A 57671-nucleotide genomic window follows, 5' to 3' on the forward strand; every position below is an offset into this window, starting at 1 on the left:
CCTTGAGTCCTGAGCCACACACGGCGTTGATGGTCAGCGCTGGCACCTCTTTGGGCAAGCCTGCTTTCAACGTGGCTTGACGCGCTGGGTTTTGACCCACGCCAGCAGTAAGCACTTGGCCCATGATGACTTCACCGATTTGCTCAGGCGCCACACCAGTGCGACGCATCAAATCCTTGATGACCGCGGCGCCCAACTCGGTGGCGGGCACACCAGCCAGTGAGCCACCAAACTTGCCCACGGCTGTGCGGGCGGCGGCAACGATAACAACGTCTTTCATGTGTTGGTCCTTTTTAAACAATAAGAAAATAAGAAGTGAACAGTCTGTCAGTGCTTTGGTAGCTACACGCTTGTGGGTTGCTTGGCTTTTACCTTGACGTAGCGCCCTGGCGCTGGCTCTATGGCCTTGTAGCGGCCACGCTTGCCATAGCTGTTGGGTGCGGCTATTTGCTTGCCCGCCTTGGCTTGAAGCCACTGCGACCAGTCTGTCCACCAGCTGCCCTTGTGCTCTGTGGCTTTGGCTATCCAGTCTTGCACATCAGTAGGGAATGTCTTGTCAGAGCCTATCCAGTGACTGCGCTTGCCTTTTGAGGGCGGGTTAATCACCCCCGCAATATGGCCCGAAGCCCCCATCACAAAGCGCTTGGGCCCAGCCCAGTGCTGTGTGGTGGCATATGCGCCGCCAATCGGCACGATGTGATCTTCACGTGAGCCGTAAATGTAGGCGGGCACTTTGACTTGCCTAAAGTCAATAGACTCGCCACACACAATGGTGGACTTGGGATTGACCAACCGGTTCTCTAGATAGGTGTTGCGCAAGTACCAAGCGTAAAAAGGACCTGGCAAATTGGTGGCGTCGCCGTTCCAGTACAGCAGGTCAAACGGCGGGGGCGACTCACCCTTCAGGTAGTTGCCCACTACATAATTCCACACCAAGTCGTTGGGGCGCAAAAACGAGAAGGTTGTGGCCAAGTCAGCGCCAGGCAGCAAGCCGCCCTTCACAAACTGGAACTCGCGCATTTTGACAAACGCCTCGTCAATAAACACGTCCAGCACGCCTGTATCTGAAAAATCCAGCAAGGTGGTGAGCAGCGTGACGCTATTGACTGGCTTCTCGCCGCGGGCAGCCAACACAGCCATGGCGGTGCTCAAAATGGTGCCGCCTACGCAAAAACCCAAGGCGTTGATGGTGGGTGCACCCGTAATGTCTTGCACCGTATTGATGGCCTTGATGGCTGCATCTTCAATGTAATCGTCCCATGTGGCGTTGCTCAACGACTCATCCGGGTTGCGCCAGCTCACCACAAAGGTGCGGTGGCCCTGCTCTACGGCGTAGCGAATCAGGGAGTTTGCTGGCTGCAAATCTAAAATGTAAAACTTGTTGATGCACGGCGGCACCAGCAAAAACGGGCGCTCGTACACCTTGGCCGTGAGCGGCTTGTACTCAATAAGCTGGAACAGCTCGTTCTCAAACACCACTGCGCCTTCGCTGGTGGCCACGTTTTTCCCCACCTCAAACACCGACTCGTCGGTCATGGACACATGACCTTGGCGCATATCGGCCATGAGGTTTTGCATGCCCTTGGCAATGCTTTCGCCTTTGGTCTCAATGGCCAGGCGCTGGGCTTCTGCGTTGAAGGCCATGAAATTGCTTGGCGCGCTGGCGTCTATCCACTGCTGCACATAAAAGCGCACCTTGGCCTTGACCTTCTCTGTGCCCACCACTGCATCAGCCATGCCCAACAAGACTCGCGCATTGATCAGGTAGGTGGCCGCGGCTTGCTTGGCAGCCACGTTGCTTTGCCAGTCTGCTGCTGAAAAGCGCTTGTCGCGCTGCATGCTGTCCAGCTGGCCGTCACGGGCCAAAGCCAGCAAGTCTTGCTGGTATTGGTGTTGTACGCTCACCAAAGCGACGGGGTCTATGGTGGGTAACGCGTCCAGGCTGGTGTCTTTGCCAAATGCGTCTTGCAAATACGCCATGGCAGCACCCATATCAGCCCATGGCGCTTGACCACCCGCTGCTGATGGGGTCATGTTGGGCATACCCGCCATACCCATTTGCGCCATCGCAGCAAACGGGTTGCCAGCTGTGTTGGCCTCAGCTGAACCAGCTGCACCGGCGGCATTGGCCATCTGAGTCCATTGCTGCACCAGGGTTTGTTGCCACTGATTGGCCATCTCCAACCATTTCGCCTGAGAATCCATGGTGCCTCCACACTCGCTCAATAGTATTTACCAACCACTGTCACCGCTTACGAATGTACGCTTGCGTTCTTCCAAAATGCTGACAACCCATTTTTTATTTGAATCCGCATGTACATCATTATTATTGCTTGGATGTATGTCGCCGTCATGATGGCGGTGGCCGAAGCCACTCACGCACAAGGATCAGTCCTGGGCGCTATTGTCACCTTTTTGCTCTATGGGTTACTACCTATGGCCATCGTCTTGTACATCATGCGTACACCTGCTAGGAAAGAAGCAAGGCGGCGTGCAGAGCAACAAGCCGACGAATTGGCTAAAGTACAGCGCAGCAACCAAGCCCCGCCGCCTACCCCGCCAGACCAATAAGCGCGGCCATGCGCCCACTGCTGCCCAACACAGCATGGTCTCGCCTGTGCGAAAAATACAAATCGGGGTTGGCAACGGTGCACCAAGTCGGCGTAGCGTCGTTGCCGTGCACCTGCTCCACACCCAAACCTTGAAGCAACTGCACAGCCAACTTGGGCAAGTTGGCCCAATACTTGGGTGTCGCCGCATTACTCGCCGCCCTGACTTGTGGCACAAAGCAATCTGAAGCCTGCGCAAACACGTTAGGCTGATTTACAAATGCGTGGCGCACCTCTGGGCCCACCTCAAACGCATGGGGACCAATGCAAGGCCCCAGCCACACGCTCAACTCGCGGCACAAGTCTGGCACGCTGCAATGTGCTTGCTGGGCCATGGCGGCCAATGTGGCTTGCAATACACCACCGGCCATACCGCGCCAACCGGCATGGGCAGCACCCACCAAGGGCAATCGCTTGTGGGCGAACAACGCAGGCAAACAATCTGCAACCATTACAGTGGCCGCCAAACCTGGCGTGGCGCACACCACGGCGTCGGCTTGCACATCGTCCTCAAGCGTTTGCTCAGTCAACACGTGCACATGCAAGCCGTGTACCTGACGCATAAAGCACGGCTTCAAGCCCACGCCTTGCGCCAGTAGCTGCCGGTTGGCCAGGCAGCTACTCGGCTCATCGCCTATGTGATTGCCAAGGTTCAGGCTGTCAAAAGGCGGTTGCGATACGCCACCACGGCGCTGCGTCATGAACGCTACCACGTTGGCTGGCGCATCCCAATGCACAGGCATGCCCAACTTGGACAAGGTGTCGGGGTGGTGTGCGTTAGGCTGCTGGCTGGCATTCATAGATCACTACTATAGTACTATACAATCCTGCTACTGAGCTTGAATGTAAAGCCGCAACGACCAGCCAACTCGCCTGCCACATGCAAGCCTTACTCGATACCATCGCAACACTAACTTTAGATACCAGCGACCAAGCCAATGCACAGCGCGTGTTTCATGGCCGCGGAGGCAGCTACCCTGGCTGTGAGCAATGGACACTGGACTGGTTTGCACCCGTGTGGCTGCTCACCAGCTTTAAACCCGCAGATGACCACAGTTTGCAGCAAATTGGTGATGCACTGGCCAAACGCTGGGGCGCTATTGCGCCCGCTGGGCAAGCGCTGAATTGGGTGTTCCAGTGTCGGGGCAGCAACCCTATACACACGCAATTGATGTCCGGCGCAGTGCCTGAACCTCACCACGTGAGCGAGCATGGTGCGCTGTTTAAAGTGCATGTGCTCAAAGGCCAAAACCACGGCCTGTTTTTAGACATGGCCAACGCGCGCCAATGGGTGTTTGACTGGGTATCGCAGCACCCAGCCACACTGAACCCCAACCCGTCTTTAAAAGTACTCAACTTGTTTGCCTACACCTGCGGGTTTTCAGTAGCCGCGTTGCGCGCAGGAGCCAAGCATGTCACCAACGTGGACATGAGCGCAGGCGCACTGGCGTTGGGCCAGCTCAACCACCAAATCAACGGCCTGCATACTGGGGCCAGCTTTTTGCCGCACAACATTTTCAAGACTTGGGGCAAGGTCAACCGTGCCGGGCCCTACCATTTGGTCGTCATTGACCCGCCCAGCTTTCAAAAAGGCAGCTTTGTGGCCACCAAAGACTACGCCAAGTTGATAAGGCGCCTGCCTGAATTGGTGCGCCGCGGTGGTGTGGCTGTTTTGTGTCTCAACGCACCAGAGCTGGATACGGCTTTTTTAACCACCCAGGTTGCAGAGCTGGCGCCACAACTGCAACTGCTTCAACGCTTGCCCAACCCCAGTGCATTCACAGACGTTGAACCAGAACGCGCACTTAAAGTACTTGTGTATGGCTTGCCACCGGTGCTACCTGCGTGACACAACCATGGGTTTCTACCAATTCACCGACCGCTCGGTCGGTTTATTATTTGTTTGGATTTCATCAACCACAAGCAGGAGACAAGCTGCATGAAAAAAGTACTTAAGCATTCGCTGATCGCAGCCACCGTGATTGCAGCGGCAGCCGCCGCTCACGCAGAAACCATCACCTTGAAAGTGCATCACTTTTTAGGCCCACAGTCCATTCAACACACCACCATGCTGGGTGACTGGTGTAAAAACATTGAAAAGGACTCCAGCGGACGCTTGAACTGCCAAATTTATCCAGCTATGCAGCTGGGCGGCTCTCCCCCACAGTTGTTTGACCAAGCCAAAGACGGCATTGCAGACGTGGTGTGGACAGTGGCTGGTTACTCTGGCACGCGCTTTTCACGCATTCAAGTATTTGAGCTGCCGTTCATGATGACCAACGCTGAGGCCACCAGTGCAGCGGCTTGGGACTACGCGCAACGGTACGCGCAAGACGAATTCAAAGACGTGAAATTGCTGGCGGTACACGTACACGGCCCAGGCATCATCTTTACAAAAGACGCACCCATCACCAAACTGGCCGACTTCAAAGGTAAAAAGCTGCGCGGCCCAACCAAGCAGATCACGCAAATGTTGAAAGACTTGGGTGCAACACCGGTGCCAATGCCAGTGCCTGCCGTTCCTGAGGCCTTGTCCAAGGGCGTGATCGACGGTGCGGTGATTCCTTACGAAGTGGCACCTGGTTTGCGTGTGCAAGAACTGACCAACTTCACGTCAGAGCCAGACCCCAGCTTTAACGCGTTGTACACAACCGTGTTTGTGGTACCCATGAATAAGGCCAAGTACGACTCACTACCCAAAGATTTGCAGGCCGTGATCGATAAAAACTCTGGTCGCGATTACTCTGCCTTTTTGGGTAAGACCCAAGCGGGCAACGATGCACCAGGCAAAAAGAAGTTTGAGGCGGCTGCCAACCAGACCATCACCATCATTCCAAAATCCGAGCTGGAAAACTGGAAAAAAGCCACCGCCAATCTGGACGCCCAATGGGTTAAAGAAATGAATGGACGAGGCTACAAGGGCCAAGAGCTGCTTGATTCAGCACGCAAGCTGATCAGCGACAACAGCTGAGCAAATACCCTGGTTGCTGGCGCTTAGCGAGAGAATGGCGGAGGAGTCTCCGCCATTTTTTTGCCCTACACTGACCCAAACAACAGACTCACCAACCCGTTGACTGCGGAGATTCAAAAGCTTGGCTGACCTTCTTACACCGACTATCACGTCTGGCGATGACACCTCCGTACTCGCCATCGCACTGGAAAAATCTGCCAAAGTGTTCGCCATGCTGTCTGGCTTGGCGCTGGTAGGCATGGCGCTCATGTCACTCACCAGCATTGTGGGACGTACATTTTTTGATGCACCCGTGTTGGGCGACTATGAGTTGGTACAAATCGCCTGTGCTGCCGCAGTCAGCCTCGCGCTGCCTTACACGCAGTGGGTGCGTGGCCATGTCATTGTGGATTTTTTCACTGCAAAGGCCAATGTCACGCTGGTGCTTTTATTGGACGGCATAGCCAATGCCATATTGTCCGTATTCGCTTTGGCTTTTGCATGGCGTATGTGGGTCAATATGGTGGACCTCATGGACGGTTGGGACGCGTCGCTGATGCTCAACATACCCACATGGTGGGGGTATGTGCCCATGGTGCCGTCGTTCTTGTTATTGGGTCTTATTGCTGCCTACCACTGCGTAGCTGACATTCGGAGCGTGCGCGCATGATGGGCTTTACTGGAATCGAGTTGGGCGGCATCATGTTCGCCTTCATGCTGGTGTTGCTGGCATTGCGCATGCACATTGGCGTGGCCATGTTGCTCACTGGCTCTGTTGGCTACATAGCCGTAGCAGGCTTTGACCCGCTGATGGCTTACTTCAAGGGTGCAGCCTACGCGCGCTACTCCATTTACGACTTATCCGTCGTGCCATTATTTTTGCTCATGGGGCAATTTGCGACGCACGGCGGCCTGTCCAAAGCCTTGTTCAAAGCAGGCAACGCCATGATTGGGCACTGGCGCGGTGGCATGGCCATGGGCGCTGTAACAGCCTGTGCGGGCTTTGGTGCCATCTGCGGCTCATCATTGGCCACTGCCGCCACCATGGGGCAAGTGGCACTGCCTGAACTCAAAAAACACGGCTACTCAGAGCGCTTGTCGGCTGCAGCCATTGCCGCTGGTGGCACATTGGGCATCTTGATTCCGCCCTCAGTCCCCTTGGTGATCTACGCCATCATCACAGAGCAAAATATTGCCAAAATGTTTTTGGCTGCGTTTATTCCCGGCATATTGGCGGCTGTGGGCTATATGGTGGTCATCAGCATCATTGCGCGCATCAGCCCACAGGATGCACCACGAGGCACCAGGTTCACCCTGGCCCAGCGTTTGCAAGCCTTGGCCGAGACATGGCCTGTGATCCTGATTTTTGTGGTGGTTATTGGCGGAATTTATGGCGGTATCTTTACACCTACCGAAGCTGCATCCATAGGCACATTGGCCACAGCTATAGTGGCCTGGACCTCTGGCGGCCTGAAGGGGCGTGGCTTTTTTGACTGCATTTATGGCGCAGCAGGTGCTACCGGCATGATCTTTTTAATCTTGCTTGGCGCAGACATCTTGAACGTGTTTTTGGCACTGACCCAAGTACACACTGAGCTGGCCAACTGGGTAGTGGGCATGAACCTGCCACCACTGGCGGTGCTGGCCGTCATCATAGTCATCTACTTGGTATTGGGCTGCATCATGGACAGCCTGTCCATGATTTTGCTCACCATTCCTATCTTTTTCCCCATCATCATGGGTATTGATTTGTGGGGTTTGGCACCCGACGACAAGGCCATTTGGTTTGGTATCTTGGCCCTGATGGTCGTGGAGGTGGGTCTGATCACGCCGCCTGTAGGCATGAACGTATTCATCATCAGCGCCATGGCTAAAGATGTACCCATGAAGGAAATCTTTAAAACCATACTGCCATTTTTGGCCTCTGACTTTGCGCGCATTGGCTTGCTGGTATTCTTTCCATCCATCGCGCTGGTTATCTTTCAAATACTGAGCTAGCAGCGCACAAAACAAGCACCCCACACCAGCAGACCACACCAGATATGCAAGCCGATAGAACATCCAAATTTTGTCGCGCTTGCGGTGCACCAACGCAGGCGCGTTTGCCAGACGATGGCGACAGCAAATTGCGCGCGGTGTGCACCAAGTGCGACACAGTGCACTATGTCAACCCACTCAATGTAGTGGGCAGCATAGCCGTATGGCCAGGCCCCAATGGTCCGCAGGTGCTGCTGTGCAAGCGTAACATTGAGCCACGCAAAGGCAAATGGACACTGCCAGCTGGCTTTATGGAAATGGGCGAGTCAGCGGCTCAGGGGGCGGCGCGTGAAACCATAGAAGAGGCAGGTGCGACCTTCACCATGGGCCCGCTGTTTTCGCTGATCAGCGTCACCCACGTGGGTCAGGTGCACTTTTTTTACCAAGCCACACTCACCAGCGACCGGTTTGACCCGGGCATAGAAACCCAGGAGGCTAGGCTGTTCAGCGCTGCAGACATACCTTGGGATGAGTTGGCGTTCAGGACCGTACAGGAAACCTTGGCACTGTACTTCAAGCAGTCTAAAGCCCAACTTGACAGCGGCCTTGTTCACGAGCTGGTGCTTTCGTAACACAACAAACACCAGCTCACAGTCAACACGCTAACGCGCCAACGAGCTGATCTGCGCGAACAGCACCGTCAGACCACTCGGGTCACCGCATTGGGTTTAAAGCCCAAGTCAGAAGCCTTGCCCTTTCGTGCTCTAGCACCTTTGGCATTGTTCAGGCTTCTGATTTCCAGCGTTTCCTCGCGCGCTTTGCCGCCACGTCCAATGCCGCTGATACTCACGCTGCGCACATAGGCGGCAGCGCCTGCCAGCGTGTCTTTGGCCTCTAGATCAATCAGCATCAAGCCGCGACCGCCTTTGGCCATGTGCTTTAGCTCGGCGAGGTCGAAAGTCAGTACACGCCCGCCGGTAGACGCACACGCCACGTGCGTCGCCATTTGCAAGCTGTCAAATTCAGGCACGCCATCTATATCGCGCGGCTTGCCCAACAATGGGCTGGGGCGGTTGATGGTGGCACCAGCTGCCACATTGATGAACGACTTGCCCGCTTTTTGGCGGCTCACCATGTCTTGCACCTGCGCCACAAAACCATAGCCGTCCGAGGTCGACAACACATAACCCGTGGTTGGTGCACCTGCAACGTAATGCACAGGCTGTGTACCAGCTTCCAGCTCTATGAGTGTGGTGATGGGCTGACCGTCGCCACGCCCACCTGGCAAGGCAGCCACGGGTACAGAGTAGGTGCGCCCTGCACTGCCCAGCACAATGAGTGTGTCAACACTGCGGCACTCGAATGCCCCGTATAGCTGGTCGCCAGCCTTGAACGCAAAGGCATCAGCGGCGTGTCCATGACCAGCGCGCGTGCGTACCCAACCCTTGTCAGACACCACCACAGTCACAGGCTCATCCACAATTTTGATTTCAGCCACGACACGCTTTTCAGCTTGTACCAGTGTGCGTCTGTCGTCACCAAAGGTTTTGGCATCGGCTTCAATTTCTTTAACCATGAGCTTTTTCAAGCTGGTGGGGTTGTCCAAAACGTCTTGCAATCTGGTTTGGTCTTCACGCAGTTTGGCCAGCTCTTGCTCAATTTTGATGGCCTCTAGTCTGGCCAACTGGCGCAAGCGAATTTCGAGAATGTCTTCGGCTTGCCGGTCTGACAACTTAAAACGCTCTACCAGAGCGGCTTTAGGCTCATCGCTTTGACGAATGATGGCGATCACCTCGTCAATATTGAGCAACACCGTTTGGCGGCCTTCCAAAATATGGATGCGGTCCAGGACCTTGGCCAAACGGCTTTGTGTGCGCCTGGTAATGGTGGTTTGCCTAAAGCTCACCCACTCCACCAACATCTGGCGCAACGACTTGGGCACGGGCTTGCCGTCAATACCCACCATGGTGAGGTTGATGCTGGATGAGGTCTCCAAGCTGGTGTGCGCCAGCAACTGCGTGGTGAGTTCTTCTTGCGAAATGCTGCGGGTTTTGGGCTCGAACACCAAGCGCACCGCAGCCTCTTTGCCAGACTCATCACGCACCCCGTCCAACACCGCCAGCATGCTGGCCTTGAGCTGGGTCTGGTCGGCTGTTAACGCCTTTTTGCCAGTCTTCACTTTGGGATTGGTGATGTCCTCAATTTCTTCAAGTACTTTTTGCGTACTCACGCCTGGCGGCAACTCGGTCACCACCATTTGCCACTGGCCACGTGCCAAGTCTTCAATCACCCAGCGCGCGCGCACTTTGAGGCTACCGCGCCCGGTTTTGTATGCCTGCGCAATTTCATGCGCGGTGCTGATAATCTGGCCACCGCCTGGGTAATCGGGTGCGGGCAGCAGCTCTAGCAAGGCCTCGTCGCTGATAGCAGGTTGCTTGACCAAAGCCACACAGGCAGTGGCTACTTCGCGCAAGTTGTGACTGGGTATTTCGGTGGCCATGCCCACTGCAATACCGCTGGCACCGTTGAGCAAGGTAAAGGGCAAACGCGCTGGCAACTGGCGTGGCTCTTCGGTAGAGCCGTCGTAGTTGGCAACAAAGTCAACCGTGCCCTCATCGATTTCATCCAGCAACACGCTGGTGATTTTGGCCAGGCGTGCCTCTGTGTAGCGCATGGCAGCAGCACCGTCGCCGTCGCGGCTACCAAAATTGCCCTGCCCGTCAATCAGTGGGTAGCGCTGGCTAAAGTCTTGCGCCATGCGCACCAAGGCGTCATAGGCGGCTTGGTCGCCATGTGGATGAAACCGGCCCAGCACATCACCCACCACGCGCGCACTTTTAACGGGCTTGGGTGCGCCGGACGCGCCATAGCCCAGCCCCATGCGCTGCATGGCGTACAAAATGCGGCGCTGCACAGGCTTTTGGCCGTCGCAAACGTCTGGCAAGGCACGGCCCTTGACCACACTTAACGCGTATTCAAGATAGGCGCGCTGGGCGTAGCCCGCCAAGCTATCGTCACTGCCGCTGCTGGGCATGGCCACTGGTTGCTGCATGTCGTCGCTCATTAGATATCCACCTCAATCTCGTCGCTAAAGCGCTCCATCAGTTCTCGACGTGCGGCTGCTTCGCCTTTGCCCATGAGCTTGTTGAACTCGTCGGCTGTGCCTTGTGCGCCCCACTCGCCCAAGGTCACCGGCAGCAAGCGACGCGTGTCCGGGTTGAGCGTGGTGTCCCACAGCTGCGTGGCGCTCATCTCGCCCAAGCCTTTAAAGCGGCTGATGCTCCAGCTGCCTTCACGCACATTGTCTTTGCGCAGTTTGTCCAATATGGCCGTCATCTCGCCTTCGTCAAGTGCATAAAACTTGGCGGCTGGCTTTTTGCCGCGCGCTGGCGCATCCACCCTGAACAACGGTGGTCTGGCCACGTAAACGTTGCCTGTTTCTATGAGCTTGGGGAAGTGCTTGAAGAACAGGGTAAGCAGCAACACCTGGATGTGTGAGCCGTCAACGTCGGCATCAGACAGTATGCAAATCTTGCCGTAGCGCAGGCCGCTTAGGTCTGGCGTGTCTGAGGGACTGTGTGGGTCAACACCAATGGCCACGGCAATGTCGTGAATTTCGTTGTTGGCAAAAAGCCTGTCTTTATCGACTTCCCACGTGTTGAGCACTTTGCCACGCAGGGGCAAGATAGCCTGGCTTTCTTTATCGCGCCCCATTTTGGCGCTACCGCCAGCCGAGTCACCCTCTACCAAAAACAGCTCATTGTGGCTGATGTCTCGGCTTTCGCAGTCTGTGAGTTTGCCTGGCAGAACCGCCACGCCAGAGCCCTTGCGCTTCTCGACTTTTTGACCTGCTTTTTGCCGGTGTTGCGCCGCCTTGATCACCAGCTCAGCCAGCTTTTTACCGTGCTCTACATGCTCGTTGAGCCACAACTCAAAGGCTGGACGCACAAAGCTGGACACCAGACGCACCGCATCCCGGCTGTTCAGGCGCTCTTTGATCTGCCCTTGAAATTGCGGGTCAAGCACCTTGGCAGACAACACATAGCTGGCGCGCGCAAACACGTCTTCAGGCAACAGCTTCACGCCTTTTGGCAGCAGTGCGTGAAAGTCAATAAAGCTTTTCACGGCGGTAAACAAGCCATCGCGCAAGCCGCTGTCGTGCGTACCACCAGCAGTGGTTGGAATAAGGTTGACGTAGCTCTCACGCACCGGCTGGCCCTCGTCGGTAAAGGCCACACACCAAGATGCGCCCTCGCCTTCGGCAAACGCGTCATTGTTGCGGTCTGCAAACCCCTCGCCCTCAAACATGGGGATGACAGGGTCGGCGTTGACGTTTTGCGTGAGGTAGTCACGCAAGCCGCCTTTGTATTGCCACTGCTGGGTGTCACCCGATTTCTCTGCCACCAAGGTCACAATCACGCCGGGCATGAGTACCGCCTTGGAGCGCAGCAAATGGGTCAACTCGCCCAGCGGCAATGTACTGGACTCAAAGTAGCTGGCCTGCGGCCACACGCGCACAGTGGTACCGGTTTTTCGCTCGCCTGCGGCCAATGCGCGCTTGGTCAGTGGCTCAATCACATCGCCTTGCGCAAATACCAAAGTGGCGCACTGGCCCTCGCGGTGGCTGGTCACTTCAAGTCGTGTTGACAGCGCGTTGGTGACGCTCACGCCCACACCGTGCAAGCCACCCGAAAAGCTGTAGGCGCCACCTGAGCCTTTGTCAAACTTGCCGCCTGCGTGCAGCTTGGTAAACACTAGCTCCACCACGGGCGCGTTTTCTTCAGGATGCATGCCAAACGGAATACCGCGGCCATCGTCCTCAATGGTGACCGAGCCATCTGTGTGCAACACCACCTTGATGCGCTTGCCGTGCCCAGCCAACGCCTCGTCTGCGGCGTTGTCCAAGACCTCTTGCACGATGTGCAATGGATTGTCTGTACGCGTGTACATGCCCGGGCGCTGCTTGACCGGCTCTAAGCCTTTGAGCACGCGAATAGAGCTCTCGCCGTATGCGTTGTCTGCTATGGAAGTATTTTGAGTAGCCATGGCCGCAAATTGTAGCGACATCTCAAGCCGATCACTGTAAATAAACACAGCGCAGTATGAAAAGCCAGTGGTTTTGTCCGCACATGACTGCTGCGCTTTACCTTTACCGCTACATTACTGCCATGACTCCAGCAAACAAACCACTCTCTTTGGTACAAGTCCTAATGTGCGGCGCTGCTATCGTGACGCTGTCTATGGGTGTGCGACATGGCTTTGGCTTGTGGCTACAACCTATTACGCAAGAGCAGGGTTGGAGTCGGGAAGCGTTTTCGCTGGCCATCGCCATTCAAAACCTCTCCTGGGGCTTGTTTGGCATTTTCGCCGGCATGGTCGCAGACAAATTTGGCGCGTTTAAGGTCATCGTGGCAGGTGCCGTGTTGTATGCCCTGGGCTTAATAGGCATGGCCACCGCCAACACCCCACTGGGCTTTGCGCTGACCACAGGTGTGCTGATTGGGGCTGCGCAAGCTGGTACAACCTACGCCGTCATATACGGCGTGATAGGGCGCAATGTGCCCGCCGAAAAGCGATCGTGGGCCATGGGTGTCGCTGCCGCTGCGGGCTCGTTTGGCCAGTTCCTGATGGTGCCTGTTGAAGGACAGCTGATATTCCAGCTGGGTTGGCACAACGCTTTGTTGGTGCTGGCAGCAGCCGTATTGCTGATGGTACCGCTGGCCATTGGCTTGCGTGAGAAACACTTGAGTGGACCCAGCGCTATTCCTCGCGAACAAACCATACTGCAAGCCCTGCGCGAAGCCATGCGCTACCGCAGCTTTCAATTGCTGATGGCAGGCTACTTTGTATGCGGCTTCCAGGTGGTGTTTATTGGCGTGCACATGCCCAGCTACTTGAAAGACGAGGGTCTGTCACCAGTGGTTGCCAGCTACGCCCTGGCGCTAATCGGTTTGTTCAATGTGTTTGGCACCTATGCAGCTGGCGCACTGGGCCAACGCTTGGCCAAGCGCAAGATTTTGGCGTTTATTTACCTTGCACGCGCCGTCGTCATCACCCTATTTATCGCAGCGCCACTAACCCCCATGAGCGTGTACATATTCTCTGCCGTCATGGGCGTGCTGTGGCTGTCAACAGTGCCGCCTACCAACGCCATCGTGGCAGGCATTTTTGGCGTGCAGCACCTCAGCATGCTGGGTGGCTTTGTCTTCTTCAGCCACCAAATTGGCAGCTTTATGGGCGTTTGGATGGGCGGCGTGCTGTACGACAGCACTGGCAGCTACGACGTGGTGTGGTACCTGGCCATTGCCCTTGGCGTGTTTGCAGCGCTCATCAACCTGCCCATCAAAGAGCAAGCCATTGATCGCGCGCCACAAGCGCTGGCAGCCTGATGCTGCCTGACTTGTATTGAAAACTGCCCTGCGCCAGCAAACTGCGTTACGCTAGCATGATGTCATCCACTCACACCAAGGTTCAACCCGCCACCACGCCTACCAGCCAACCAGCTGAAGGGGCGAAAGTTGCGCGCTACTGGCCTTTGTGGGTAGTCGCTACAGCAATGAGTGCCAGCCTGATGTGGGGCGTGTTCACCATGTACACCCGCCCTGACTTTGTAGTTGACATGGCCAACCAACTGTGGAGCTGCTTTTAAGCCCCTTGTTGCATGACAAACACTTTGCATGGGCAAGGACTGCCCTCTCAATGGCTGCAACGCTGGCAGCACCTGCTGCCAAACAACGCCCATGCGCTTGATGTAGCCTGCGGCGCTGGACGTCATACCCGCCACCTGCTAAGCCTTGGCCATCAGGTCACGGCGGTCGACAGAGACGCTCAAGCGCTGTCCCATCTGCAAGACACCACAGCGGTTTGCATGGTGGCCGACTTGGAACAGGACGACTGGCCTTTTGCAGCACAGGTGTTTGACGCCGTGGTGATAACCAACTATTTGTGGCGGCCTTTGTTTGGGCCAATCATGGGCAGCCTCAAGCCCGGCGGCGTGTTGCTGTTTGAGACCTTCGCTATCGGGCAAGAAACCATTGGCAAACCCAGTCGTGCAGCTTTTTTGCTGGCACCGGGTGAGGCACTCACCTTGTGCGCCCCTTTGCACGTTGTGGCGTTTGAAAACGGCTTTGAGCCAGCAACGCCTGAATCAGCGCCCAGGTTTGTGCAGCGCATTGTGGCCACCAAGCCTACAGCCGAAGACCAATCGCCCCAGCGTCACCTGTTGCGCGCCTGACTTAAAACACCACCACAGCTTTACCAGGTCCCTTCTTTTAGGTAGCGTGCACTGGGTAGAATGTGCGACAACCATACAAACTTCAACCCTATTGGTACACCATGAGCATGATTACCGGCAGCCTTGTTGCCTTGATTACTCCAATGCTGGACAACGGCGACGTTGACTACGACGGATTGCGCAAACTGATTGACTGGCACATAGACCAAGGCACAGACTGCATTGGCGTCGTGGGTACCACTGGCGAGTCGCCCACCGTCAGCGTGCAAGAGCATTGCGACATCATTCGCGTATCGGTCGAGCAAGCGCGCGGGCGTGTGCCTATCATGGCTGGCTGCGGTGCCAACTCAACGTCTGAGGCCATAGAGCTGGCGCGCTACGCCAAAGACGTGGGCGCTGACTGCCAGCTGCAAGTCGTGCCCTACTACAACAAGCCCACGCAAGAGGGCATGTACCAGCACTTCAAGGCAATCGCCGAGGCTGTAGACCTGCCCATGGTGTTGTACAACGTGCCAGGTCGATCAGTCGCTGATATGCAACTGGAGACAGTCCTGCGCCTGGCCCAGCTACCAGGCATTGTTGGCATCAAAGAGGCCACAGGCGACATCAACCGTGCGCTGTGGCTCATCAAGACTGCGCCGGCCGACTTCGCGATTTACTCCGGTGACGACCCAACAGCTGTGGCTTTGATTTTGCTGGGCGGTCACGGCAATATTTCTGTGACAGCCAACGTTGCACCCAAAGCCATGAGTGATTTGTGTGCCGCCGCTTTGCGCGGCGACGCCAAAGAGGCCGCGGCCAAACAATTGGCGCTGATGCCTTTGCACAAAGCCTTGTTTGTGGAGGCCAACCCCATTCCGGTCAAGTGGGCCAGTGCACGTTTGGGTTTGTCAAACAAAGCCATTCGCCTGCCCATGACACAACTGACAACTGAAGCGCAAGCCACAGTTGAAGCGGCGCTGCGCGAGTGTGGCTTGCTGAGCGCTTAAACGGCTTGGACCATGCGCTTGGGCTTTGTAGAGCTGCCTAACTTTTAACTGTTAACTTTGTGGTGTGTCACACCACTACTTGGGAATCATTGTTTATGTCTTCATCACGCATTGCCAACTTTTTTAAGCGCAGCGCCATCACCACATGCGTCTCGCTGGCCGTGGTAGCGCTGTCTGGCTGCTCTGTGCTGCAAGAAGAAAAAGTGGACTACAAAACCGCACGCAAAGGCAGCGCGCTTGAGGTGCCACCAGACCTGACGCAACTGCAAAGCGATTCACGCTACCAAACGCCCGGTGCCAGCGTGCGCGCCAGCGAATTTCAATCAGACGCCAACGCGCCTGCCGCACCTGCAGCTGCCAGCCAGGTGGGTGACGTGCGCCTGGAGCGCCAGGGCAACCAGCGCTGGCTGGTCGTCAAGCGCACGCCAGAAGCACTGTGGGATCCCGTACGCGACTTTTGGCAAGACAGCGGCTTTTTGCTGGACACAGACAACAAGGCCCTGGGCATCATGGAGACCGACTGGGCCGAGAACCGCGCCAAGCTGCCACAAGACTTCATACGCGAGAGCTTGGGCAAACTGTTTGAAAGCCTTTACTCCACCGGCGAATTGGACAAATTCCGTACACGTATGGAGCGTAACAACCAAGGCGAAACTGAAATTTACATCGCCCACCGCGGCATGATTGAGGTGTACACCAACCAGTCAGAAGACCAAACCCGTTGGCAGCCGCGCGCTACTGACGCAGAACTTGAAAACGAATTTTTGCGCCGTCTCATGCTGAGGCTGGGCGCTACCAACGAGCAGGCCGCGCAAGCCTCTGCACAAGCCGCGCCCCTGCCCAAAGCCACTGTTGCAACTGGCGCACAAGGCCCAGAGCTGTCCATGGCTGAGCCCTTTGACCGTGGCTGGCGCCGTGTGGGCTTGGCGCTTGACCGCACCGGCTTTACCGTCGAGGACCGCGACCGCAGCACCGGCACCTACTTTGTGCGCTACGCACAAGCGGTGGTAATGAAAAATGAAAATAAAGGCTTTTTCTCAAGCTGGTTTGGCTCTGATGACAAGCAAACAAAGGCACAGCAGTACCGTATTGTTGTCACCAGCGCCAACACCACGACCACTGTGCAAGTGCAGGATGCTCAAGGTGGCGCAGCGCCAGCAGACACCGCCAAGCGCATATTGACGGTACTGGCCAGCGACCTGAAATAAGGCCTCATGAGGGCGGCTTACTGCCCGCCAAAGCACAAAAAACCCCTGACTTCTGCGAGGTCAGGGGTTTTTTATTGCAACCGGTGATGACTCACCGGTGAAGCGGCCAGGACTTATTGCTTGGGCGCTTCTGCAGCAGGTGCCGCGTCAGCAGCAGGCGCTGCTTCTGTAGCAGGTGCTGTCTCAGCAACAGGAGCTGGCTCGGCAGCAGGCGCAGCAGCGGCTGGCGCCTCTGCGGGCATTGCTGCTTCTTCACTCTTGCCACATGCTGTCAAAGCAAATGCAGCCATTAATGCTGCCATTAATGCTGCCAACAATACTGATTTTTTCATGATGAAACCTACGTTAGAAAGGGTTGTGCTCAACAAAATACATTGCTAAAAAGCACGCTGTCAGGGGGCCGCACTGTTTTAGACAAGGCCATTCGATGTAGTCCTATATAACTAACATCCAATCTGCCGAGCGTAATCATATCCCTGGCCATTTACTAATGGATAACCCCTAAAAAATATTGTTCAAGAAGCCAAGAAAGCGTCAGAAAAAAACAACGACTTCTTCGAACAACCCACATCTAACTGCTTGTTTATTCTGCTTTTATATATATCCAGCCCGCCTCATACCATTCCGAGACTAACTCTAAAGCATCGTCGCTGAGTTGCCTTATTTGCCCTGTTTCTAATAGGCGTTTATCTGAAAACTTTTTAATTATTTTTGCATCCAGGCCAGACGCCTTAAAGCTCTCGCCATTGATAAACACATGGCGCTGGTCATAAAGCATGCGCGTTTGCGGGGCAAGGTACAACGCACATCGCCTGTCCCAGGCATGGTCAGGCGCTGTAAAAGAGACGCTTGGCTTAGGCTCAGTCATGACCTCTCCCAGTGCACACGCCAAGGCATTGGGCTCGCGCAACAAGCGCTGCACAGCGTCATGGGCAAAGTCCAGCAAGCCTGTGGCAACGCGCCCGGGTTGCTGGTGACTTGCGCCCCCTTGTCGCTGTACAGCTGATCGTCCTCGTACATCTCGCTCATACGCAGCAGCACCTCAGCGGCCAAGCCTGCCCGCGCAGGTGCTTTAAAACCCACGGACAGCGTCATGCACTCGCCATTCAAGGCCACGCCGTCATGCGCCCAGTTGGGTGGCAAATAAAGCATGTCCCCTGGCTCCAGGATAAAGGTTTGCTCGGGCTCAAAGTGGGCCAGTATTTTCAGCGGCATATCAGGCTTTAGCGACAAATCCTTTTGACGTCCAATACGCCACTGCCGGCTACCGTGTAACTGCAGCAAGAATACGTCGTAACTGTCAAAGTGCGGCCCCACGCCACCGCCAGCGGCCGCCCAAGAAATCATGATGTCGTCCAGACGCGCATCGGGCAAAAATCTAAATTGCTGTAACAGCTCGTAAGCGCGGTTGTCCAACGTGTCTACGCCCTGCACCAACATGGTCCAATTGGGCTGCGCCAATGCGGGCAGCGCGCGGCGCTTGAGTGGTCCGGCGCGCATATGCCACTGCGCCCCCTGGTCACCGTCGCCAACGTTTTGAATCAGGCGGGACTCCACGTCGGGGCGCTCAGCCAATGCAAACAACTGTTGACGAGTCATGATGCTGCCTGGCTGTGCAACAGCACCACGTATCAGAGCAGGCTTGCGTTGCCAGTGCTTGTCCATAAACCTCTGGGGAGGCATGCCGCCCAACACACCTGCGTGAGGGGCTTGTGCCGGACTGGACAAGACACGGGTAGTCTTGGCACGCGAGGTGCGGCTTGGTTTGCTTGTTTGATTCATGGGACAATTGTGCGATGAAAATTACTGAACAATGCGTCGTGGCACTGAGCTGGACGCTAAAAGATACTTTAGGCGAGGTTTTAGACCACACCGATGAGCCCACGGAATTTTTAGTTGGCGGTGATGACTTGCTGACGAAAATTGAGGATGCGCTCTTGGGCCACAGCGTTGGCGCATCGGTGCAACTGCAAATTGAACCCACGGACGCTTTTGGTGACTACAACGAGCAACTGGTCTTTCTGGAGCCGCGCAAGCTGTTTCCAAATCAGCTGGAAGAAGGTATGGTGTTTGAAGGCTTGCCTGCAGGCTGCAACGCTGAAGCCCCAAAAGACAAGTTGTTTTTTGTATCAGACATTTACCCAGAGCACGTGGTGCTAGACGCCAACCACCCGCTGGCTGGCATTGCCATTCGCTTAACGCTGAAGGTGCAACACGTTCGCGAAGCCACAGAGGCCGAAGTCGGAGCCGGCACCTTGGGGCGCGGCTTTTTTCGCATAGAGCCACCGCAGCCGACGTCAAGCAACGCGCTGGCCGCACATGATCATGAGCACGTCCATGATGAGCATTGCGGCCACGACGATGCCAATGGCAAGCACTTGCACTAGCAGCACTGTGCAGCCATTAAAAAAAGGGGCTTAGGCCCCTTTGTTGTGGGTGTTTTGCGCTGCTAGCGACGCCCCGTAGACCCGTAGCCACCCGCGCCGCGTTCACTGACCTCGCCAAACTCGGACACCTCACGAAACCGGGCTTGCACCACTGGCACTATGACCAGCTGCGCCAAGCGCTCCATGGGCCCTATGGTGAAGGCTTTGTCAGAGCGGTTCCACGCGCTCACCATCAGCTGACCTTGGTAATCGCTATCAATCAGCCCTACCAGGTTACCCAGCACAATGCCGTGCTTATGTCCCATGCCTGAGCGCGGCAAAATCATGGCTGCATAGGCCGGATCCGCCAGGTAAATCGCCATGCCTGTAGGCACCAGCTGCCAAGCATTGGCCTCCAATGTCAGTGGCGCGTCAAGGCATGCACGCAAATCGAGACCAGCGCTGCCTGGGGTGGCGTAAGAGGGCATGTTGTCCCTCAAACGCTGGTCCATTATTTTGATATCAACTTGCATAGGCTTACCAGTTTCCGCCGTCACCACTGTTGTAGTCAATGGTCTCAATGTTGAGCATCTCCTCGACTTTGTCTTTGCTCAAGCGGTCGACTTCCTTGATGTTGCCAGACACCAACTGAGGGTTTAGCAAGATCACGCCCACCATGATGATTTGCAGCACGATAAAGGCGACAGAGCCCTTGTAAATCTGCGCAGTCGTGACGGCTGGTATGCGCTTCTTGGTAATGACGTCGTCGTAGTCGTGACGCGCCGCAACACTTCGCAAGTAGAACAGCGCAAAGCCAAACGGCGGCGTGAGGAACGAGGTTTGCATATTCATGGCAATCAGGATGCCGAACCAAATCAGGTCAATGCCCATTTTGTCGGCCACGGGGGCCAGCATGGGGATGATGATGAAAGCAATCTCAAAGAAGTCTATGAACATGCCCAGCAAAAACACCAGCAGGTTCACAAAGATCAAAAAGCCCATCTGACCGCCGGGTAGCTTGTCAAACAGGTGCTCTACCCAGATATGACCGTCTGCCGCGTTAAAGGTAAAGCTAAACACGGTTGAGCCAATCAGGATGAACATCACAAAAATGGACAAGCGTGTGGTGCTCTCAAGCGCACCTTTGAGTACGCTCAGGCCCAAGCGTCCGCGCACCGTGGCCATCACAAAGGCACCCAGAGCACCCATGGCACCGCCCTCTGTTGGCGTGGCCACGCCCAAGAAAATAGTGCCCAACACCAGGAAGATCAAAATCAACGGTGGAATCAACACAAACGTGACTTGCTCTGTCAGCTTGGACATCAGGCCCAGGCCAGTCATGCGGTTAACCGTTGCCAGCGCCAAGGCCAAAAAGCTGGCTACTGTGACCGACATGATGAAACGCTCATCGCCAGGCGCAGGTGTGATGCGCTCTAAAAACGGATTCATCACGCTTTCGTGGATGTCGTACCAGACAAAACCCACAACGGCACACAGCACAATCAACGCCAGCAAGGACTTGTGGCCACTGGCGCCATTGCTCTCTGTGTAAATGCGAGCCTCTAATGGCAATGCCGGCACCCACTTGGGCTTGACAATAGCCACGCCTGCAATAAACAGCAAGTACAAACTCACCAGCATCAAGCCAGGAATCAAAGCGCCTTGGTACATGTCACCCACTGATCGACCCAGTTGGTCCGCCAGTACGATCAAGACCAGCGAAGGCGGCAACGCCTGCGCTAAAGTGCCTGACGCCGTAATAGTGCCAGTAGCAATGGCGCGGTTGTAGCCGTAGCGCAGCATGATGGGCAGCGAGATCAGGCCCATGGAAATCACAGCAGCCGCTACAACGCCTGTGGTAGCCGCCAACAAAGCGCCCACCAGAATAACCGCCACAGCCAAACCACCACGCACGGGACCAAACACCTGGGCGACCGTCTCGAGTAGATCTTCAGCCATGCGGCTGCGTTCCAGAATAATGCCCATCAAGGTGAAGAACGGAATGGCCAACAGCGTTTCGTTGGACATGATGCCCACCACACGCAAGGGCAACGCTTGGAACAATACGTCTGGAAACAAACCAACTTCCATACCCAAGAAGCCAAACGCCAAGCCCGTCGCCGCCAACGAAAACGCAACAGGGAAGCCCAGAATCAGAAAACACAACAAGCCGGCAAACAACACCGGCACAAAGTTCACTTGTAAGAATTCAATCATGATGATCACTCAGCCTTTGCAGCAGCAGCGGCTGCATCGTCTTCAGGGTTGCTGTGGGCCAGCACGTCGGGGCCGTCTGCCAACAAAAAGTTGAGGCGCTTGATCAGCTCGGAAATGCCTTGCAAGCCCAGCAGCGCAAAACCAGCCGGTACAAAGGCGTAAACAGGCCAGCGAATCAACCCACCGGGGTTGAACGACATCTCGCCTGATGTGTAGGCTTGCATGGTCACAGGCATGGCCAACGCAATCATGAGGTAGCAAAGGGGCAGCAAAAACACCACAATGCCGCCCACATCTATCCAGTTGCGGGTGCGCGACGAAAATTTGGACGATAAAAAGTCAATACGCACATGTACATTTTTCAAGAATGCATAGCCTGCACCCAACATGAATACAGCCGCAAACAAATACCACTGGATTTCAAGCATGGCATTGGAGCCAATACCCAGGGTGTAGCGCACCAAGGCATTGCCCGCACTGATGAGCGTAGAGGCCAAAATAAGCCAAATAGAAATTTGCCCCACCAACGTGGTTAAGCCATCAATGGCACGGCTAAGAATAAGTAGATTTTTCATAGTATCGTTATTGGTATCAAACGATTTGTAAGACGCACACAAACCGCGTTGGCTTGTACGCCGCAAAACCCACATGACAGTCGGACAAAGCCCATTAGAAACCTGTCATCTTTATCAGTCTTTCGCAAAACGAAAAACATTGCAAGTCTCAACAACAAAAAGCCCCGCACTGCGGGGCCTTTTGCTTAACTTTAACCCACCGCTTACAGGTCAGCCTGTTGCATGTAACGGTCAAAGGTGGTCTCGGTCAAACGGAACCACTGGTTTTGATCCCTACGGAACTGACTGTAATCAGCGTAGATTTTTTTCCAATCCGCGTCTGTGTCATTCAGCTCTTCGTAAGACTTTTGCGCAGCATTGAACGCAGCGTCCATGACGTCCTTAGGCATCTGGCGCAGCTTGGTGCCGGTCGCCAACAGCTCTTTCAGGGCCTTGGGGTTGCGCACGTCGTACATGGCTTGCATGGTGACGTGGGCTTGCGTGGCAGCCATACGAACGATGTTCTGGTACTCGCTGGACAACTTGTTGAAAGCGTCGTTGTTGACCAACACGTCTAGCTCTGGACCACCTTCCCACCAGCCTGGGTAGTAGTAGAAAGGCGCAACCTTGTTGAAGCCCAACTTTTGGTCGTCGTAAGGACCAACCCACTCTGTCGCGTCAATGGTGCCTTTTTCCAGCGCCTGGTAAATCTCGCCGCCTGGAATGCTTTGTGGCACGCCACCGATTTTCTCGACGATGGTGCCGCCGAAGCCACCAATACGCATCTTCAAGCCTTGGATGTCGGCCAGGGACTTGATTTCTTTGCGGTACCAGCCACCCATTTGGGCACCTGTGTTGCCCGCTGGGAAGTTCACCATGTTGTACTTGGCGTAGAACTCACGCATCAGCTTGCCGCCGTTGCCTTCAAACATCCATGCAGTGCGCTGGCGGCTGTTCAGGCCAAAAGGAATGGCGCAACCCAAAGCAAACGCTGGGCTCTTGCCAAAGAAGTAGTAAGGCGCCGTATGCGCACACTCCACGGTGCCTTGCTGCACGCCGTCCACCACGCCAAATGCGGGCATCAGCTCGCCACCTGCGTGCACAGAGATCTGGAACTTGCCGCCAGTCATGTCACTGACGTTTTTGGCGAACTGCTCAGCACCACCAAAAATAGTGTCCAGCGCCTTGGGGAAGCTGGAGGCCAAACGCCAGCGAACGGTTTCACCAGTGTGCACAGCTGGTGCTGCGGGCGCCGCGGGAGCTGCGGCCTCTTCTTTTTTGCCACAGGCAGCTAAAACGCCTGCCAAGCCAACAGCACCTGTTGATGCAATTAGGGAACGACGATCCATATCGATTGACTCCGTTTTCTATGAATAGACAACACACACCAACTGGCACGTGCATGACCAACTATTTAGTCAGCGTTCATTGTAGGCATACGAACCGCCATTTTTTGCGCGGGTTTTCCCTCTGAATACCAACGTATGCCAATACCCGCGCGGCATTGAAGGCATTGAGCATAGCTGGGCAATTGCAGTGAAATTTTTTCCACACTGACATGAAAGGCCTGCACAAGCGTCAGCAAGCAGTCAGCAACAATTCCACAGCCGTCGCGCATCGGTCAGCGCGGCAACCGTGCAAGTATTAAAAAAATCTGCCGCGTATAGCGTCTTCAACACCGGCCGCACTCAAACCCACTTCGGCGAGTAGCTTGGCAGGGTCTCCGTGCTCCATAAATGTATCGGGCAAGCCCAGTTGCAACACGGGGTGGGCATGGGTGTTGGCCTGCAACCACTCCAACACAGCGCTGCCTGCACCGCCCGCCACTGCACCCTCTTCCAGTGTGACAAAGCTGTGGTGGTTGGCACACAGCTGCGCCAGCAACGCCTGGTCTATGGGCTTGACCCAGCGCATATCGACCAGGGTGAGGTCCAGCGCATCAGCCGCTTGTCGGGCCATGTGCAGCAGCGTGCCAAACGCCAACACGGCCACACCCTTGCCAGTGCGCACCACCTCCCCCTTGCCAACGGGCAGCGCGTCCAAAGACGCACCAGCGTCGACACCTGTGCCGCTGCCACGCGGGTAACGCACAGCCACTGGGTAGTCGCAAGACAACGCGCTGGACAACAAGCCACGGCACTGCGCCTCGTCGCTTGGGCACGCAATGCCCATATTGGGTATGCAACGCAAAAACGGTATGTCGTAAGCACCGGCGTGTGTGGCACCGTCTGCGCCCACGATACCTGCACGATCCAGGGCAAATAGGACGGGCAGCTTCTGAAGTGCGACGTCGTGCACCAGCTGATCGTAGCCGCGCTGCAAAAACGTAGAGTAAATCGCCACTACTGGTTTCAGTCCTTCGCACGCCATGCCCGCAGCAAAGGTCACGGCGTGTTGCTCGGCAATGCCCACATCAAAGTAACGCTTGGGGAATTGTTTGGCAAATGCCACCATGCCAGAGCCTTCGCGCATGGCCGGCGTGATGCCAATCACGCGCTCGTCTGCTGCAGCTGCGTCACACAACCAGTTGCCAAACACATTGGAGAACGTAGGCTTGGGTGTTTGCGCCGGACGTGTCAGGCCTACGCTGGGATCAAATTTGCCTGGGCCGTGATAGGCCACGGGGTCGGCCTCGGCCAGCTTGTAGCCTTGGCCTTTTTTGGTGACCACATGCAAAAACTGTGGACCCTCCAAGTGCTTGATGTTCTCTAGTGTGGGTATGAGTGAATCCAAGTCGTGCCCATCAATGGGGCCTATGTAGTTAAAGCCAAACTGCTCAAACAAGGTGGCCGGTACGACCATGCCCTTGGCCGTTTCTTCCAGGCGCTTGGCCAGCTCGAACAAGGGCGGCGCCACCTTGAGTACACGCTTGCCCACATCTTTGGCCGCTGCATAAAATTGCCCACTCATCAGCTGGGCCAAATAGCGGTTGAGCGCGCCAACGGGAGGCGAGATCGACATGTCGTTGTCGTTCAGGATGACCAGCAGTTTGCAGTCTTCAACACCGGCGTTGTTCATGGCCTCAAACGCCATGCCGGCGGTCAGCGCGCCATCACCAATCACGGCAATGCTGTGGCGACTCGAGCCTTGCAACTTGGCCGCCATGGCCATACCCAAGGCGGCAGAGATAGAGGTAGACGAGTGAGCCGTGCCAAAGGCATCAAACTCACTTTCACTGCGTACCGGAAAACCACTGATGCCGCCTTTCTGGCGCAGCGATGCCATGCGCTCGCGCCTGCCAGTGAGTATCTTGTGCGGGTAGGTTTGATGGCCCACGTCCCACACGATGCGGTCATCTGGCGTGTTGAAGACGTAGTGCAAGGCCACAGTCAACTCGACAGTCCCCAGGTTGGAACTCAAATGCCCACCTGTTTTGGACACGCTTTGCAACAGATAGGCGCGCAACTGGTCGCTCAACGTACCGAGCTGGCTGCGCGGTATGGCGCGCAAGTCTGCAGGCGAATCTACGGCGTTTAGCACGTCAAAAGAAGCCTGATCGGGCTGGTTCATGTCTGCATTTTCCATTGGTGTATTGCTGCTTGGCCTGCGTTTATTTAATGGCTGCGCGCCACAATTTGGTCGGCCAGGGCTCGCAGCGCCGGACTGTTGTCCAGTCCTGCATCATCTAGTGCGGCCTTGGATTGCGCTATGGCCTGCAGCGCATAGGCTTTTGCCGCATCCAAGCCCATTAAAGAGACAAAAGTCGGCTTGTCGGCCAAAGCGTCTTTGCCAGCGGTTTTGCCCAAGGTTGCGGTGTCTGCCAGCACGTCCAACACATCGTCAACCACTTGAAACGCTAATCCCACTTTCTTGCCGTATGTGTCCAATGCCGCCAACTCTTGCGCGCTGGCATGGCCACACACGCCCCCCATCAACACGGCTGCATGTATCAGCGCACCTGTTTTAAGGGCGTGCATGTGCTCAAGCTGGGCCAGGTCAGGCGGCAGGCCTACGCTGGCCAAGTCAATGGCTTGTCCACCTGCCATACCTTGCGCGCCGGCGGCTACGCTTAATAACTGGCACAAGCGCAGCTGGGCTGCCACCGGCAAGCCACTGTCGTCATTCAAGCCGTCCTGAGTGAGCACCACAAACGCCTGTGCTTGTAATGCATCTCCTGCAAGAAGCGCTTGGGCTTGGCCGTATTGCACGTGCACAGTGGGCTTGCCGCGGCGTAGCACATCGTTGTCCATGCAGGGCATGTCGTCGTGCACCAACGAGTAGGCGTGAATCATCTCAACAGCGCAGGCCGCGCGCATGGCAGCGTCGCGTTGGGCTGCAGCCAGCAAATGGGTGTCTTGTTGGGCAACAGCCTCGCAGGCCGCAAAGGCCAACATGGGGCGCATGCGTTTGCCACCACCTGTTAGCGCATATTGCATGGCCTCTAACAGGGTTGCTGGCGCGCTGCTGGGCAGGTTTTGCAACAGCGCCAGCTCCACCTCATCGAGGCGCGCTTGTTGCCAAGCGCCAATGTCAAAACCTGGCGCGCTCACGCATCACGCTCCCAGGCTTTGGCTTGATCACCCTCTAAAACCTTCACCTGGTTCTCAACAGCATCCAGCTGGGCGCGGCAATATTGCAGCAGCTGCGCGCCTCGCTTGTACTGGCCCAACAATTGGTCCAACGGCAATTGACCAGCCTCCAGTTGGGCCACCAAGGTTTCCAGCTCACTCACAGCGGCTTCGTAGTTGGCTGGCACTGGGCCCTCAACAATGGTCTCGGTGGTGGCCTTGGCTTTTGCGGTGCTGCTTTTAGTCATGAGTAGGTGGTTGCTCTGGGCGTTGTGTGATCCGGCTTATTCTAGGTGCTCACACGTGCCGGGTTTTCGCCCATCGGTGCGGTGGGGCTTTTGCAAATAGCCTAGGGATGACATAGGTATTTGAGCAGGTTAAAATCCCATGCTTCGCTAAAACTTTCAGGAGTTTGCCGCACCAGCAGGTTTTGACCTGTAGGCAAAATCATTTTGTGCAGCCTTTGAGCCGCGCGCCCACCTGCCCCTTCATAGGGGGAGTCTATAGGTCAAGACCAACATGTCTGATTTAAGTCTTCAACTTCAGCAGGCCAAGAGTCAACTCTCGGTTTCCAGTTATTTTGATGATGCGCTGTTCAAGCGCGAGATGGAAACCATCTTCCAGTCTGGTCCTCGCTACGTGGGCCACCGCCTTGCGGTGCCCGAGCGTGGCGACTATTACAGCCTGCAGCACGAAGGCAATGGCAGAGCTCTGGTGCACGGCGCAAACGGCATAGAGCTGCTGTCCAACGTGTGCCGCCATCGCCAGGCCGTGATGCTAAAGGGCCAAGGCAACTTAAGCCAAACGCAGGCCGGTAGCGCGGGTGGCAACATCGTATGCCCCCTGCACCGCTGGACCTACAGCGACAAAGGCCAACTGCTGGGCGCGCCACACTTTAGCCAAGACCCTTGTCTAAACCTCAACCAATACAGGCTGCGCGAGTGGAACGGCTTGCTGTTCGAAGACAACGGACGCGACGTGGCGGCTGATTTGGCGGGCCTTGGCCCGGCAAGCGCCTTGAACTTTGACGGCTACGTGCTAGACCATGTGGAAATGCACGCGTGCAACTACAACTGGAAAACCTTTATCGAGGTCTACCTGGAGGACTACCACGTAGAGCCCTTTCACCCAGGCCTTGGCAACTTTGTGACCTGCGACGACTTGCGCTGGGAGTTCAATCCCGAGTACTCGGTGCAAACCGTGGGTGTGACCAACCTCAAACAAAGCGGCAGCCCTGCCTACCAGCGCTGGCACGACGTACTGATGCAATACCGCCAAGGTGAGCTGCCGCAGTACGGTGCCATTTGGCTCACCTACTACCCGCACATCATGATTGAGTGGTACCCGCATGTGCTGACGGTATCAACGCTGCACCCCATGGGGCCACAACAAACCATGAACGTGGTGGAATTCTTTTACCCGGAAGAAATCGCTGCGTTTGAGCGCGAGTTTGTAGAGGCGCAACGCGAGGCTTACATGGAAACCGCCGTTGAAGACGACGAAATCGCAGAGCGCATGGACGAGGGCCGACGCGCCTTGCTCGCGCGTGGTGACAGCGAAGTAGGCCCCTACCAAAGCCCAATGGAAGACGGCATGCAGCACTTTCACGAGTGGTACAACAGCAAAATGAACCTCGACAAGGCATCGCACAGCGGCTAGCACCAGTGCCGCAAAAGACCTTTAGCGGTAAGCTATGGCGCTTGTTGAGCATTGCTTGGCAAGCGCTTTTTTTCGTCTTCAAACCACACCGTCACCGCCTTATGCAAGCCCTCTGGATGCTGCTAGCAGCCTTTTTATTTGCCACCATGGGCGTGTGCGTCAAGCTGGCATCGGCGCATTTCAACAACTTTGAAATCGTGATGTACCGCGGCTTGATTGGCGTGATGGGCTTGCTGTGGTGGTGCCACTACCGAGGCGCAGGCTTGGCATTTTTTAAAACACGTTTTCCAATGATGCATTTGTGGCGCGCAACAGTAGGCGTGATCTCACTGTGTTGCTGGTTTTACGCCATCGCGCACATTCCGCTGGCGACGGCCATGACCATGAACTACATGAGCAGCGTGTGGATTGCCACCTTCCTGGTAGGCGGCGCGCTGATCATGCAACGCCCAGGCGAGCCATTGGCACGCCAAGGTCCTTTGGTTATCACCATTTTGTTGGGTTTTGCAGGTGTGGCACTGTTGCTGCGCCCTACTCTTAACGCCGACCAAGGCTTTGCGGCCCTGGTGGGCCTGATCTCTGGTGTGGTGGCCGCGCTGGCCTACTTGCAGGTGTCCGCTTTAGCGAAGGTGGGTGAACCCGAGACCCGGGTGGTGTTTTACTTTTCATTGGGTGCAGCCATAGCAGGCGGCATAGGCACTATGGTGGTGGGTGCCGGTGTTGCCAGTACAGACGCTTTAGACGCCCAAGCGTTTAGCTTATGGGGCGCCGTGTGGCTGCTACCTGTGGGCATACTCGCGCTACTGGGCCAAATTTGCATGACCAAAGCCTACGCCAGCGGCGCTACGCTGCTGGTGGCCAATCTGCAATACGCAGGCATTGTGGTGGCCAGCCTGTACAGCGTGTGGCTGTTTGACGACCACTTGCCCCCCAGCAGTTGGGGCGGCATGGCGCTTATAGTGGCAAGCGGCATTGCAGCCACGGTGCTGCGCGCGCGCAGCCTGTCGCCAACACCACCACAAGAACAACTGACCTAAACCGCGAGCACCATCGACTCATGAGCACCATGTTTGACCTCATCATCTCTGCACCACAACTGCTGGCCTTACCCCAAGACAAGGTCTGCGTACTGGACTGCAGTTTTGACTTGAATGCCCCAGACACTGCCAGACAAGCTTTCGCGGCCAGTCACATTGCAGGCGCACACTTTGCCGACCTGGACTCACATCTCAGTGCGCATGGCGACGTACCAGCGGTTAACGCAGGCCGCCACCCGCTGCCCACACGTGAATGGTTTGCCTCGCAACTGGGCTTGTGGGGTATCACGCCCACCACGCAAGTGGTGGTGTACGACCGCAACGGCAACAACTTTTGCGGACGCGCGTGGTGGATGTTGAAGTGGTGTGGCCACCAAGCTGTAGCCATACTGGATGGCGGCTTAGCCGCTTGGCAAGCCGCAGGTGGAGCGGTGTCCAACACCACAGTGCCGCCTGCTCCTGCCAAAGACTACCCGCTTGCAGCACCTTTGGTGCAATGGCGTGACACCGCCACAGTACTGAGCAACTTGCAACACCAGCCAGATACACAGTGTGTTGTGGATGCGCGCAGCGTGCCACGCTTCAGGGGTGAGACAGAACCACTAGACCCCGTAGCAGGCCACATCCCTGGGGCACGCAATCACCCGTTTAACACCAACTTTGACAGCAATGGTTTGTTTAAGAGCGCACCAGAGTTGCAAGCCTTGTGGGCGCAAACCTTAGCCGGGCGGGACCCCGCCACCGTTGTGATGCAGTGCGGCAGCGGCGTAAGCGCCGTGCCCAATGTGGTCGCCATGGCCTTGGCTGGCCTGCCCATGCCTGCCTTGTACGCTGGCAGCTGGAGCGAGTGGAGCCGCACACCCGGCACGCCCAGACAAACCATTAAAGGCTTGGTATAGCGGCTACATGCGCCCAAACCCAACGCATGGGGATACAGCTCAGCTATTGGTGGCAGCGTCAGCCATGGGCGCTCACAGCGACAGGACTTGATGCAGTCCATGCTCTGTTTATTCGCAACTGCGGTTAGCGCCTGGTGATCAACACCACCGCCTGTGCCTCAATGCTTTTGCCCTCACCCACAGGCCCCATTTTTTCGGCTGTCTTGGCTTTGACGTTCACGCAGTCAGCCTCAACCTGCAGCAGCTGTGCAATGCGCTTGGTCATGCTTGATCGATGCGCCGCCAGCTTGGGCGCTTGAGCCACCACGGTGCAGTCCACGTTGCCCACAAACCACCCCGCCCCATGCAACTTGGCAACAACCTGAGCTGTTAACAGTGCCGAGTCAGCGTCTTTGTTGACAGCGTCTGTATCAGGGAACAGGCCGCCAATGTCGCCCATGCCCGCAGCACCCAACATGGCGTCAATGATGGCGTGCAACAACGCATCGGCATCCGAGTGGCCCAACAAACCTTTGCTGTGCGGTATGGTCACGCCGCCCAATACGAGTGGTCGCCCGTAGACCAAGGCATGGGTATCCCAGCCTTGGCCTATGCGAAAGCTGGGGCCAGGTGTCGTTTGTGGTGGTGGTGTGTTGATGCTCATGCTGTGCTCTTTGCGTCCGTCTAGGCGCTGGTCTGTGACTTGCGTCCGCGCAGCATTACGCCGGCCAGATCAAAGTCTGTGGGGTAGGTTACTTTAAAATTGTCCGCGCCGCTGGGCACCAACAAAGGCGACTGGCCCATGCGCTCCATGGCGCTGGCTTCATCGGTTATGTGCGGCCACGCTTGCTCATCGGCTTGCGCATCCCGTAACGCATTGAGCAAACTGCCCAGCTTGAACAACTGTGGCGTTTGCGCCAGCCACTTGCCACTGCGTACCACGGTATCGGCCACGGCAGCTACGCCTTGACCAAGATCATCTTGGCGCGCCACTTTAATGGTGTCGGGCACGGGCAGCGCCAGCAAACCACCACGCTTGTGCGCCACGCAAGCCGCAATCAGCGTATGTATGGCGCTGGGCTGCACCAGGCAGCGTGCAGCGTCGTGCACCAGTACCCAGTCGCTGGGCTGGGCATCACAGCTGCCTGACAAATACTGCAAACCATTCAGCACCGACTCGGCCCGGCTAGCCCCCCAACCGGTGCGGCCAGCCAGCCAGACACCAACGGCGCAACAAAGCTTGGCCACAAGTCGTCTCCAGGCGACAACACCGCAACTTGGCTGCCTGCATGCCACGCGCCGCCACTGGCGTGATCAACATCAACAAGGTCCAAGGCCTTTAAGGTATGCACCACCAAAGGCACACGTTCAAGCATCTGGTATTGCTTGGCCAAGGCGTGGCCTGGCTGCAAGGCTCGTTGGCCCACACCTGCGCAAGGCACGACGGTGTGGCAACGCAGGGGCACGCCATGCGGCTGGGCCAAGGTACTAAAAGTGGGGGGATTACTCATGGTTATTTGCTTGGGTGTCGCGCCATTGTAGGCAAGGCGGTAAACTGCATGTTGCACCCCGACGCACTGCGAATCGGGGTTTTGTCGTTGTGCGCAATCCAGAAGTCTCAATAGACACCCCAGTTTTATATGCAACTACCCAAACTAAGCGCCGGCAAACGCTTTACCTTGCCCCAGCCCAAGGCCTCTAGCGACGCCATGTGGCTGGCCCAGCTGGCTGTGCGAGAGAAAGCAGCTGGCAGGCCCTTGCTGATAGTCACCGCTGACGCAGCCACCAGCACCCGCTCGCTGGACGAGATGGCATTTTTTGCGCCAGACGTGCGTGGCGCTTTGTTCCCAGACTGGGAAACACTGCCCTACGACCACTTTTCACCGCATCAAGACCTCATCAGCGAGCGCTTGGCCACGCTGTGGCGCATCAAGCAGCGCGATGCCCAGGCCGGTGCGGACGTGGTGCTGGTGCCGGCCACCACAGCCTTGTACCGTTTAGCGCCGCCGTCATTTTTAGCGGGCTACACCTTTGAATTCAAGGTCAAGCAAAAGCTAGACGAGACCAAGCTGCGCGCACAGCTCACTACGGCTGGTTACAACCATGTGTCGCAAGTGGTCAGCCCGGGCGAGTATGCCGTGCGCGGCGGCCTGATTGACTTGTTCCCCATGGGGTCGTTGGTGCCCTACCGCGTCGATTTGTTTGACGACGAAATCGACAGCATTCGCACCTTTGACCCAGACAGCCAGCGCAGCCTATACCCCGTACCTGAAGTGCGCCTGTTGCCAGGGCGCGAATTCCCCATGGACGATAGTGCACGCGCGCGCTTCAGAAGCCGCTGGCGCGAAGTGCTTGAAGGCGACCCCACCAAAAGCCGCATCTATAAAGATATGGGCAATGGCGTTGCCACTGCGGGTATAGAGTACTACCTGCCCCTGTTTTTTGACGACACAGCCACCGTGTTTGACTACCTCGGCGCCGACGCCACCGTAGCGCTGGTGGGCGACCTGGAAAGCGCCTTTGGCCAGTTTTGGCGCGACACCACCGATAGGCACCGCCTGCTGGCAGGTGATCCAGAGCGCCCCGCCTTACCACCAGCCAGTCTGTTTTTAAGCGCTGAAGCGTTTTTTACCCACGCCAATGCCCACGCACAGCTGGCCTTTAAGACCTTTAGCGTTGATCACCAGCAAGCTTTAGACAGCCCGGCCAACAACCCATTCCCAGCATTTGCCACGCTGCCAGACTTGACTGTCGAGCGCGGGGGCGACGAGCCGCTGATCAAGCTCAAGCGCTTCATCACCAACGGTGGCTGGCGTGTGCTGTTGTGTGCTGAGAGCGAAGGCAGACGCGAAAGCTTGCAAGACTTCTTGCGCGCCAGCGGCATTGCGCCACCCAGCTTTGACAGCTTGCAAGCCTTTGAAGCCAGCGACGAGCCCGTCGGCATAGTGGTATCCAACCTCAGCGTCGGTTTTGTAGCGGTAGAAACCACTGTGGCACTGATCACAGAAACAGAGCTTTTTGCAACTGCGCCCACCACCCGCAGACGCCGCAGACAAGAGCAAGCCAGCGATGTGGACGCGCTGATCAAAGACCTGAGCGAGCTCAACGTCGGAGACCCCGTGGTGCATAGCGCACACGGCATTGGCCGCTACCACGGCCTGATCAACATGGACTTGGGGCAAGGCGTAGACCAGAACGGCAACGTTTCATTACAGGAGTTTTTACACCTCGAGTACGCCGACAACGCCACACTGTACGTCCCAGTGAGTCAGCTACACCTCATTAGCCGCTACACCGGCGTGAGCGCCGATGAGGCCAAACTGCACCGCTTAGGCAGTGGCCAATGGGAAAAAGCCAAAAAGAAAGCCGCCGAGCAAGTGCGTGATGCAGCCGCCGAACTGCTCAACATATACGCACGCCGCCAAGCCCGCCAGGGTCACGCATTCAGGTACAGCCCCGCCGACTACGAACGCTTTGCCAATGACTTTGGCTTTGAGGAAACCGCCGATCAACGCGGCGCCATCCACGCCGTTATTCAGGACATGATCTCGCCACGCCCCATGGACAGACTGGTGTGTGGAGACGTGGGCTTTGGCAAAACAGAGGTGGCTTTGCGCGCGGCGTTTGTGGCGGTTACGGGTGGTCGACAAGTGGCGTTTTTAGCGCCCACCACCTTGCTGGCTGAGCAGCATTACCAAACCCTCATAGACCGCTTTTCGCACTGGCCTATCAAAATCGCCGAGATGAGCCGCTTTCGGTCAGCCAAAGAAATTACCGCTGCTGCCAAAGGCTTGGCTGAAGGCACAGTCGATATTGTGGTGGGCACACACAAGCTGCTCAGCGAGTCTGTCAAGTTCAAGGATTTGGGACTGTTAATCATCGACGAAGAACACCGCTTTGGCGTGCGCCACAAAGAGGCCATGAAGGCCATGCGCGCCGAGGTAGATGTGCTCACACTCACCGCCACCCCCATACCGCGTACCTTGGGCATGGCACTTGAGGGCTTGCGCGACTTGTCGGTGATTGCCACAGCACCGCAGCGCCGCCTGGCCATCAAAACCTTTGTACGCAACGAGGGCCAGGGCGTGATTCGCGAGGCGGTGATGCGTGAGCTCAAACGTGGTGGTCAGGTCTACTTTTTGCATAACGAAGTGGAGACCATTGAAAACCGCAAGCAGCAGCTTGAGGCTTACTTGCCCGAGGCGCGCATTGCCATTGCACACGGTCAAATGCCTGAGCGCCAACTGGAGGCCGTCATGCGTGACTTTGTGGCGCAGCGTTTTAATGTGTTGTTGTGTTCCACCATCATTGAAACTGGTATTGATGTGCCCACCGCCAATACCATCGTGATGGCGCGCGCTGACAAATTTGGTTTGGCGCAGCTACACCAGCTGCGCGGACGCGTAGGCCGCAGCCACCATCAAGCCTATGCCTACCTGCTGGTGCCCGACACGCAAAGCCTGACCAAACAAGCGTCTCAACGCTTGGAGGCGATTCAAGAAATGGAAGAGCTGGGCTCAGGCTTTTACCTGGCCATGCACGACCTAGAGATTCGTGGCGCGGGCGAAGTACTGGGCGAAAACCAAAGCGGCAATATGCTTGAGGTGGGTTTTCAGCTGTACAACGAAATGCTGGCCGAAGCTGTGGCCAGCCTAAAGGCTGGGCGCGAACCCGACTTGCTCAGCCCGCTGGCTGTGGTCACCGACATCAACTTGCACGCACCGGCGCTGTTGCCCAGCGACTATTGTGGTGATGTGCACTTGCGCTTGAGCTTTTACAAAAAATTGGCAACAGCCAAAACCACAGACAGTATTGACCGATTGATGGAGGAAATTGCAGACCGCTTCGGCAAGCTGCCGCCACAAGCTGTGGCGCTGGTAGACGTTCACCGACTGCGCGTGCTGTGCGCGCCATACGGCGTGGTGAAGGTTGACGCTGCGCCCACAGTGATCAACATCACGTTTAAGAAAGATGCACCCATAGACCCCGCCAAAATCATTGCCATGATCCAAAAAAACCGCCACATCAAGCTGGCAGGCAATGACAAGCTGCGCATAGAAAAAGCCCTGCCAGACCCCAACCTGCGTGCACACATGGTGCGCGATGTGTTGCGCAACCTGGGCGAGCCTACCAACGCACCAGCACAAGAACTGACAGTCTAAATAGCCAACCGTTTAAGCCATGACCAATCAAGCTGACACCCACACGCATACCCAGCACGCACCTGGCCTGCTGCTCAAGACAGGCGCAAGCCTGCAACCGCTTGGCCAATACAAGCTCATTGCATTTGACATGGACTCCACGCTCATCAACATCGAGTGCATCGATGAAATTGCAGACGCTGCTGGCAAAAAAGCTGAAGTCGCCGCCATCACTGAGGCGGCCATGCGCGGTGAGCTCACAGACTTCAGAGACAGCCTAACAAGGCGTTTGGCGCTGTTGGCGGGTGTGCCACTGGCCCACCTCGATGCTGTGTACCACCAGCGCTTGCGCTTAAACGAGGGTGCACAAGCCTTGGTGCAGGCGTGCAAAGCGGCTGGCCTGTATTGCGTGTTGGTGAGCGGTGGTTTTACTTACTTTGCAGACCGCGTCAAAGACAGCCTGGGGCTTGACATGGCCAGAGCCAACGCCCTGGAAGTGGAAGATGGCAAGCTCACTGGCAAGCTGCTGATGCAAAGCTGGGGCGACATATGTGACGGCGACGTAAAACGCCAAACCGTTTTAGATCTGTGCCAGCAACTGGGCTGCAAGCCAAGCCAGACCATAGCCGTGGGCGACGGTGCCAACGACTTGCCCATGATGAGTGTGGCAGGCTTGTCGGTGGCATTTCACGCCAAGCCGGCCGTGCGCGCGCAAGCAGATGTTGCGATCAATCAAGGTGGCCTGGACCGACTGTTAACAGTGTTGCCAAGCTAGCCCAGCCGCAGCTCGTAGCCACCTTCGTCCAGATAACGGTGCTCACCAAAGGCGGCTTGCACAGCGGCAGTTTCGGCCTGTTGCCAGCTCTCGAATACCTCGCGCTCAGCTTGGTTCATCACCTCCACGTCTGGCATCTCGCCAAAGGTAACGACCAAGCGCTGGTACATGGTGTACATGGGTACCACCAAACTGGCGTCGCCCAGCGAAGCCTCTAAAGCAGCGCAAAAGCGCTGCGCAGCCAAGGCTCTTTGCTCTTGCGTCGTCTCGTCGCCGGTATAAATCTTGACGGTATAAGTCATGCGCGTGGCGGGTGCCGCAATGGTTTTAACAAATCGCTCAGGCCGTTGTGGTCTATCTCGTGCATGAGTTGCAGCAACTCGCCAATACGCCCACTGGGAAAGCCCTCGCGTGCAAACCAATTGAGGTAATTGCCTGGCAAGTCGGCAATAACGCGGTCTTTGTGTTTGCCAAACGGCATTTTGGTGTCCACCAGCAGCTGTAGGTCTTGCGGTGCAATCATGGTTTGGGCTGCACCACATGAAAGCCTTTGGCGCGCAGCCATTGCGCGCACTTTTGCAGGTGGTCGCCCTGAACCTCTATGGTTGCGTCTTTGCTGGTGCCGCCGCTGCCGCAGGCTTGGCGCAGGGCTTTACCAGCGGCTGCAATATCAACGGCACTCAAAGCCAAGCCAGTCACCACGGTTACGACCTTGCCTTTGCGTTTTTCGAGCATCACACGCACTTGGCCATCGCCCAGTAAAGCGTTGGGGTCTGTGCACACGCAAGCGCTCAACGCCTGGCGGCAGGGCACGTGGTGCCCACATCGGTGCTGTACACCAATGCAGACGACGAAAGTCCTGCCAAACTGGCCAGCCCCTTGCCGCTGTTACTTGTACCTTGCTTGTTGCTACTTGCCATGCTGCCAAAAAAACACCCGTTGAACCAGTTGGCATTGTGCATCACGCCGCGCGACGACCAGTACTGGCCGCACAATAAAGGCATGACGCATGATATTCAACCAGACGACTCATCAGACTCGCCCCTTGTCACAGCCCGTAATGTCTTAGGCACAGTCCTAGTGCCTTGCAGCTTTGACCCACTGACCGGCTACTGGCGCGATGGATGTTGCAATACCGATGAACAAGACCAAGGTAGCCACGTGGTGTGCGCCCGTGTAACCGATGCGTTTTTGCAGTACTCACTGGCGCACGGCAACGACCTGATAACACCAAGACCCAGCCACCGCTTTGCAGGCTTGCGCGCAGGCGACCGCTGGTGTTTGTGCGCATCACGCTGGCGCGAGGCGCTAGAAGCTGGTGTGGCTCCGCCTGTGGTGCTGGACAGCACACATGAAAAAGCGCTGGCCTTTGTAAGCCTTGAGCAACTGCTGGCCAACGCCTACCAAGCAAAAAATCACTAGACAATCATTCGTCAAGTGCCTCACAAAGCGGGGCTAACCTGCAACGCCGCCTTGAGTTTCAACACACCCGCCTCGATGTTGTCTTCGCTCATGGTGGCAAAGCTTAGGCGCAACGCAGTGTGGTCTGGGTTGTTGGCGAAAAATGGCGCGCCTGGCACAAATGCAACGCCCAGGGCAATGGCTTTTTGGGCCAGTGCCGCGCTGTCTGTGCTGGCACCGTTGGCACCTGTGAGCTGCGCCCACACAAACAAACCACCCAAGGGGCGCACAAAACGAATGGCCTCGCCCAACTCTCGCTCAAGGGCGTTACACATACACGCGGCACGCTTGGCGTACATGCTGCGCATCTTGGGCAAGGCTTTTGCCAAGCGGCCTGAAGCCAAATACGCGGCCGCTGTAGCTTGGGCGAAGGTACTGGTGTTGGCGTCGCTGAACTGCTTGCACATGGCGGCCTTGGCCAGCAACGGCGCAGGCGCAATCATCCAGCCCACACGCAGCCCTGGACTTAGGTTTTTACTCAAGGATCCACTGTGCACAAGCCATTGGCGGCTGCCCTGCACTTGGGCACTCAGTGCCAACAAACTGGGCGGCGGCGCCTCGTCAAAGTACAAGTCTCCATAGGGGTCGTCCTCGACAATGAGTGTGCGCTTTTGCACCGCCATATTCAGCAACCGCTTGCGACGCTCTAGTGACAAGGTAGCGCCGCTGGGATTGCCAAAGGTGGGGATGAGGTACACAAACTTGGGCTGGTGCTCGTCTATCAACTCAGCCAGTTTGTCGACATCCACGCCGTTGCCGTCAACAGGCGCTGTAATGAGCTGCGCGCCATACAAGCGGAAACACTGGATAGTCGCTAAAAACGTGGGACCCTCCACAATCACTTATCGCCCGGGCTAATCAGTGTTTTGCCAATGAGGTCCAAGGCTTGTTGACTGCCTGTGGTCACCATCAATTCGTCAGGCTCAACGGCTGCGCCTTTGCTGGCCATCAAGGCGGCCAACTGCACGCGCAGTGGCTCAAAGCCTTCTGTTGCACCATATTGCAAGGCGGCTACCGGGTGGTCTAAAAGCGCTTGCTGAGCGGCCTGCGCAATGCCTTGCACATCAAACGAGCTGGGGTCTGGAAAGCCACCACCAAAGCTGATAATGCCGGGCTGACCTAGTACCTTGAACAACTCGCGAATAGCTGAAGTCTCTACGTTGGATAAGCGCTGGGCGAATAAGTCTGTATTGAAAGCGTCGGTCATAGCGGTAAGGCTTTGGAGTTGAACGGGTTGGCCTTACATTGTGCACAAACAACCGTACACTTCGCGCATGAACAAAGCCAACATTGAGCTATTTTTTGCCACCTTGGCCAAGGCCAACCCGTCTCCCCAAACCGAGCTGGCTTACACCAGCGTGTTTGAGTTGTTGGCCGCCGTGCTGTTGTCCGCCCAAGCCACAGACGTGGGCGTGAACAAGGCCACAGCCAAACTGTTTCCGCGCGCCAACACACCACAAGCCATAGTAGACATGGGCTTGCCCGCCCTGGAAGACGCTATCAAAACCATTGGACTGTACAAAAGCAAGGCGCGCCACCTCATGCAAGCCTGTGAGATATTGCTGCGCGAACACGGTAGCGCAGTGCCTGACAACCGCGAGGCGCTCGAAGCGCTGCCGGGCGTGGGTCGCAAAACTGCCAATGTGGTGTTGAACGTGGCCTTTGGTCAACCCACCATGGCGGTGGATACCCATATTTTCAGACTGGGCAACCGCACAGGTTTAGCGCCCGGCAAAAACGTGGTGGAAGTAGAAAAAGGCTTGCTAAAGCGCATACCGGCGCGCTACATGGTGGACGCACACCACTGGCTGATCTTGCATGGGCGCTACGTGTGCCAGGCCCGCACGCCCAGATGCTGGGAGTGCGCGGTGAGCCACGCTTGCGATTACCGCCCTAAAACCAACAAGCCCAAATAATGTCTTGTAAACGCAGACCCAGTGCTAGCGGCAGCTGCTAGCCATGCTGCTGGACCCAGCGCTGCATGATGGCGTGCAGCTGCGCCACACCGTCGGTCAGCGCCGCTGGTCCGGGCTGCAATATGTCGGCTGACTTTATTTCAAACAGTTGTTGGTTGACAACCGCAGGCACTTGCTCCCAACCCATTCGGGCGGCTACTTTTTCAGCGCGAAACTTCTTGCCGCACCAGGAACCCACCACAATATCTGGCCGTCTATCAATTATGGTTTGGCCGTCAGCGATGATGCGGTTTTTGCCAAGGCTCTCACAAGACAGCTCGGGAAAGCAATCCACACCACCGGCAATGCCAACCAACTCAGACACCCACTGAATACTGCTGATGTGTGGTTGGTCCCACTCTTCAAAATACACACGCGGCTTGCGCGCCCAAGCTGCGCTGGTTTGACGCATGGCGGCCAATGCCGCTTGGCGCTGCTCTATCCACGCCAACCCTTGCTCGGCGCAACCCACCATGGCCGCTACTTGGTACAGCATGGCAAATATCTGGTCAACGCTGCGCTGGTTGAACACGGTGACCTGTACACCCGCGCGAATAAGCTGCGCAGCAATGTCGGCTTGCAAGTCTGAAAAGCCAAACACGCAGTCAGGCTTTAGCGCCAGGATCCTGTCTATTTTGGCGCTCAAAAACGCGCTCACACGCGGGTGGTTGTGCCGCGCCTGTGGTGGCCTCACCGTATACCCCGACACCCCCACAATGCGGTGCTGCTGCCCCAGCAGGTACAACCACTCTGTGGTTTCTTCTGTGAGGCAAACAATGCGTTGTGGGCCGTGTGGGTTCATGCTTGGCAGTTTAGCGGTCTTGCCACTGAAGGCCCACAAACCAGCGGCGGTCTGGCGTGGCGTTGTAGCCGTCGCCGTCGTAATCGCGGTCGGCTGCGTTGTCCAGACGTGTTTGCAATGTCCAGTTGGGCGTTAGCGCTTTGCTGGCGTACAGGTTTAACAAGGCGTAGCCACGCAATGACTGACTTCCTGCGCTGTAGTAACGCTGCCCAACACCTTGCCACTGTGCGCCAACGCGCCAGTCTGATACCGGTACCATGACGTCGATGGTCGCCGACTCATCAGGGCGGTAGTTCAAGGGCTGACCTGTCTCGCCATTGCGCGCACGCATCGCGTCGAAACTACCAAGCACCGTTGCAACGCCTACCTTTGTGCGGGCGCTTAGTGTTAGACCTTCAACGTCCGCCGTCGCCAAATTTTTCCAATTGAAGGACGAGTCGGTTGCGAGCATGTCGTTAAAGCGTGTGCTGTACAGCGTGGCACTTGCGCTATCTGCGCCTTGCGAATACGCCAAGGCAAGCTCTTTACTCAAGCTGTTTTCTGGCTTGAGGTCTCGCGAACCGTAGGCTCCCAGGATCTGCTCAAGTGTTGGCGCTCGAAAACCTGTGCTCACCCCGGCACGAAGCTTTAGTGCTGGCGTAATTTGGAAAGCCCCGGCCAAGCCTCCAGACGTTGTCCGACTGAAAAACTCATCATCGTCTACGCGCAAATTGACCTGCCAGCTCAATTGCTGCACGCGGTGCGACCAGCTAAGGCTCGCAGCAGTTTGCCCGCGACTGCCCGACACAGCAAGGTTATTGGCGTCGCGATCCGCCTGTAGCCTGTCCAATTTCTGCTCTAGTCCCAGGCCGAACTCACCGGCCTCTGTTTTAGCAAGCACCTGCGCACTGAAGTCCCATGCGCGAGTCTCGAATGTTTCGGGCAAACTGCCATGAACGCCCATTCTTGTAGTGGAAAGAGCTACCTCACTGCGCACAGTATTTGTCCACGTACCACTCCACCGCAAACCTGACGTAACAGTATTGGAACGCGCGCGCGCGTTAGGTCCCAAAGCTCGCTGCCAGGTCACGGGATCGTACACATCGGAATTTGACTCCGCATCATATTCAGTTGCATTGAGCACATACCGCAACGTGTGACTTGCGTTAATTTTGAGGTCAACGCCTGCATTCAAAGATCCTCTACGCCAAGGCATAGAGCTTGCCATGCTAAGTGGGGTGAGATCTGTGTAGTAGCCATCAGAAGTGCTGCGCTGCAAGCCAAAGCGGTAGCTCAATTGGTCATCGACTTGACCGGACAAACCAAAGCCACCTGTTTTGAGCCCCTCGCTACCAGCACCTACGTTGGCGCGCGCGCCTGGCTGGCCGCCATCGGTGAACAGTTGAATAACGCCGCCCATGGCCTTTGCGCCGTAGAGGCTGCTGGCAGAACCTCGAAGAATTTCAATTCGCTGTACCTGCGAGAGGTCTAAAGTGCCCAGCCTAGGGTTGCCGCTGCCTTTGTCTTGCGGATCCACGCGAACACCATCGACATAGACGGCAGTCATATTGGCATTGGCACCACGTATGAACAATTGGGGCGAGCCCACATCAATAGACTGCACACCCGGCAAGCGCGACAGCAGCTCATTGATGGTGCCCGCGCCGTAGCGCTCAATCTCAGCTCTATCAATAACCGTAATGTCTGCCACGACATCCTCAATGGGCTGTTCATAACGGGCGGCGCTCACCACCGTTACCGGCAACACTTGGGGCATTTGCGAGGTCTGCGCCAAAGCTGAGCTAAAGGCCGCAATGGACACGGGCACAGCAAAGCCTGCCATGACTAGACGATTTGCGCGAACGCGCAATGAATGTTTTCTCATGAGTAAATACCAACAGATAAGCCCCTACCGCCTTCCCCGACAGTAATTGGACGAAACTGTGCAGGTTTTGCAACGCGCACAACGTTGTTGGCCGGTATCCGGGCTGACGCTTTTAGCTTGTCGCCTTCCCAAGTGCAAAGCACTCAGTGGCATGGACAAACTTTGGCTTGAATTTTCAAAAAACAAGCCTGCGCTTACCGTTGCGGGGGCAGCTCAGGTTAGGTGTGTGTAAACGCGTGGGTTTACTCGCCCTCCTGATTCCCGTTGAACTACAGCCGCAGAACACGGCTGTGAGCACCAACAAGCATATTGTAAAGCCCCTAGAATAGGTGCCATGGCCACACATGAACAACTTGAACAACTAACCCAGCGCGTTGAGCGCTTGTTGTTGCGTCACGAGGAGCTACAGCGCTCCTACGCTTTGCTACAAGACGAGCTAGACGTCTGCCATCGCGACCGCGACTTGCTAAAAATGCGCTTGTCCGCGGCCAAACAACGTATGGACGCATTGATAACTGGTCTGCCACAGCCGCTGTCAGACCCGTCAGCTGCATCAGCGCAACCCGAGGACACTCAGCCATGAGCCGCGTAGAAGTTCAAATCATGGGCCAAAGCTATGTGCTGGCCAGCCCAGACGGCGGCGAAGACGCCATCACCTCAGCAGCGGCCAAGGTAGATGCAGCCATGTGCGGCATCAGAGACGCAGGCAAGATCAAGGCGCGTGAGCGCATTGCGGTGCTGGCCTGCTTGAACATGGCTTTCGAAGGGGCTCAGGTACCAGCGGCAAGCGCGCCGTCTGGCAACACAACTACCAACGAGCAGCCCAGCCCAACCATTGCTGCATTGATTGACAAACTCGATGAGGCATTGGCGCAAGACGGACAACTGTTGTAGGCCCCTAGCCCTACAATAGCGCTGTCTGCGGCACGCGCTTGGCTAATATTTCCTTGTACCAATGCTCATAGAGCTAGGGCTAGAAACATTGCTTGGCTGGTGTGAGCGTCTCGCGTCAGATGAACCCGACGCCATGTCTGATCTGGCCCACCTGTACCCTTAGGTTCAGGAATGCGGCCAGGCGGTGCTTGCAGACACCCTTCTTTTTAGCCACTACCCACAACGCCAGCCATGCAGATGCTCAACTCTTTTGAATGGCCTTGGTTGGTAATTGTTGTAGAGCTGCTGGCACTAGGATTGGTCACCGGCTTTTTGGCTGGCTTGCTGGGTATTGGCGGAGGCATGCTCATGGTGCCGTTTCTCACCTACTTGCTGTCCCAGCGCGGGGTTGACGGCGCACTGGCCGTCAAAATGGCCATTGCGACGTCCATGGCCACCATCGTATTTACGTCCTTGTCCAGCGTTCGCGCCCATCACAAAAAAGGCGCCGTGCGTTGGGACATTGTGAGGGGCTTGGCACCGGGCATTGTGCTGGGCGCATTGGTCGCGAGCTTGGGCGTATTCGCCCTGCTAAAGGGTACGTCTTTGGCCCTGGTGTTCGCCACATTTGTGGGCTTTTCGTCGTTTCAAATGTTCAGAAACAAGCAGCCCAAACCGGGGCGCACCTTACCAGGCCAAAGTGGCTTGCTGGGTGCCGGTGGCGTCATTGGCTTTGCCTCTGGACTGGTAGGCGCCGGCGGTGGCTTTGTGAGTGTGCCGTTTATGACCTGGTGTAATGTGGCCATTCATCACGCGGTAGCCACCAGTGCGGCCTTGGGCTTTCCTATTGCACTGGCCAATGCGGTGGGCTACGTGTGGTCTGGCCAACAAGTGACTGATTTGCCTGCAGGCGCTTTGGGCTACATTTACTTGCCAGCACTGATCATCATTGCCATTGCCAGCGTGGTGATGGCGCCCTTGGGTGTGAAAGCAGCGCACGCCCTGCCCGTGCCCAAGCTCAAAAGGGTATTTGCCAGCTTGCTGCTGGGCTTGGCGCTATACATGGCCTACAAAGGTCTGACAGCCTAAACGCTGGCGTGTTGTTGCTGGGCATGAATTGCTCACGCGTGTATGGGTGTTCGGCTCACCACCACGCCATCAGCGTCCGCATAGAGCCAGTCACCTGCTCGAATGTGGCAACCTTGGATATGCACGGATACGTCAGCCAGCCCCTGCCCTTTACGATCTGTGGGCATAGGGTTAGAAGCCAGCGCAAAAATACCCACCTCGCACAGCGCCAGCTCTGCGACATCACGCACCGCACCGTTGATCAGCAAGCCCGCCCAACCATTGACTGCTGCGGCAGCACCCAGGTTGCCGCCCAGCAAGGCCCTGGCCAAGCTAGCCGCGCCGTCTACCACCAACACACGGCCCAGGCCTGGTGACTCAACAGCGGCCTTCACCAGACTGTTGTCGTCCAAACACTGCACCGTGGTCACAGGCCCTGCGAAATAATCACGCTTGCCAAACGAGCGCCACACATTGGGCAAGGCCCACACAGAGCACGATGCGTCTGACTTGTAGGCGTCGCACAAGTCGCACGTTGAGATGTGCACAGGTGTGCAGGCGGTATTTGCTGGATTCATAACGTTTGGTTGACTTAAGTGTGCTGGAGGCATCAATGGTGAAACATGGAACCTGGGCACTTTAACAACCCAAAGGCCGCAATTTGGTACGAAATCAGCTTTCAAAACCTTAACAAGGAGCCATAAAGAATACCAAGTAACTATATGCACTGGCTGTGCCTGGAAAAAAAATCATTCTGGGCAACTTATCACCACTGTTATCCGGTAGCATGGCTTGGTCGGGTCAACAGTTATTTGCAAGCGCAAGCTCTGTTGACATTAACGTACACCACAAAAGGATTTTCCAACAATGGCGACAGCTAAAAAAGCACCCGCAGCCAAGCGCGCACCCAATGCCGCTTTCATGAAACCCATGACCCTTAGCGCCGACTTGGCCGCCGTCATCGGTGCCACACCTATTCCCCGTACAGAAGTCACCAAGAAGATTTGGGAATACATCAAGAAGAACAACCTGCAAGACGCAGCAAACAAGCGCAACATCAACGCCGATGCCAAGCTCAAAGTGATTTTTGGCAAAGACCAGGTCACCATGTTTGAAATGACCAAGCTGATCAGCGCGCACCTGTCGTAAGCCGGTGGCCCTGCAAAAAACCACCTAAGCGCCAAGCGCCTGGGTGGTTTTTTTACGCCTTACGTCTGTGCAGCCAGGGCTTGTTGCTGTATCGCTGACAAAGTGGCCTTGGTGGTGAGGACCTCTGGATCCAGCACCACCTCTATCAGGTAGCCAGAGCTACTGGCCAAGGCCTGTTGCAAGGCGGGCTCAAACTCATGGGTGTGGGTAATGCGTTGTGCACCGTAGCCATAGGCTTTGGCCAGCGCACAAAAGTCTGGATTGACCAAGGCGCTGCCGCTTGAGCGTGTGGGATAGTGGCGCTCCTGGTGCATACGAATGGTGCCGTACATGCCATTGTTAAGCAGCAACACAATGGTTTTTGCGCCGTGCTGGCTGGCTGTGGCCAGCTCTTGGCCGTTCATTAAAAAGTCACCATCGCCCGCAATCGTCAACACCACGCGCCCGGTGGCGATGGCCGCCCCCACGCCCGCTGGTATGCCGTAGCCCATGGCACCATTGGTAGGCGCCAACTGCGTTTTATGGCCGCTGGCCAAACCTGTGTAACGGTAAAAGCGGTGCAGCCAGCTGGCGAAGTTGCCCGCGCCATTGGTCAGCACTGCATTGGCGGGTAGCTGTTTGCCCAAACTGTTTATCAGGCTGGGCATGTCTATGGTGCCTGGCAGCTGCGTGCCGCCATTGGCTGGGTCTATGTGCGCCCGGTATTGGGCATGCAGCTGCTGGGTCCAGTTTGCCCATGGCACGGCAGGCGCAGCGCCAGCGCAGCTATTGGCCAAGGCCGCCGCAGCGCTGGACATATCGGCACAAGCACTGATATGTGCTTTAAACACCCGATTCAACTCTTCAGCACTTGCATGTAAATGCACCAAGCGCTGCGCAGGCAGCGGCGAGCGCACGCGTGTGTAGCCGTCTGTCGTAGACTCGCCCAGGCGGGCACCAATGACAAACAAATAGTCGGCCTCATCCATGCGTTTGGCCAACTGCGGGTTGATGGCCAAGCCCACGTCACCAGCGTACTGCGTATGGTGATTGTCAAAGCAATCTTGAAACCTGAAGGCATTGGTCACTGGCAGCTGCCAGTGCTCTGCCCAGCGCTGCATGTCGCGCGCGGCTTGTGGGGTCCAGCCGCTGCCGCCCAGCACCACCAAGGGCTTTTGGGCTTGTTGCAACGCCGCCTGCACCTTGTCAATCACGGATGGTGCCAAGCCTATGGCTACAGCTTGCGTAGCACCCAAGGCGCTTGGTAATGACCACAGTTGCTGCGGCACCACTTGCGTGAGCATGTCTTCCGGCAGTACCAACACCACAGGTCCGGGGCGACCGCTCATGGCCGTGGCGTAAGCGCGTTGCACGTATTCGGGTATGCGGGTAGCGTCGTCAATGCGCTCTACCAATTTGGCCAGGGGGCCAAACATCTGGACAAAGTCGACTTCCTGGAACGCTTCGCGATCGCGGCAGTCACTGGCTACATCACCAATGAGCAACAACATGGGCGTGCTGTCTTGAAACGCGGTGTGCAGGCCAATACTGGCATTGGTCGCACCTGGCCCGCGTGTCACCATGCATACGCCCGGGCGACCGGTGAGCTTGCCATGGGCTTCGGCCATAAACGCAGCGCCGCCCTCTTGGCGACAGGTCACAAATTGAATGCGCGCGCTGTGTTGGTACAAACCGTCCAACACCGCCAGATAGCTCTCACCGGGCACACCAAAGGCGTGTGTGGCACCCTGCTCTATCAGACACTCCACCAGCCAATGGCCTGCCAGCTTTTCTTGCATAAATGCCTTTATGGTTAACGCATACGCCTAGGTCTGCGCCGCGGCCTGACGGGTCAAACGCCCCACACCCAAGGCCAAGCCCACAGAGGCCAGCAACACGGCTGCGGCACCTGCCAGGGTGGCTTGGTAGTGGCCAGCGTCCATCAGTGCACCAAACACCAGCGGCGACAAGGCAAAGCCTACATCTAAGCCAGAGTAGACCGTGCCGTACACCCTGCCCGTGGCCGATTTGGGTGTGGCTTTTCGAATCATCATGTCGCGGCTGGGCCCGCCTATGCCCACCGCAAAACCTGTGGCGGCCAAGCCCACCATGGTGCCCATGGCACCCAGCACAGACGTTGCGCATAACAGCAACAACGCCGCACCAGCAGCCATGGCGTAAGCCACCACACGATCGCTAAAGGTGGCCTTTTTGGCCGCTACCCAACCACCCACAAACATACCCAAGGCGCCGCTGAGCATGTAGGCCGACAGCGTGAGTGAGGCTGCCTCAAAACTCACGCCATGCAGCTTTTGCAAGATGGACGGCGCAAAACTTTGCACCACAGCCAGCGTCATCGTAGACAACATAAAAAAACCAAAACACCACCACACCACTGGCAATTTCAGATAAGCCAGTGGATGCTCGGTAGAGGCCACGTAAGACTTGTCCGCAGCACGCGATTTGGCCGTGGACGTCAACAAGCGGTCACGGTTAAACCACAACAAGGCCAGCACCACCAGGTACAGAGCTGCGGCGCACCAATACGCTACCCGCCAATGCGACAAGCTGGCAATACCCACCAAAAACAGCGGCGCGACCGCCCAGCCCAAGTTACCTGTCAAGCCATGCGCGCTAAAGGCATAGCCCAAGCGCGGCTCAGACACGCGCTGATTGAGAATAGTGAAGTCTGCTGGGTGAAACGGCGCATTGCCCAGCCCCGCCAGTAAGGCCACCAACACCAGGCCGTTGTAACCAGTAGCCGTGGCAGCGCACATGGCTGCCAACGAAAAAATAGCCATAGCCGCAAACAATACAGGCCGTGCGCCAATGCGGTCAACCACAAATCCCGCCAAGGCCTGGCCCACCCCTGAGACCACAAAAAACAAGGTCACCAAAAAGCCTACATCTGAAAACGTCAGGTCAAACTCTTTGATAAACACCGGGAAAAGTGGCGCCAGCAACAAGTGCGCAAAATGCGACGTGGCATGCGCCAACCCCACCAAGCCAATGACTTGGGCATCTTGGCGAAGAGGGACTGGGTTGAGAGGCAAAGCGGCAGTGTGCATGGCGAGCATGTTACGCGCTTTGACAGACCATATCTATCTTTTGGGATACGTTGTTGTTGACAACAACGTATCTCGCACAAACGCAACAAAGGCGCCAGGCTTTGGCCAAGCCAGCTTCAAGGGTAACGCCTAAACACACTGCTCGCTGATCAAGACGCTGGCGCGAGTGCCTTGAAATAAAACACACCGGGGTCATGCAGCGGATTAACGCTGACGTCCACCGTGGTGCCTGGTACAAATTCGCCTTGCAAAATACGTTTTGATAACGGGTTCTCAATGCGTTGTTGCACGGCGCGTTTAAGGGGCCTGGCCCCAAATACGGGGTCAAAACCCACTTTGGCCAGCTCTTCAATAGCAGCTTGCGACACCTCCAGACCCAAGTCCATGGCCTGCAGGCGGTTTCTCAGGCTTTGCAGCTGTATGGCCGCAATAGAGGCAATGTGCTGGGTATCAAGGCTATGGAACACAACGGTCTCGTCAATCCGGTTGAGCAATTCCGGGCGGAAGTGCGTTTTGAGTTCTTCCCAAACCGCCTCTTTGATAGCGCCATGCTCTTGCCCCACCATGCTTTGAATAATGTGCGAGCCAATGTTGCTGGTCATCACGATGACGGTGTTTTTAAAATCCACGGTGCGGCCTTGACCATCGGTTAAGCGCCCGTCGTCCAACACTTGCAACAAGATATTGAAAACGTCCGGATGGGCCTTTTCAATTTCGTCCAGTAGCAGCACGCTATAAGGTTTGCGGCGCACAGCTTCGGTAAGATAGCCGCCCTCGTCATAACCCACATAACCCGGCGGCGCGCCTATGAGACGACTCACAGAGTGCTTCTCCATAAACTCGCTCATATCCACGCGCACCAGGTGCTCTTCGCTGTCAAACAAAAAGCCAGCCAGTGCTTTGCACAGCTCCGTTTTGCCCACACCAGTGGGACCCAAAAACAGAAATGAGCCCGTTGGGCGGTTGGGGTCAGACAAACCAGCGCGTGAGCGGCGAATGGCGTCAGACACTGCCGTGATGGCCTCGTCTTGGCCCACCACGCGTTGATGCAGTTTGTCTTCCATTTGCAGCAACTTGTCGCGCTCGCCTTGCATCAGCTTGGACACAGGTATACCCGTCATGCGCGCGACCACTTCTGCAATTTCTTCAGAGCCTACTTGTGTTCGCAGCAGTCTGTTGGGTGCATCTGCCGGCTTGCTGGCCTCTTTGTCCTGTGCGGCGTGCAGTTCTTTTTCCAGTTCGGGCAAGCGGCCATATTGCAGCTCTGCCACTTTGTTGAAGTCGCCTTTGCGCTTGAGCTCCTCGATTTGGAAACGCAGCTTGTCTATCTCCTCGCGCACATGCGCTGAACCCAGAGCCGCAGCCTTCTCGGCTTTCCACACTTCGGCCAAATCGGCGTACTCAAGCTGCAGCTTGTCGATTTCTTCTTCAAGCAGCGTCATGCGTTTTTTGGATGCATCGTCGGTTTCCTTGCGCACGGCTTCACGCTCAATTTTGAGCTGAATCAAGCGACGGTCTAGCTTGTCCATGACCTCGGGCTTGGAGTCGATTTCAATTTTGATTTTGGCGGCCGCCTCATCGATCAAGTCAATGGCTTTGTCGGGCAAAAACCTGTCGGTGATGTAGCGGTTACTCAGCTCAGCCGCGGCCACGATGGCTGGGTCAGTAATGTCCACACCGTGGTGCACCTCATAGCGCTCTTGCAAGCCGCGCAAAATCGCAATAGTGGCCTCAACTGTGGGTTCACCCACCAATACCTTTTGAAAGCGGCGCTCCAAAGCGGCGTCTTTTTCAATGTATTTGCGGTATTCGTCAAGTGTGGTGGCACCCAAACAATGCAACTCACCGCGAGCCAACGCAGGCTTGAGCATGTTGCCAGCGTCCATGGCACCGTCAGCCTTGCCCGCCCCCACCATGGTGTGTATTTCGTCTATAAACAAAATAATGCGGCCATCGTCAGCAGCTACTTCCTTGAGCACGGTTTTGAGTCGCTCTTCAAATTCGCCACGGTATTTGGCACCTGCCAGCAAGCCAGCCATATCCAGCGCCAATACGCGCTTGTCTTTCAGTGTGTCTGGCACCTCGCCAGCCACAATGCGCTGGGCCAAGCCTTCCACAATGGCGGTCTTGCCCACGCCAGGCTCGCCAATCAGCACGGGGTTGTTTTTGCTGCGACGCTGTAGCACTTGTATGGCGCGGCGTATTTCATCGTCACGGCCAATCACAGGGTCTAGCTTGCCTTGGCGTGCACGCTCGGTCAGGTCTAGTGTGTATTTTTTGAGTGCTTCGCGCTGTGTTTCAGCTTCTGGACTGTCTACACGCTGACCACCACGAATGCCGTCAATGGCCTGGTCTAATGCGCTGCGACTCAGACCGTGCTTGCGCACCAGGTCACCCGTGGCACTTTTGTGGTCTGCCAATGCGGTCAAAAACAACTCGCTGGCCACATATTGGTCGCCACGCTTGATGGCATCTTTTTCGGCTTGTTGCAGCAGCGTCAGCAAGTCGCGCCCTACCTGTACTTGCTCTTGGCCTTGTACTTGCGGCATGGCTTTGATGAATTTGTCAGCCGCCTCGCTCAGCGCATTGACTTGCACGCCAGCGCGCTGTAGCAATGAGCCTGGCCCATCGGTCTGGCGCAGCATGGCTTGCAGCACGTGCACGGGCTCTATGTAGGCATGGTCGTTGCCCAAGGCCAAACTTTGGGCGTCAGATAAGGCTTCTTGAAATTTAGTCGTCAGTTTGTCAGCGCGCATGGCGTTTGTCCTCCGTTACCTGTGGGCAAAGCCCTTTGATCTATGAGTTGGTATATGGAGTGACTACGCGCAGTTTCAAGAGGCTTTGCTGCGCACTTGGGCATTAGCCGCAACAAGCTTGATGCAGGTCAAGTGCCAGCGTTGCGCGCCTCTATGCCCCAGCGGGCCAGAGCCGCGTCATCGGCCTCGCGGGCGTCTACCCAGCTGGCACCCGTGCCTGTGTGCTCTTTTTCCAAAATGGCGCTTGCGTCTTCAGGTAGTCCATTAAAAACTCGCAGGCCTGAAACGACTGGTGCCTGTGCGTAGACGTAACAGCCACCAACACAATTTGGTCCATCAAGGCCAGCTCGCCCACACGGTGAATGACCACCGCATCAAACATATCAAAACGTGCCTTGGCCTGCACCACCATGGCCTCTATGGCCTTTTCGGTCATGCCCGGATAGTGCTCAAGCGTCATACCTTGCACAGCCGGCGCGTGTGCGTCTTGCTTGCTCCACTCCCGCACAGTCCCTACAAAAGAGCATAAAGCCCCCACAGAACCGTTGTTGGCCCTGAGCTTGGCCAGCTCAGTGCTGACGTCAAAATCTTGCGTTTGTATGCGTACAGTCATGGCCTTGAATATGTAGTGTGTTGTGGTGTGCTGCGCTTGGACGCTAGCCGCCAGTCACAGGTGGGAAAAACGCCACCTCGTCACCAGCGGACACGCTGTGACCTGGGTCCACAATGGCGTGATTCACCGCGATGCGCAGCACCTGATCTGCAGCCAGGGCTTGCGCCCAGGGCTGACCCATCGCGACCAGCGCTTGGCGTACCTCACCAGCCGTCGCCGGCACGGCAACCCCTGCAGGCCACGCCTCGTCTGCCCTACCAATAGCTTCTCGAACGCCTGCAAAGTATTTCAACGTAATGGTCATAGCCTGTCCTGTTTAGCCTATCCACTGTGACATGGGCACAAATGAGACTGTGTCGCCAGCGGCAATAACCTTGCCCGGCGGGTTGTCTACAAAGCCGTCTGCCCATGCCACCGAGGTCAGCACGCCTGAGCTTTGGTTAGGGTACAAATCAAGTCCGCCTTGCGCGTCGCGCTTAACGCGCAAAAACTCACGGCGTTTGTCTGGCTTGGGCCAGTCAAAATGTGCCACCGCAGCTTGCGCCACCACACCGGTAGACGGTATGCCCAGCATGCGCTCAATAAAGGGGCGCACCAACACCACAAAGGTCACGAAGCTAGACACAGGATTGCCTGGCAACCCCACAAAGTGGGCAAAGTCCGAGCTGCTGCTGCGGTGAATACGGCCATAAGCAAATGGCTTACCCGGCTTGATGGCCATGCCCACAAGTCCAAAGAGCCCAGGCTTTCAACCGAGGGTTTGACATGGTCTTCCTCACCCACACTCACACCACCAGTGCTGACAATCAAATCGTGCTCAGCTGCAGCTTGCTGCATGGCCGCTTTGGTCTGTGCCAACGTGTCTGCCACGATTGCCAGTTCAGTGACCTGTGCACCCAAACGCTTGAGCAAAGTGGTTAAAAAGAAACCGTTAGAGCTGAATATGGCACCAGGTGGCAAAGCGTTGGCAGCCACTGTGCCGGGCATTACCAACTCATCGCCTGTAGACATCAGCGCCACTCGCAAGGGCTTTAGCACCGTCACGCTGGCCTGGCCTATGCTGGCCAACAACCCCAGGTGCGCGGGGCTTAGGCGCGTGCCTTTTGTCACAACCACTTGACCGTTTTGTATGTCTTCACCGCGTAGACGTATGTTTTGTCCCGAGGTGGCCAGCTTGCTGATGACAACACGGCCGTCTTGCACCACGCAGTCTTCCTGCATCACCACCGCATTGGCATTGGCTGGCACGGGTGCGCCGGTGAATATGCGCGCCACAGTGCCGCTTTGCAAAGCCTCACCAAACTGTCCGGCGGCAATGCGCGCAGACTGCGGCAAACCGTTATTCATAGCGGCTTGCGCATCGCCCACGTTCAGCGCATAACCATCTACCGACGAGTTGTCAAAGCCTGGCACATCGAGTTGCGCCAACACGTCTTGGGCCAGCACGCGGCCGTCAGCCTGAGCCAAAGTAACCGACTCGGTTGTTGTCAGCGGCGTTGCTGCAGCCAGCAATTCAAGCAGCGCGTCGTCCAGCGGACGCAACGGCTTTCGCACCGCACTACCCGTCATGCCTGCCCCATTTGTACTTGCTCACGTATGTAGGCCTTGACCAAGTCTGCGTTTGCAGGCATGCGCTTGGAGCGCTTTGGCAGGTCTTCAATGCCTTCAAACTTGGCGGGGCGCGGTGGCTGCTTGCCTGTAGCCTCAACAATGGTTTCAGCAAATTTAATGGGCAAGGCTGTCTCCAACACAATCATGGGTACGCCTTCTTGCATGTGCTCGCCAGCGACCTTCACACCGTCTGCGGTGTGCGTGTCAATCAGCACGCCGTAGTCGGCCAGGGCGCTGCGAATGGTATCTAGCCGGTTGGCGTGCGTGCTGCTGCCGCTGACAAAACCATAGTCGGTGGCCGCTTTGGCAAATGCTGGGTTGGCGCTCAAATCAAAGCTGCCAGTAGCCCGCAGACTGTCGTCAAACAAGTGTTTGGTCGCTGCGCTGTCGCGGCCTAACAGGTCAAATACAAAGCGCTCAAAGTTACTGGCCTTTGAAATGTCCATGGACGGACTAGAGGTCTCAAAAGTCTCAGCACTGGCGCGCACGCGATACACGCCTGTGCGGAAGAATTCGTCCAATACATTGTTTTCGTTGGTGGCGACGACCAGCTTGTCGATAGGCAGGCCCATCATGCGCGCGACGTGGCCAGCACACACGTTGCCAAAGTTGCCGCTGGGTACGGTAAAGCTCACACGCTGATCAGACGCGCATGTGGCCTGCAAATAGCCTGCAAAGTAATACACCACTTGTGCCAACAGACGCGCCCAGTTGATGGAGTTCACTGTGCCAATACGCATGCTGGTTTTAAAAGCCAGGTCATTGGACACGGCCTTCACAATGTCTTGGCAGTCGTCAAACACACCGTCAATGGTGATGTTGTGTATGTTGTCGTCCAGCAAGCTGAACATTTGCGCTTGCTGAAAAGGGCTCATGCGCCCGTGCGGGCTGGTCATGAACACGCGCACGCCACGCTTGCCGCGCATGGCGTATTCGGCAGCACTGCCGGTGTCCCCTGATGTGGCGCCAAAGATGTTCAACTCTTCGCCACGACGGCCCAACTCATATTCAAACAAGTTGCCCAGCAACTGCATGGCCATGTCTTTAAAGGCCAACGTAGGTCCATTGGACAACCCTTGCAACAACAGGCCGTCTTTGAGTTTGGTTAAAGGCGTAATGGCCTTGGTACCAAACACTTCAGGCGTATAGGTTTTGGCGCAAAGGGCTTTGAGGTCAGCACTGGGAATATCGTCTATGTACAACGACAAAATCTCAAACGCGAGTTCGTGGTAGGCCAAGCCACGCCAGGCATCCAGCGTGGCGGCGCTGACTTGTGGGTAGCTTTTGGGTAAATACAAGCCACCGTCTGGTGCTAGGCCTGCTAACAATATGTCGCAAAACTGCTTGGGCGATTGGTCGCCACGTGTAGAGATGTATTGCATTAGGCCAGCTCCTCTTTGCGCAAATGCACCACTGGTGCCAGTACTGACGGCAACCCCTGTATTTGGTCTAGCGCTTGGTTCAGCGTGGCCTCAAGCACTTCATGCGTAATCATGATGAGGTCTGTTTGCCCACCGGCCTGCCCGCTTACATCATGCGCTTCACGCTGCAGCACTGCATCTATGCTGATGCCGCATTTGGCCAACAAACCCGTGAGGTTGGCCAACCCCCCCTCGTCAGACACACGCAAACGCAAGTAGTAGGCGCTGTTGATTTGGCCAATGGGTAGCACTGGCGTGGCCACCATGGCACCTGGCTGGAACGCCAGCGCTGGCACACGCTCAAGCGCGGAGCTGTTGGCCACGCGGGCCACATCTACAAGGTCAGCAATCACGGCACTGGCGGTGGGCTCGCCACCTGCGCCTTTGCCGTAGTACAGCGTGGTGCCCACAGCGTCGCCTTGCACAACCACCGCGTTCATGGCACCTTCTACATTGGCAATCAGACGCTGCGCTGGCACCAGACAAGGGTGCACACGCAACTCAATCCCAGCCTCTACCCGTTTGGTAATACCCAACAGCTTGATGCGGTAGCCCAACTGCTCGGCGTACTTCATGTCTTGCGCGTCTAGTTTAGTAATGCCTTCAATGTGGGCTTTGTCAAACTGCACAGGCACGCCAAAGGCAATCGCACTCATGAGTGCCAGCTTGTGAGCGGCATCCACGCCTTCTATGTCAAAGGTGGGGTCGGCCTCGGCGTAGCCCAGCTCTTGCGCGGTTTTGAGCACGCTGGCAAAGTCCAAGCCCTTTGAGCGCATTTCGCTCAGAATAAAGTTGGTGGTGCCATTGATGATGCCGGCCAACCACTCAATGCGGTTGGCCGTTAAACCCTCGCGCAACGCCTTGATGATCGGAATACCTCCCGCCACAGCCGCCTCAAAGGCCACAACCACACCAGCTTTGTTGGCTGCATTAAAAATCTCTGCACCGTGCTCGGCCAACAACGCCTTGTTGGCTGTAACAACATGCTTGCCATTGGCAATGGCTTGCAACACCAGGTCTCGCGCCAGTGTGGTGCCACCAATGAGCTCTACCACCACGTCTACTTGCTGATCTTTAACAATGTCTGCAGCGTCTGCCACCACGCGCACGCCAGCGTCTGCCAACGGCTTGGCCGCGGCCAAGTTGCGCCGACTGGCCATGACAACCTCAATCGTGCGCCCAGCGCGACGGCTGATCTCGTCTTGGTTGCGCGTGAGCACATCAAACACGGACTGGCCAACATTGCCAATACCTAATAGACCTAAACGAAGTGGCGACTGAGAAACAGGTGAGACAGACTGCATAAATAGAAAGACGCTAAGCGCTTGGGGTAAGTTTGTAAAAGTCAGAAAAGGATTGGCAACGTGGGCGAACTGTGGGCTTGGGCTTAAACCGTGCGCCGAATGGTGGCCAGGTAACGTGCAATGCGGTTGATGGCATCGCGCAAGTCGTCCTCGTGGGGCAAGAACACCACGCGGAAGTGGTCTGGCGTGGGGTAGTTGAAGCCAGTGCCCTGCACCACCAGCACTTTTTCTTGAGCCAACAAGTCGTAGGCAAACTGTTGATCATCGGTGATGTTGTACATCTCGCGGTCTAGCTTGGCAAACATGTACAACGCCGCCTTGGGCTTGACCACAGACACGCCTGGAATGGCGCTTAACAACTCGTAGGCCAAGTCGCGCTGGCGGCACAAGCGCCCCGTGGGCGCGACCAAGTCATCAATGCTTTGATAGCCACCAAGTGCTGTTTGAATGGCCAGTTGTCCCGGCGTGTTGGCACACAAGCGCATGGACGCCAACATGTTCAAGCCTTCTATGTAGTCGCTGGCCGCGCGTTTGTCGCCTGACACCACCATCCAACCAGCACGGTAGCCACACGAGCGGTAGTTTTTAGACAGGCCATTGAACGTCACAAACAACAAGTCATCTGCCAGTGATGCGATTGATGTGTGCTTGTTGCCGTCGAACAGCGTTTTGTCGTAAATCTCGTCGGCAAAAATAATCAAGTCATGCTTGCGCGCCAGCTCAATCACACCCAGCAAGGTTTCGTTGCTGTACAGCGCGCCGGTTGGGTTGTTGGGATTGATGATGACAATGCCGCGCGTGTTGGCGGTAATTTTGCTGGCCATGTCGGCCAAATCAGGTGCCCACGCAGCGGCCTCGTCGCACATGTAGTGCACAGGCGTGCCGCCAGACAAAGATACAGACGCTGTCCACAGCGGGTAGTCTGGCGCGGGCACCAGTATTTCGTCGCCCGCGTTGAGCAATGCATTCATGCTCATGGTGATGAGTTCGCTGGCACCGTTGCCCAAATAAACGTCGTCTACAGAGACGTTGGCAATACCCTTTTCCTGGGTGTAGTGCACCACCGACTTGCGAGGAGCGAACAAGCCCTTGCTGTCCGTGTAGCCAGCGCTTTGGGCCAGGTTGCGAATCATGTCTTGCACGATTTCATCGGGCGGCTCAAGGCCAAATACGGCGAGGTTGCCAATATTGAGCTTGATGATTTTTTGACCGTCTTCCTCCATCGCGCGCGCTTTGTCCAGCACTGGGCCTCGAATGTCATAACAAACGTTGGCCAGCTTTGTAGACTTTTGAATGGACTTGATAGACACAATACGCACCCGTTAAACAGAACACCACCCCATCAACCCAGACCAAATGGTTTTCATTCGCGACTGTGCATGGTTCAAGGGGGAAACCTATAATTTCACCATACTTTGCGGGCGTTTTTGCCCGCAAAGCCTTTTAGGTCAACCTTTTTAGCCCATACATGAAACTTGAACCCGACCACCCCAGCGTGCAGGCCATACAAGCGGCCCAAACCGACTGGGTGCAAGTTGAAGGCCAGCGCATAGAAAACAGCGTGGTCTTGGGCTCACACGGTGAGCGCCAGGCTTGGGATTGCACCAGCGCCGTCGACTTGACGCCTGCACACTTTGAGCAAATT

51 protein-coding genes, 1 other RNA gene, 6 pseudogenes and 1 riboswitch (2 of these 59 cut by a window edge) are annotated in these 57671 nt (G+C 56.4%); of the genes and pseudogenes, 25 read left to right on the forward strand and 33 right to left on the reverse strand.

What is annotated here, in order from left to right; genetic code table 11:
- On the reverse strand, positions 1 to 280 hold the start of the coding sequence (locus tag LN050_04080) for an acetyl-CoA C-acetyltransferase (GenBank protein UFS57015.1). 902 nt of this gene lie to the left of the window's left edge; the window shows 280 of its 1182 coding nt (coding positions 1-280); it begins with the start codon at positions 278 to 280; the stop codon falls past the left edge of the window.
- 62 nt (positions 281 to 342) lie between these two features.
- Positions 343 to 1992 (reverse strand): class I poly(R)-hydroxyalkanoic acid synthase, encoded by a 1650-nt coding sequence (phaC, locus tag LN050_04085; GenBank protein ID UFS57311.1) that lies wholly within the window; start codon positions 1990 to 1992, stop codon positions 343 to 345.
- A gap of 321 nt (positions 1993 to 2313) precedes the next feature.
- Between phaC and LN050_04090 the strand changes: the two are divergent.
- Positions 2314 to 2502: pseudogene (locus LN050_04090) on the forward strand (hypothetical protein).
- Between the two features lie 49 nt (positions 2503 to 2551).
- On the opposite strand, the gene pgeF reads toward LN050_04090, so the two are convergent.
- Positions 2552 to 3409 (reverse strand): peptidoglycan editing factor PgeF, encoded by an 858-nt coding sequence (gene pgeF / locus LN050_04095; protein ID UFS57016.1) that lies wholly within the window; start codon positions 3407 to 3409, stop codon positions 2552 to 2554.
- Between the two features lie 80 nt (positions 3410 to 3489).
- On the opposite strand from pgeF, the gene LN050_04100 reads away from it, so the two are divergent.
- From LN050_04100 to LN050_04120, 5 genes are all read left to right on the forward strand, one after another.
- Positions 3490 to 4458: a class I SAM-dependent methyltransferase gene (locus tag LN050_04100; protein UFS57017.1), complete on the forward strand. Its 969-nt coding sequence runs from the start codon at positions 3490 to 3492 to the stop codon at positions 4456 to 4458.
- Between the two features lie 90 nt (positions 4459 to 4548).
- Positions 4549 to 5580 (forward strand): TRAP transporter substrate-binding protein, encoded by a 1032-nt coding sequence (locus LN050_04105; GenBank protein ID UFS57018.1) that lies wholly within the window; start codon positions 4549 to 4551, stop codon positions 5578 to 5580.
- A 121-nt stretch (positions 5581 to 5701) separates the two neighbouring features.
- Complete coding sequence (locus LN050_04110) at positions 5702 to 6229, forward strand: TRAP transporter small permease (protein ID UFS57019.1); 528 nt, start codon at positions 5702 to 5704, stop codon at positions 6227 to 6229.
- Entirely contained in the window at positions 6226 to 7557 is a 1332-nt protein-coding gene (locus tag LN050_04115; GenBank protein ID UFS57020.1) for a TRAP transporter large permease, read from the forward strand. The genes LN050_04110 and LN050_04115 overlap by 4 nt, the downstream gene beginning before the upstream one ends.
- 44 nt (positions 7558 to 7601) lie before the next feature.
- Positions 7602 to 8168, forward strand: a complete 567-nt coding sequence (locus LN050_04120) for an NUDIX hydrolase (protein ID UFS57021.1) — start codon at positions 7602 to 7604, stop codon at positions 8166 to 8168.
- A gap of 68 nt (positions 8169 to 8236) precedes the next feature.
- Here the strand turns inward: LN050_04120 and parC are convergent, their stop codons facing one another.
- Complete coding sequence (parC, locus tag LN050_04125) at positions 8237 to 10588, reverse strand: DNA topoisomerase IV subunit A (protein UFS57312.1); 2352 nt, start codon at positions 10586 to 10588, stop codon at positions 8237 to 8239.
- A gap of 11 nt (positions 10589 to 10599) precedes the next feature.
- Positions 10600 to 12582, reverse strand: coding sequence for a type IIA DNA topoisomerase subunit B (locus tag LN050_04130; GenBank protein UFS57022.1), 1983 nt, complete (start codon positions 12580 to 12582; stop codon positions 10600 to 10602).
- Positions 12583 to 12704: 122 nt separating this feature from the next.
- On the opposite strand from LN050_04130, the gene LN050_04135 reads away from it, so the two are divergent.
- The 5 genes from LN050_04135 to bamC all read left to right on the forward strand — a co-directional run bounded on the left by LN050_04135 (position 12705) and on the right by bamC (position 16967).
- Positions 12705 to 13925 (forward strand): MFS transporter, encoded by a 1221-nt coding sequence (locus tag LN050_04135; protein UFS57023.1) that lies wholly within the window; start codon positions 12705 to 12707, stop codon positions 13923 to 13925.
- Positions 13926 to 13984: 59 nt separating this feature from the next.
- Positions 13985 to 14185, forward strand: coding sequence for a hypothetical protein (locus tag LN050_04140; protein ID UFS57024.1), 201 nt, complete (start codon positions 13985 to 13987; stop codon positions 14183 to 14185).
- Positions 14186 to 14197: 12 nt separating this feature from the next.
- On the forward strand, positions 14198 to 14770 hold the full coding sequence (locus LN050_04145) for a class I SAM-dependent methyltransferase (GenBank protein ID UFS57025.1): 573 nt from the start codon (positions 14198 to 14200) through the stop codon (positions 14768 to 14770).
- Positions 14771 to 14871: 101 nt separating this feature from the next.
- Positions 14872 to 15759, forward strand: coding sequence for a 4-hydroxy-tetrahydrodipicolinate synthase (gene dapA / locus LN050_04150; protein ID UFS57026.1), 888 nt, complete (start codon positions 14872 to 14874; stop codon positions 15757 to 15759).
- 95 nt (positions 15760 to 15854) lie between these two features.
- Positions 15855 to 16967, forward strand: coding sequence for an outer membrane protein assembly factor BamC (gene bamC / locus LN050_04155; GenBank protein ID UFS57027.1), 1113 nt, complete (start codon positions 15855 to 15857; stop codon positions 16965 to 16967).
- Between the two features lie 113 nt (positions 16968 to 17080).
- Here the strand turns inward: bamC and LN050_04160 are convergent, their stop codons facing one another.
- Together LN050_04160 and LN050_04165 are read right to left on the reverse strand one after the other, a co-directional pair.
- Positions 17081 to 17299: a hypothetical protein gene (locus LN050_04160; GenBank protein ID UFS57028.1), complete on the reverse strand. Its 219-nt coding sequence runs from the start codon at positions 17297 to 17299 to the stop codon at positions 17081 to 17083.
- Between the two features lie 251 nt (positions 17300 to 17550).
- Positions 17551 to 18650 (reverse strand): annotated as a pseudogene (locus LN050_04165) (cupin domain-containing protein).
- A 113-nt stretch (positions 18651 to 18763) separates the two neighbouring features.
- On the opposite strand from LN050_04165, the gene LN050_04170 reads away from it, so the two are divergent.
- Entirely contained in the window at positions 18764 to 19354 is a 591-nt protein-coding gene (locus LN050_04170) for an FKBP-type peptidyl-prolyl cis-trans isomerase (protein UFS57029.1), read from the forward strand.
- 62 nt (positions 19355 to 19416) lie between these two features.
- On the opposite strand, the gene dut is transcribed toward LN050_04170, so the two are convergent.
- The 7 genes from dut to LN050_04205 all read right to left on the reverse strand — a co-directional run bounded on the left by dut (position 19417) and on the right by LN050_04205 (position 26860).
- Positions 19417 to 19866: a dUTP diphosphatase gene (gene dut / locus LN050_04175; protein ID UFS57030.1), complete on the reverse strand. Its 450-nt coding sequence runs from the start codon at positions 19864 to 19866 to the stop codon at positions 19417 to 19419.
- 4 nt (positions 19867 to 19870) lie between these two features.
- A complete protein-coding gene (locus LN050_04180; GenBank protein ID UFS57031.1) occupies positions 19871 to 21550 on the reverse strand; it encodes a TRAP transporter large permease subunit in 1680 nt (559 codons plus the stop codon).
- Positions 21551 to 21555: 5 nt separating this feature from the next.
- On the reverse strand, positions 21556 to 22125 hold the full coding sequence (locus LN050_04185) for a TRAP transporter small permease subunit (protein ID UFS57032.1): 570 nt from the start codon (positions 22123 to 22125) through the stop codon (positions 21556 to 21558).
- 203 nt (positions 22126 to 22328) lie between these two features.
- Complete coding sequence (locus LN050_04190) at positions 22329 to 23453, reverse strand: TRAP transporter substrate-binding protein (GenBank protein UFS57033.1); 1125 nt, start codon at positions 23451 to 23453, stop codon at positions 22329 to 22331.
- A 295-nt stretch (positions 23454 to 23748) separates the two neighbouring features.
- On the reverse strand, positions 23749 to 25629 hold the full coding sequence (dxs, locus tag LN050_04195; GenBank protein ID UFS57034.1) for a 1-deoxy-D-xylulose-5-phosphate synthase: 1881 nt from the start codon (positions 25627 to 25629) through the stop codon (positions 23749 to 23751).
- A gap of 29 nt (positions 25630 to 25658) precedes the next feature.
- Complete coding sequence (locus LN050_04200) at positions 25659 to 26594, reverse strand: polyprenyl synthetase family protein (GenBank protein ID UFS57035.1); 936 nt, start codon at positions 26592 to 26594, stop codon at positions 25659 to 25661.
- A complete protein-coding gene (locus LN050_04205) occupies positions 26591 to 26860 on the reverse strand; it encodes an exodeoxyribonuclease VII small subunit (protein UFS57036.1) in 270 nt (89 codons plus the stop codon). Before LN050_04205 ends, LN050_04200 begins: the two co-directional genes overlap by 4 nt.
- Positions 26861 to 27131: 271 nt before the next feature.
- Here LN050_04205 and LN050_04210 point away from each other — a divergent pair, with 271 nt between their 5' ends.
- The 3 genes from LN050_04210 (at position 27132) to LN050_04220 (ending at position 30207) form a co-directional block, all read left to right on the forward strand.
- On the forward strand, positions 27132 to 28271 hold the full coding sequence (locus tag LN050_04210; GenBank protein UFS57037.1) for an aromatic ring-hydroxylating dioxygenase subunit alpha: 1140 nt from the start codon (positions 27132 to 27134) through the stop codon (positions 28269 to 28271).
- Positions 28272 to 28372: 101 nt separating this feature from the next.
- Positions 28373 to 29308: a DMT family transporter gene (locus LN050_04215; GenBank protein ID UFS57038.1), complete on the forward strand. Its 936-nt coding sequence runs from the start codon at positions 28373 to 28375 to the stop codon at positions 29306 to 29308.
- Between the two features lie 29 nt (positions 29309 to 29337).
- Complete coding sequence (locus LN050_04220) at positions 29338 to 30207, forward strand: sulfurtransferase (GenBank protein ID UFS57313.1); 870 nt, start codon at positions 29338 to 29340, stop codon at positions 30205 to 30207.
- A gap of 124 nt (positions 30208 to 30331) precedes the next feature.
- On the opposite strand, the gene ispF is transcribed toward LN050_04220, so the two are convergent.
- From ispF to LN050_04235, 3 genes are read right to left on the reverse strand one after another with little or no spacing between them, the layout of a single operon-like run.
- Positions 30332 to 30850, reverse strand: coding sequence for a 2-C-methyl-D-erythritol 2,4-cyclodiphosphate synthase (gene ispF, locus LN050_04225; protein ID UFS57039.1), 519 nt, complete (start codon positions 30848 to 30850; stop codon positions 30332 to 30334).
- A gap of 20 nt (positions 30851 to 30870) precedes the next feature.
- Positions 30871 to 31347, reverse strand: a complete 477-nt coding sequence (locus LN050_04230; protein UFS57040.1) for a 2-C-methyl-D-erythritol 4-phosphate cytidylyltransferase — start codon at positions 31345 to 31347, stop codon at positions 30871 to 30873.
- Positions 31348 to 31352: 5 nt separating this feature from the next.
- Positions 31353 to 31697: a hypothetical protein gene (locus LN050_04235; protein UFS57041.1), complete on the reverse strand. Its 345-nt coding sequence runs from the start codon at positions 31695 to 31697 to the stop codon at positions 31353 to 31355.
- Positions 31698 to 31826: 129 nt separating this feature from the next.
- On the opposite strand from LN050_04235, the gene mfd reads away from it, so the two are divergent.
- The gene (gene mfd, locus LN050_04240) at positions 31827 to 35348 is read left to right on the forward strand and encodes a transcription-repair coupling factor (GenBank protein UFS57042.1); all 3522 of its coding nucleotides are present in this window, start codon (positions 31827 to 31829) and stop codon (positions 35346 to 35348) included.
- 19 nt (positions 35349 to 35367) lie between these two features.
- Positions 35368 to 36102, forward strand: a complete 735-nt coding sequence (serB, locus tag LN050_04245; protein ID UFS57043.1) for a phosphoserine phosphatase SerB — start codon at positions 35368 to 35370, stop codon at positions 36100 to 36102.
- Here serB and LN050_04250 read toward each other — a convergent pair.
- The 3 genes and pseudogenes from LN050_04250 to LN050_04260 form a co-directional block, all read right to left on the reverse strand.
- A complete protein-coding gene (locus LN050_04250) occupies positions 36099 to 36404 on the reverse strand; it encodes a hypothetical protein (protein ID UFS57044.1) in 306 nt (101 codons plus the stop codon). The two genes, serB and LN050_04250, sit on opposite strands and share 4 nt — an antisense overlap.
- Entirely contained in the window at positions 36401 to 36622 is a 222-nt protein-coding gene (locus LN050_04255) for a DUF3820 family protein (protein ID UFS57314.1), read from the reverse strand. The genes LN050_04250 and LN050_04255 overlap by 4 nt, the downstream gene beginning before the upstream one ends.
- Positions 36622 to 36968 (reverse strand): annotated as a pseudogene (locus LN050_04260) (stress response translation initiation inhibitor YciH). The gene LN050_04255 and the pseudogene LN050_04260 overlap by 1 nt, the downstream one beginning before the upstream one ends.
- Positions 36969 to 37104: 136 nt before the next feature.
- Here LN050_04260 and LN050_04265 point away from each other — a divergent pair.
- On the forward strand, positions 37105 to 37524 hold the full coding sequence (locus LN050_04265) for a DUF2237 domain-containing protein (protein UFS57045.1): 420 nt from the start codon (positions 37105 to 37107) through the stop codon (positions 37522 to 37524).
- 20 nt (positions 37525 to 37544) lie between these two features.
- On the opposite strand, the pseudogene LN050_04270 reads toward LN050_04265, so the two are convergent.
- Positions 37545 to 38770 (reverse strand): annotated as a pseudogene (locus tag LN050_04270) (PLP-dependent aminotransferase family protein).
- Positions 38771 to 38837: 67 nt separating this feature from the next.
- On the opposite strand from LN050_04270, the gene nth reads away from it, so the two are divergent.
- Entirely contained in the window at positions 38838 to 39479 is a 642-nt protein-coding gene (gene nth / locus LN050_04275; protein ID UFS57046.1) for an endonuclease III, read from the forward strand.
- A 37-nt stretch (positions 39480 to 39516) separates the two neighbouring features.
- Here nth and LN050_04280 read toward each other — a convergent pair whose 3' ends face one another.
- Both LN050_04280 and LN050_04285 read right to left on the reverse strand, forming a co-directional pair.
- Entirely contained in the window at positions 39517 to 40320 is an 804-nt protein-coding gene (locus LN050_04280; protein ID UFS57047.1) for a cobalamin-binding protein, read from the reverse strand.
- A gap of 10 nt (positions 40321 to 40330) precedes the next feature.
- Positions 40331 to 42142, reverse strand: a complete 1812-nt coding sequence (locus tag LN050_04285; protein ID UFS57048.1) for a TonB-dependent receptor — start codon at positions 42140 to 42142, stop codon at positions 40331 to 40333.
- Between the two features lie 113 nt (positions 42143 to 42255).
- Positions 42256 to 42501, reverse strand: a riboswitch (cobalamin riboswitch).
- Between the two features lie 17 nt (positions 42502 to 42518).
- Between LN050_04285 and LN050_04290 the strand changes: the two genes are divergently transcribed.
- The 4 genes from LN050_04290 (at position 42519) to LN050_04305 (ending at position 44146) form a co-directional block, all read left to right on the forward strand.
- Positions 42519 to 42767 carry a DUF904 domain-containing protein gene (locus LN050_04290; GenBank protein ID UFS57049.1) on the forward strand — a complete coding sequence of 83 codons (249 nt, stop codon included), beginning with the start codon at positions 42519 to 42521 and terminating at the stop codon, positions 42765 to 42767.
- Positions 42764 to 43078 (forward strand): cell division protein ZapA, encoded by a 315-nt coding sequence (locus tag LN050_04295; GenBank protein UFS57050.1) that lies wholly within the window; start codon positions 42764 to 42766, stop codon positions 43076 to 43078. The genes LN050_04290 and LN050_04295 overlap by 4 nt, the downstream gene beginning before the upstream one ends.
- A gap of 19 nt (positions 43079 to 43097) precedes the next feature.
- Positions 43098 to 43279, forward strand: a non-coding RNA gene (gene ssrS, locus LN050_04300) — 6S RNA.
- Positions 43280 to 43309: 30 nt separating this feature from the next.
- Positions 43310 to 44146, forward strand: a complete 837-nt coding sequence (locus LN050_04305; GenBank protein UFS57051.1) for a sulfite exporter TauE/SafE family protein — start codon at positions 43310 to 43312, stop codon at positions 44144 to 44146.
- Between the two features lie 32 nt (positions 44147 to 44178).
- Here the strand turns inward: LN050_04305 and rraA are convergent, their stop codons facing one another.
- Complete coding sequence (gene rraA / locus LN050_04310; protein UFS57052.1) at positions 44179 to 44703, reverse strand: ribonuclease E activity regulator RraA; 525 nt, start codon at positions 44701 to 44703, stop codon at positions 44179 to 44181.
- 289 nt (positions 44704 to 44992) lie between these two features.
- On the opposite strand from rraA, the gene LN050_04315 reads away from it, so the two are divergent.
- Entirely contained in the window at positions 44993 to 45274 is a 282-nt protein-coding gene (locus LN050_04315) for an SWIB/MDM2 domain-containing protein (GenBank protein UFS57053.1), read from the forward strand.
- A 59-nt stretch (positions 45275 to 45333) separates the two neighbouring features.
- Here the strand turns inward: LN050_04315 and LN050_04320 are convergent, their stop codons facing one another.
- The 9 genes and pseudogenes from LN050_04320 to LN050_04360 all read right to left on the reverse strand — a co-directional run bounded on the left by LN050_04320 (position 45334) and on the right by LN050_04360 (position 57330).
- Positions 45334 to 47052: a thiamine pyrophosphate-dependent enzyme gene (locus LN050_04320; protein ID UFS57054.1), complete on the reverse strand. Its 1719-nt coding sequence runs from the start codon at positions 47050 to 47052 to the stop codon at positions 45334 to 45336.
- A 27-nt stretch (positions 47053 to 47079) separates the two neighbouring features.
- Positions 47080 to 48321, reverse strand: a complete 1242-nt coding sequence (locus LN050_04325; GenBank protein ID UFS57315.1) for an MFS transporter — start codon at positions 48319 to 48321, stop codon at positions 47080 to 47082.
- 149 nt (positions 48322 to 48470) lie between these two features.
- The gene (gene clpB, locus LN050_04330) at positions 48471 to 51077 is read right to left on the reverse strand and encodes an ATP-dependent chaperone ClpB (protein UFS57055.1); all 2607 of its coding nucleotides are present in this window, start codon (positions 51075 to 51077) and stop codon (positions 48471 to 48473) included.
- Between the two features lie 128 nt (positions 51078 to 51205).
- A pseudogene (locus LN050_04335) lies at positions 51206 to 51690 on the reverse strand (molybdenum cofactor biosynthesis protein MoaE).
- Between the two features lie 43 nt (positions 51691 to 51733).
- Positions 51734 to 51994 carry a MoaD/ThiS family protein gene (locus LN050_04340; protein ID UFS57056.1) on the reverse strand — a complete coding sequence of 87 codons (261 nt, stop codon included), beginning with the start codon at positions 51992 to 51994 and terminating at the stop codon, positions 51734 to 51736.
- Between the two features lie 12 nt (positions 51995 to 52006).
- Positions 52007 to 53259: pseudogene (locus LN050_04345) on the reverse strand (molybdopterin molybdotransferase MoeA).
- A complete protein-coding gene (thrC, locus tag LN050_04350; GenBank protein UFS57057.1) occupies positions 53256 to 54683 on the reverse strand; it encodes a threonine synthase in 1428 nt (475 codons plus the stop codon). The pseudogene LN050_04345 and the gene thrC overlap by 4 nt, the downstream one beginning before the upstream one ends.
- A complete protein-coding gene (locus LN050_04355; protein ID UFS57058.1) occupies positions 54683 to 56026 on the reverse strand; it encodes a homoserine dehydrogenase in 1344 nt (447 codons plus the stop codon). Before LN050_04355 ends, thrC begins: the two co-directional genes overlap by 1 nt.
- 83 nt (positions 56027 to 56109) lie before the next feature.
- Positions 56110 to 57330, reverse strand: coding sequence for a pyridoxal phosphate-dependent aminotransferase (locus LN050_04360; protein ID UFS57316.1), 1221 nt, complete (start codon positions 57328 to 57330; stop codon positions 56110 to 56112).
- A 164-nt stretch (positions 57331 to 57494) separates the two neighbouring features.
- On the opposite strand from LN050_04360, the gene LN050_04365 reads away from it, so the two are divergent.
- On the forward strand, positions 57495 to 57671 hold the start of the coding sequence (locus LN050_04365; protein ID UFS57059.1) for an Mth938-like domain-containing protein. Its footprint extends 201 nt past the window's final position; only the first 177 of its 378 coding nucleotides appear in the window; the start codon lies at positions 57495 to 57497; the stop codon falls past the right edge of the window.

The sequence above is a fragment of the Comamonadaceae bacterium M7527 genome (assembly GCA_021044545.1).
Taxonomy (GTDB): domain Bacteria; phylum Pseudomonadota; class Gammaproteobacteria; order Burkholderiales; family Burkholderiaceae_C; genus RS62.

What these genes read in the sequence shown, in the direction of transcription:
- phaC (UFS57311.1), bottom strand. Translation starts at nt 1,992, where the DNA reads ATGGGTGCTGCCATGGCGTATTTGCAAGACGCATTTGGCAAAGACACC.
- pgeF (UFS57016.1), bottom strand. Translation starts at nt 3,409, where the DNA reads ATGAATGCCAGCCAGCAGCCTAACGCACACCACCCCGACACCTTGTCC.
- LN050_04100 (UFS57017.1), top strand. Translation starts at nt 3,490, where the DNA reads ATGCAAGCCTTACTCGATACCATCGCAACACTAACTTTAGATACCAGC.
- LN050_04105 (UFS57018.1), top strand. Translation starts at nt 4,549, where the DNA reads ATGAAAAAAGTACTTAAGCATTCGCTGATCGCAGCCACCGTGATTGCA.
- LN050_04115 (UFS57020.1), top strand. Translation starts at nt 6,226, where the DNA reads ATGATGGGCTTTACTGGAATCGAGTTGGGCGGCATCATGTTCGCCTTC.
- LN050_04120 (UFS57021.1), top strand. Translation starts at nt 7,602, where the DNA reads ATGCAAGCCGATAGAACATCCAAATTTTGTCGCGCTTGCGGTGCACCA.
- parC (UFS57312.1), bottom strand. Translation starts at nt 10,588, where the DNA reads ATGCAGCAACCAGTGGCCATGCCCAGCAGCGGCAGTGACGATAGCTTG.
- LN050_04130 (UFS57022.1), bottom strand. Translation starts at nt 12,582, where the DNA reads ATGGCTACTCAAAATACTTCCATAGCAGACAACGCATACGGCGAGAGC.
- LN050_04135 (UFS57023.1), top strand. Translation starts at nt 12,705, where the DNA reads ATGACTCCAGCAAACAAACCACTCTCTTTGGTACAAGTCCTAATGTGC.
- LN050_04140 (UFS57024.1), top strand. Translation starts at nt 13,985, where the DNA reads ATGTCATCCACTCACACCAAGGTTCAACCCGCCACCACGCCTACCAGC.
- LN050_04145 (UFS57025.1), top strand. Translation starts at nt 14,198, where the DNA reads ATGACAAACACTTTGCATGGGCAAGGACTGCCCTCTCAATGGCTGCAA.
- dapA (UFS57026.1), top strand. Translation starts at nt 14,872, where the DNA reads ATGAGCATGATTACCGGCAGCCTTGTTGCCTTGATTACTCCAATGCTG.
- bamC (UFS57027.1), top strand. Translation starts at nt 15,855, where the DNA reads ATGTCTTCATCACGCATTGCCAACTTTTTTAAGCGCAGCGCCATCACC.
- LN050_04160 (UFS57028.1), bottom strand. Translation starts at nt 17,299, where the DNA reads ATGAAAAAATCAGTATTGTTGGCAGCATTAATGGCAGCATTAATGGCT.
- LN050_04170 (UFS57029.1), top strand. Translation starts at nt 18,764, where the DNA reads ATGAAAATTACTGAACAATGCGTCGTGGCACTGAGCTGGACGCTAAAA.
- dut (UFS57030.1), bottom strand. Translation starts at nt 19,866, where the DNA reads ATGCAAGTTGATATCAAAATAATGGACCAGCGTTTGAGGGACAACATG.
- LN050_04180 (UFS57031.1), bottom strand. Translation starts at nt 21,550, where the DNA reads ATGATTGAATTCTTACAAGTGAACTTTGTGCCGGTGTTGTTTGCCGGC.
- LN050_04185 (UFS57032.1), bottom strand. Translation starts at nt 22,125, where the DNA reads ATGAAAAATCTACTTATTCTTAGCCGTGCCATTGATGGCTTAACCACG.
- LN050_04190 (UFS57033.1), bottom strand. Translation starts at nt 23,453, where the DNA reads ATGGATCGTCGTTCCCTAATTGCATCAACAGGTGCTGTTGGCTTGGCA.
- dxs (UFS57034.1), bottom strand. Translation starts at nt 25,629, where the DNA reads ATGGAAAATGCAGACATGAACCAGCCCGATCAGGCTTCTTTTGACGTG.
- LN050_04205 (UFS57036.1), bottom strand. Translation starts at nt 26,860, where the DNA reads ATGACTAAAAGCAGCACCGCAAAAGCCAAGGCCACCACCGAGACCATT.
- LN050_04210 (UFS57037.1), top strand. Translation starts at nt 27,132, where the DNA reads ATGTCTGATTTAAGTCTTCAACTTCAGCAGGCCAAGAGTCAACTCTCG.
- LN050_04215 (UFS57038.1), top strand. Translation starts at nt 28,373, where the DNA reads ATGCAAGCCCTCTGGATGCTGCTAGCAGCCTTTTTATTTGCCACCATG.
- LN050_04220 (UFS57313.1), top strand. Translation starts at nt 29,338, where the DNA reads ATGTTTGACCTCATCATCTCTGCACCACAACTGCTGGCCTTACCCCAA.
- ispF (UFS57039.1), bottom strand. Translation starts at nt 30,850, where the DNA reads ATGAGCATCAACACACCACCACCACAAACGACACCTGGCCCCAGCTTT.
- LN050_04235 (UFS57041.1), bottom strand. Translation starts at nt 31,697, where the DNA reads ATGAGTAATCCCCCCACTTTTAGTACCTTGGCCCAGCCGCATGGCGTG.
- mfd (UFS57042.1), top strand. Translation starts at nt 31,827, where the DNA reads ATGCAACTACCCAAACTAAGCGCCGGCAAACGCTTTACCTTGCCCCAG.
- serB (UFS57043.1), top strand. Translation starts at nt 35,368, where the DNA reads ATGACCAATCAAGCTGACACCCACACGCATACCCAGCACGCACCTGGC.
- LN050_04250 (UFS57044.1), bottom strand. Translation starts at nt 36,404, where the DNA reads ATGACTTATACCGTCAAGATTTATACCGGCGACGAGACGACGCAAGAG.
- LN050_04265 (UFS57045.1), top strand. Translation starts at nt 37,105, where the DNA reads ATGACGCATGATATTCAACCAGACGACTCATCAGACTCGCCCCTTGTC.
- nth (UFS57046.1), top strand. Translation starts at nt 38,838, where the DNA reads ATGAACAAAGCCAACATTGAGCTATTTTTTGCCACCTTGGCCAAGGCC.
- LN050_04280 (UFS57047.1), bottom strand. Translation starts at nt 40,320, where the DNA reads ATGAACCCACACGGCCCACAACGCATTGTTTGCCTCACAGAAGAAACC.
- LN050_04285 (UFS57048.1), bottom strand. Translation starts at nt 42,142, where the DNA reads ATGGCAGGCTTTGCTGTGCCCGTGTCCATTGCGGCCTTTAGCTCAGCT.
- LN050_04290 (UFS57049.1), top strand. Translation starts at nt 42,519, where the DNA reads ATGGCCACACATGAACAACTTGAACAACTAACCCAGCGCGTTGAGCGC.
- LN050_04295 (UFS57050.1), top strand. Translation starts at nt 42,764, where the DNA reads ATGAGCCGCGTAGAAGTTCAAATCATGGGCCAAAGCTATGTGCTGGCC.
- LN050_04305 (UFS57051.1), top strand. Translation starts at nt 43,310, where the DNA reads ATGCAGATGCTCAACTCTTTTGAATGGCCTTGGTTGGTAATTGTTGTA.
- rraA (UFS57052.1), bottom strand. Translation starts at nt 44,703, where the DNA reads ATGAATCCAGCAAATACCGCCTGCACACCTGTGCACATCTCAACGTGC.
- LN050_04315 (UFS57053.1), top strand. Translation starts at nt 44,993, where the DNA reads ATGGCGACAGCTAAAAAAGCACCCGCAGCCAAGCGCGCACCCAATGCC.
- LN050_04320 (UFS57054.1), bottom strand. Translation starts at nt 47,052, where the DNA reads ATGCAAGAAAAGCTGGCAGGCCATTGGCTGGTGGAGTGTCTGATAGAG.
- LN050_04325 (UFS57315.1), bottom strand. Translation starts at nt 48,321, where the DNA reads ATGCACACTGCCGCTTTGCCTCTCAACCCAGTCCCTCTTCGCCAAGAT.
- clpB (UFS57055.1), bottom strand. Translation starts at nt 51,077, where the DNA reads ATGCGCGCTGACAAACTGACGACTAAATTTCAAGAAGCCTTATCTGAC.
- LN050_04340 (UFS57056.1), bottom strand. Translation starts at nt 51,994, where the DNA reads ATGACCATTACGTTGAAATACTTTGCAGGCGTTCGAGAAGCTATTGGT.
- thrC (UFS57057.1), bottom strand. Translation starts at nt 54,683, where the DNA reads ATGCAATACATCTCTACACGTGGCGACCAATCGCCCAAGCAGTTTTGC.
- LN050_04355 (UFS57058.1), bottom strand. Translation starts at nt 56,026, where the DNA reads ATGCAGTCTGTCTCACCTGTTTCTCAGTCGCCACTTCGTTTAGGTCTA.